The sequence below is a fragment of the Delftia sp. K82 genome (assembly GCF_002193035.1).
Classification (GTDB): domain Bacteria; phylum Pseudomonadota; class Gammaproteobacteria; order Burkholderiales; family Burkholderiaceae_C; genus Comamonas; species Comamonas acidovorans.
The window spans coordinates 222,165-266,349 of the sequence record NZ_MYFL01000005.1; the positions used below are offsets into that span (position 1 = coordinate 222,165).

The following is a 44,185-nucleotide window of genomic DNA, read 5'->3' on the forward strand; positions in this document are numbered from 1 at the left end:
CCGCCAGCAGCGCACCGACGAAGATCACCGCAAAGGCCACGCCGCCGCGCACGGGGCCGAAGAGCTGGCCCACGGTCTCCAGCAGGTCCTCGGCCATGCCGCTTCGCTCCAGTATCAGCCCCATGAGGGTGAAGAACGGTATGGCCAGCATCGTCTCGTTCTGCATGATGCCGAAGATGCGCAGCGGAAGGGCCTGCAGCAGGGCTTCGGGCAGCACGCCCAGTTCGATGCCGACAAAGGCGAAGAACAGGCCGCAGGCGCCCAGGCTGAATGCCACGGGAAAACCCACGAGCAGGAAAAGTATCAGCCCCGCGAACATGATCGGGGCCAGGTTGTGGATTACGAATTCCATGATGTCTGTTTCCCCGATCAGGCGCTTTGCCCGCTTTTGTCCTTGGCACCTGCCAGCCCGCGCAGGGCGTCGGCCAGGTCTTCCTCGGCGGTCTTCTCGCCCTTCTTGGCCGTGGGATCGTCGATCAGGCCCTTCAGGAAAGCGATGCGCTTGATCAGCTCCGACATGCCCTGCAGCAGCAGCAGCCCGAAGCCGATGGGGATCATCAGGTAGACGGGCCAGCGCACCAGGCCGCCTGCGTTGCCCGACATCTCGCCGGTCTGCATGGCCTGGATCACGAAGGGCGTGCCGAACCACAGGATGGCCAGCGCCATGGGGGTCAGGAAGAAGACGAAGCCGAAGATGTCGATCCAGATCTGCGTGCGCTTGGACAGGCGGCTGGCGATCACATCCACCTTCACATGCTCGCCCTGCAGCAGCGTGTAGCCGGCGGCCAGCAGGAAAGAGGCCGCGAACAGGTACCACTGCACTTCGAGGTAGGCGTTCGAGCTGGTGTGCAACACCTTGCGCACGATGGCATTGATGCCGCTGATGACCGTGGAGGCCAGGATCAGCCAGATAAGCCATCGCCCGACCAGGCTGTTGAGCCAGTCGACCCCCCTTGAGAATTTGAGCAAAGCCTGCATGGTGTCTCCAAAAAGTAGGCTGTATTGGGTCCGTCGCCGTACGCCAGCCTGTAGGCCGGCGCGCAGCGCTCTTGTCGGCGCATGGACCAAAGCCGTCGATTCTACGGAGACCCGACCGCCGCAGGCGGCCTGCTCCCCCTAAAAGAAATCCGTGTGAACCCGAGGAAACGTCCCGTTCAAGTGGTGGTGTGTGGCTTGCGGGCCCCCAGTTTGCGGTACAGCGTGGCGCGGCTGATGCCCAGCGCGCGGGCGGCCCGGGTCACATTGCCCTGGGCGTCCTGCAGTGCCTGCTCGATCAGCACGCCCTCGCTGGCGCGCAGCGGGCTGGGCTGGGCGGCTGTGGCCAGCGCTGCCGTGCCCAGCGCGGGCAGCAGCTGGCGCAGCTGGGGGCCGGGCTGCACCAGGGCCTGCAGCCGCAGGCCCGACCACAGCGGCAGGCGCAGCGGCTCGTTGGGGCGCTGGCGTGCATGGTCCACCAGCGCCGTCCAGGGCATGGCCAGCAGTTCGCTGCAGTGCAGCGGCTGGCCCGGCAGCGATAGCGGCTGGGGCACGAGCTGGCGGGCCAGGGTATTGCTGCCCGCCACATGCCCTTCGGCGTCCACGGCCAGCAGGCCTTCGCCCTCCTGGCCCAGCGGCCCGCCGGGCCAGTTCAGGTGCAGCAGCAGGGCATGGGGCAGGGCGCGCAGCAGCCGGTCCTCGATGGCGCGGGCACAGCGCAGCGCCAGGTGCATGAGTTCGGGCCGCTCCGGCACATCCACGCCCGTGATGTCCAGCATGCCCAGGCAGCTCCCGTCCGGGCCGGACAGCGGCGCACCCGCGCAGCTGTAGTGGCGGTTGGCCTCGAAGAAATGCTCGGCCCGGTGCAGCCAGACGGGGCTGTGCTCGGCCAGGGCCGCGCCAATGGCCGTGGTGCCCACGCCCTGCTCGGACAGGTCCACGCCCACGCGGGCAATGGCCTGCACGCGGATGTCGCTGCGCTCCAGCGGCCCCTGCACCTCCAGCACCGTGCCGCGTGCATCGGTCAGGAGGCTGAAGTAGTGCATGGCGCCCACCGCGCCCACCAGCTGGGCCATCACGGGGCGAGCGGCCTGCAGCAGCATCTCATGGCCATCACGGGTCTGGCGCAGCGCATGCGGCCCCAATGCTTCGTAGACCACGCGCTCGTCCGGGCGGCGGCCTGCCGCCAGGCAGCGCTGCCAGGAGCGCCACAGCCAGGGTGCGATGCCGGGCGGTGAACCGGCCAGCGCCTGATCGCCGAAAACCAGGCTGCGGGCCCGGGCGACCTGCTGGTGGCGCGGATCGGCGGGGCAGGGCTGCGCGGCGTCGGGGCTCAGGGCGAACATGGGGCGGGAACTCCTGTGGCTGGCTGGCAAGGGATTGCGAACGGGCTGGCAGGCGGGCACGGTCGAAGCCGGGGCGCGCAGGCGCAAGCGGTGCGGGCTGCGGCTGCGGTGACGACTGTGTCATTTTGAGAATATCCGCGCCGCCCGGCCCGGGCTTGCGGGTCAACCCTAGAACGGGCGCCTGCGGGCAGGGCGACCATGGCAGGCGAGGTTCCCGGCGTTCCCCCACGTTCCAGATCACCGCCGATCACAGGCAGGAGACAGCACGATGAATGTCCAGCTCACCGTCAACGGGCGCGCGCAGCGCATTGATGTTCCTCCCAACACCTTGCTCGTGCATGCGCTGCGCGAGCACCTGCGCCTGACCGGCACGCATGTGGGCTGCGACACCAGCCAGTGCGGGGCCTGCACCGTCATCGTCGACGGCCACGCCGTCAAGTCCTGCGCCATGCTGGCCGTGCAGGCCGAAGGCTGCGAGGTGCGCACCATCGAAGGGCTGGCGGATATCGACGGCGGCCTGCACCCCATGCAGGCGGCCTTCAAGGAGTGCCACGGCCTGCAATGCGGCTTTTGCACGCCGGGCATGGTCATGAGCGCCGTGGACCTGTGCCAGCGCCAGCCGTGCGCGGGCGATCGCGAGATCCGCGAGGCGCTGGAGGGCAACCTGTGCCGCTGCACGGGCTACCAGAACATCGTGGCCGCCGTGAAAAAGGGCAGCCAGGCCATGGCAGGGCCTGCGGCCTGAGCGCCGCAGGTCACCACAAGGAGACAGCCATGGGTGCATCCGACTTTTCCAAGCTCCCCCACATCGGCGAGCCCGTCAAGCGCAAGGAGGACTACCGCTTCCTCACGGGCGCGGGCCAGTACACCGACGACATCGCGCTGGCCGCCCAGGCCCATGCGGTGTTCGTGCGCTCGCCGCACGCGCATGCGCGTGTGCGCTCCGTTTCCACCGATGCGGCCAGGGCCGCGCCCGGCGTCATCGGCGTGCTCACGGGCGCCGACGTGGCGGCCGACAAGATCAACGGCCTGCCCTGCGGCTGGCTGATCACCAGCACCAACGGCGAGCCCATGAAGGAGCCGCCGCATCCCATCCTGGCGCTGGACACGGTGCGCTACGTGGGCGACCAGGTCGCCATGGTCGTGGCCGAGACGCTGGAGCAGGCACGCGACGCGGCCGAGCTGGTGGAGGTGGACTACGACCCGCTGCCCGCCGTGGTGCTGGTGGCCGACGCGGCGGCCGGCAGCGTGCCCGGCGCGGTGGTGCACGACATCGCCCCCGACAACCACTGCTACAAATGGGCCATCGGCGACAAGGCCGCCGTGGATGCGGTGTTTGCGGGCGCCGCCCACGTCGCCCAGCTGGACCTGGTCAACAACCGGCTGATCCCCAACGCCATGGAGCCGCGCGCGGCCATCGGCAGCTACAGCCGCGCCAATGACGAGTACACGCTGTACGTGGCCAACCAGAACCCGCACGTCGAGCGGCTGCTGATGACGGCCTTCGTCATGGGCCTGCCCGAGCACAAGGTGCGCGTGATCGCGCCCGACGTGGGCGGCGGCTTCGGCTCCAAGATCTTCCTGTATGCCGAGGATGTCTGCCTGACCTGGGGGGCGCGCAAGCTCAATCGCTCCATCAAGTGGACGGCCGACCGCAGCGAGTCCTTCCTCACCGACGCCCATGGCCGCGACCACGTCAGCCATGCCGAGATGGCCATGGACGCCAGCGGCAAGTTCCTGGCCATGCGCGTGCACACGGATGCCAACCTGGGCGCCTACCTGAGCACCTTCGCCAGCGCCGTGCCCACCATCCTCTATGCCACCTTGCTGGCCGGCCAGTACGCCACGCCCCAGGTCTATGTGGAGGTCGATGCCTGGTTCACCCACACCGCGCCCGTCGACGCCTACCGGGGCGCGGGCCGGCCCGAGGCCACATACCTGCTGGAGCGCCTGGTCAGCCGCTGCGCCTGGCAGCTGAACCTGTCCCAGGCCGAGATCCGGCGGCGCAACTTCGTCACCAGCTTCCCCTACCAGACGCCCGTGGCCCTGCAGTACGACGTGGGCGACTATGGCGCCTGCATGGACAAGGCCGAGGCCCTGGCCGACGTGGCCGGCTTTGCCGCGCGCCGGGCCGACAGCGAGGCGCGGGGCCTCAGGCGCGGCCTGGGCTACAGCAGCTACATCGAAGCCTGCGGCCTGGCGCCCAGCAACATCGCGGGCGCCCTGGGCGCGCGGGCAGGCCTGTTCGAATGCGGCGAGGTGCGCGTGCACCCCACGGGCAGCGTCACCGTGTTCACGGGCTCGCACAGCCACGGCCAGGGGCACGAGACCACCTTTGCCCAGGTGGTGGCCGCGCGCCTGGGGATACCCGTGGAGAACGTGGACATCGTCCACGGCGACACGGGCCGTGTGCCCTTCGGCATGGGCACCTATGGCTCGCGCTCCATCAGCGTGGGCGGCGCGGCCATCATGAAGGCGCTGGACAAGATCGAGGCCAAGGCCAAGAAGATCGCGGCCCACCTGATGGAAGCCAGCGACGCCGACATCGACTTCGCGGGCGGCGAGTTCACGGTGCGCGGCACGGACAAGAAAATCCCCTTCGCCCAGATCGCGCTCACCGCCTATGTGCCGCACAACTACCCGCTGGACAAGCTGGAGCCGGGCCTCAACGAAACCGCCTTCTACGACCCCACCAACTTCACCTTCCCCGCAGGCACCTACATCTGCGAAGTCGAGGTGGATCCGGCCACGGGCGTGGTGCGCGTGGACCGCTTCAGCGCCGTGGACGACTTCGGCACCATCATCAATCCCATGATCGTCGAGGGCCAGGTGCACGGCGGCGTGGCCCAGGGCATAGGCCAGGCGCTGCTGGAAAACTGCGTCTACGACCGCGAGACCGGCCAGCTGCTCACCGGCAGCTTCATGGACTACGCCATGCCGCGCGCCGACGACTTCCCCGAGTTCAAGCTCGGCACCGTCTGCACGCCCTGCACGCACAACCCGCTGGGCACCAAGGGCTGCGGCGAGGCGGGGGCCATAGGCTCGCCGCCCGCCGTCATCAATGCCGTGCTCGACGCACTGCATCCCCTGGGTGTCAGGGACCTGGACATGCCGGCCAGCCCGCACCGTGTCTGGTCGGCCATCGACGCCGCAGCCACCTCCTGAGGAGAGCGCCATGTACGCATTCACCTATGAAGCCCCCGGTACCACGGCCGACGCCGCCGCGCTGGCCGCGCAGGGCGGCCAGTACCTGGCCGGCGGCCAAAGCCTGCTGCCATCGATGCGCCTGCGCCTGGCGCGGCCCGAACAGATCGTGGACCTTAACCGCGTCCAGGGCCTGGCCGGCATCGCCGTCAACGGCCAGACCGTGGAAATCCGCGCCATGACGCGCCATGCCGACGTGGCCGCCAACCCGCAGGTCCAGGCCGCCATCCCGGCCCTGGCCGAGCTGGCCGGCGGCATCGGCGACCGCCAGGTGCGTGCGCGCGGCACCATCGGCGGTTCGCTGGCCAACAACGACCCCGCTGCCTGCTACCCCAGCGCCGTGCTGGGCCTGGACGCCACCGTCGTCACCGACCGGCGCGAGATCGCGGCCGACGACTTCTTCCAGGGCATGTACACCACGGCGCTGGGCAGCGGCGAGCTGATCACGGCCGTGCGCTTTCCCGTGCCGAAGAAGGCCGCCTACCTCAAGTTCAAGCAGCCCGCCTCGCGCTTCGCCCTGGTGGGCGTCTTCGTCGCCCAGACCGACAGCGGCGTGCGCGTGGCCATCACGGGCGCCGGGCTCAGCGTGTTCCGCCATGCGGGGCTGGAGGCCGCGCTCAACCAGAGCTTCACGCCCGACGCGGCCGCCCAGGTGCTGATCGACCATGCCGACCTCAACAGCGACCTGCATGCCAGCGCGCGCTATCGGGCGCAGTTGATCAGCGTGCAGACGCAAAGGGCTGTCTCTCAAATGTTGGGGTGACTATGGTGACCCCCTGAGTCGCTTCGCGCCTTCCCCCTTGAAGGGGGACGACACCCTCGGTGCGGGGCGGCCCTTCCTCGGTGTCCCTGAGTTGGATTGCGCCAGTTTTGCGCAGCGCAGACGAAGCGCAGTTCCATGACGATTGGATAAGGACTGAATGAAGGTTCCCGAGCAAGCCATTGCCTCCATAGACGCCCTGGTCGCCGCGCTGCAGGCCGAAGGCTATTTCGCCGACCGGCGCCTGGCCACGGCCGTCTTCCTGGCCCTGCGGCTGCAGCGGCCGCTGCTGCTGGAGGGCGAGCCCGGCGTGGGCAAGACCGCGCTGGCCCAGGCGCTGGCACGCGTGCTGGCGCGCCGCCTGATCCGGCTGCAGTGCTATGACGGCATGGAGCAGCGCGAGGCGCTGTATGAATGGAACTACGCGGCCCAGCTGCTGCACCTGCGTGCGGCCGAGCTGGCCTCGGCGCAGCCCGCGGCCGCACCGGAGCAGGACCGCTTGCAGCGCGCCGAGCAGGAGGTCTACCAGGAGCGCTACCTCGTGAGCCGCCCGCTGCTGCAGGCCCTGCAGCAGCCCGAGCCCGGCGCCGTGCTGCTGATCGACGAGATCGACCGCGCCGACGAGCCCTTCGAGGCCTTCATGCTGGAGTACCTGGGCGAGTACCAGGTCAGCATTCCCGAGCTGGGCACGGTGGCGGCACGCGTGCCGCCCGTGACCGTGCTCACCAGCAACCGCACGCGCGACCTGCACGATGCCGTCAAGCGCCGCTGCCTCTACCACTGGCTGGACTATCCCGGGCGCGAGCGCGAGCTGGCCATCGTGCGCGCCCTGGTGCCCGGGGCCGGGCAGGCCCTGACCGCCCAGGTGGCGAGCTTCGTGGGACGGCTGCGCAGCCAGCCCTTTGCCGACGCCTTCCAGCGCGTGCCCGGCATTGCCGAAAGCGTGGAATGGGCCAAGGCCCTTGTGGCGCTGGACACCCTGGTGGTCGATCCCGAAGTCGTGCATGACACGGCCGGCATCCTCTTCAAGCAGCGCGAGGACGTGGCCGCGCTCACGCCCGAGCGGCTGCAGCAACTGCTGGCGCCGGAGCCCGCGCCGTGACGGCTGGTGCAGCCGGTGCCGCCGATGGGGGCGGGCGCACCAGCTGGCTGGGCGATGCGCGCAGCGGCAAGCTCGCCGGCAACCTGGTCGGCTTTGCGCGTGCGCTGCGCCGTGCGGGCGTGCCCGTGGACGGCGGGCGCATGGCGCTGGCCCAGCAGGCCCTGTCCCTGGTCGGCCTGGCGCGCGAGGACATGGCCGCAGCGCTGGAGGCCGTATTTGTGAGCAACGCCCAGGACCGCGCCGTGTTCCGCGAACTGTTCGATGCCTACTTCCGCAATCCCGACGTGGCCAGGCAACTGCTGGCCCAGTTGCTGCCGCAGGCGCCCCGGCCGTCCGCGCCGCGCCACCGCCCGCGCGTGCAGGAAGCCCTGTCGCCCCGCCAGGCAGGCGAGGGCAGGGCCGCCGTCGATGAAGAGCTGAAGCTGGACGCCGCCATGACGGCCAGCGAGCGCCACCGCCTGCGCCATGCCGACTTCAACCAGCTCAGCGCCAGCGAATACCTGCTGGTGCAGTGCCTGGCCAGGGACATTGCCCTTCCCTTGCCCCGCTACCGCAGTCGCCGCACGCGCACCGGCCAGCGCGGCGCGGTGCCCGACTGGGCTGCCAGCCTGCGCGCGGCATCGCACCACGGCGGCGAAATGCTGCAGCTGCTGCGGCGCGAACGGCGGCGCCTGCCGCTGCCCTGGCTGGCCCTGGTCGACGTCTCGGGCTCCATGGAGCGCTATGCGCGGCTGCTGCTGGCCTTCCTGCACGCGGCTACCAGCACGCAGCGCCATGCGGGCCTGCGCCGCCAGGTCTTCAGCTTCGGCACCGAGCTGCGCGACCTGGGCCCGGCCTTTGCCCAGGCCGATACCGACGCCATGCTCGAGCGGGCCAACGCCGCCATTGCCGACTTTGGCGGCGGCACGCGCCTGGGCAGCAGCCTGGGCGAACTGCGCCGCCTGCATGCACGCCACCGGGTTTCAGGCTTGGTGGGCCGGCGTACCCTGGTGCTCATCATCAGCGACGGCCTGGACACCGGCGATGCCGCCGAGCTGGACCGCGAACTGGCCTGGCTGCGCCGCCACAGCGCGCGGCTGCTGTGGCTCAACCCGCTGCTGCGCTTTGACGGGTATGCCCCACTGGCCCAGGGGGCGGCCGTGTTGCATCGTCATGCCCATGCCATGCTTGCGGTACACAACCTGGAATCGCTGCAGCAACTGGCCGGTCACCTGGCGCGGCTGCTGGCGGCGCCAGGCCGCTGAGCCGCTTGCGGCCACCCCCCATCGCAGAAAGGAATTGCCATGGAAATGCAAGCCAGCCGTTCCCTTGCCGTCAGCCAGCAGCAGGCCTGGGAGGCGCTCAACGATCCAGAAACGCTCAAGGCCTGTCTGGCCGGCTGCGACCGCTTCGAACCCTTGGGCGATGACCAGTACGCCGTGGGCATGGCGGTCAAGGTGGGGCCGGTATCGGCCAAGTTCAGCGGCAAGGTCACGCTGTCCGACATCACGCCGCCCGAGCGCTACCGCATCGCCTTTGAAGGCCAGGGCGGCGTGGCCGGCTTCGGCAAGGGCGAGGCAGACGTCACCCTCACCCCCGAGCCCGCTGACGCCGCAGGCCAGCCGCGCTGCCTGCTCAGCTACAGCGTGCAGGCCCAGGTCGGCGGCAAGATCGCCCAGCTGGGCCAGCGGCTGATCGACGGCGCCGCGCGCAACATGGCCGACGACTTCTTCGCGCGATTCGACACGCTGATGCAGCAGCGCCACCCGCGCGCGCCGGCAGCGCCTACCGATGCAGGCGACACCGCCGACCTGTCCCACCTGCCTGCCGGCCTGGCCGATGAAACCGGCCACATCGAGCCCACCGTGGACGCCCAGGCCTGGGAGCACGACGCCGCAGCCGGCGTGGCCACGCCGCTGGATGCCGCACCGGCCACCGAGGCCGAGGAACGCTCGCGCCGCGCCATCCCGCTGTGGTGCTGGGGGCTGGCCATCGTCGTCGTGCTGGGTGCCGGCTGGCTGCTTTCGCGGTACTAGGGCGCTCCCCCTGAGCGGCTGCGCCGCTTCCCCCTCTCTCGCTTCGCGGGAGGGGGACGACGCCCTCGCCGCGAGGCGGCTCTTGCTCGGCGTCTCTGGCCTCAGATTTGTTGTGGCTTCTATGCTTCGCCCTGCGCTACCAAGCCCTTTTTACATGCTGCTGCACCCTTCTTGATGCAGAGAGACAATAGCCGCCGAAAAACGCCAGGCGCCCAGCTGCACAGGCAAGCCAGGTGCCGGCGTGGAGATTTGCAATGGAAAACCTGGATGTTCATGTTCTGCGCCACCTCGCGCAATGGCGCGCTCAGGGCGAGCGCGCTCTGCTGGCCACGGTGGTGCGTACCTGGGGCTCGTCGCCCCGGCCCATCGGCTCCATCATGGCGCTGGGGGCCTCGGGCGCCGTGGTCGGCTCCGTGTCCGGCGGCTGCATCGAGGACGACCTGATCGCCCGCTACAGCCACGCCTCGGACGCCGACGCCCTGCGCGACGGCGCGCCCCGGCTGCTGCGCTACGGCGTCAGCGCTGACGAGGCCCACCGCTTCGGCCTGCCCTGCGGCGGCACGCTGGAGCTGCTGCTCGAATTCAATCCAGACGCTGCTGCGCTGCAGCAACTCGTCCAATGGCTGGACGAAGGCCGCATGGTGCGGCGTACCGTGGACAAGACCACGGGCCAGGTCGTCCAGCAGGTCAGCGACGCGCCCGAGCCGCTGGTGCATGCCGGGCAGCAGGTCGCCAACAGCTTCGGCCCCGAGTACCGCATGCTGCTCATCGGCGCAGGCCAGCTGTCCGAATACCTGGCCACCATGGCGCTGTTCAACGGCTTTGCGGTCACCGTCTGCGACCCGCGCGAGGAATACAGCCGCCACTGGAGCGTGGCCGGCGTGCAGCTGTCGCGCGAGATGCCCGACGACCTCGTTCGCACCATGCGCGCCGATGCGCGCACCTGCATCATCGGCCTCACGCACGACCCCAAGCTCGACGACCTGGCCCTCATGGAAGCCCTGGAATCCCCGGCCTTCTACGTCGGCGCCATCGGCTCGCGCCGCAACACCGCCCTGCGCCTGCAGCGCCTGAGCGATCACTTTGGCCTGGGCGACGCGCAACTGGCGCGCCTGCGCGGCCCCATCGGCCTGTACATAGGCAGCAAGACGCCTCCCGAAATCGCCGTCAGCATCATGGCCGAGGTCCTGGCCGCCAAGAACGGCGTGGCCCTGCCACGCGGCATGACCGTGGAAGAAGGCAAGCTCGCCGCAGCCCAGCCCCCGCAGCCGCTGGAGGATGACGGGCCCGAGGGCATCAAGCCCCTGGTGTGTGGGGTGGGTTAGACCACCGCATGGAAGGCCTTGTTGGCAATCTTCCAACCGGCTTCTGTTTTAAGCAGTACGAAGTAGTCGATGAAGGTGATGGCGCCGTGCACCAGGGTGATCCTGGCGCTGGCCGCCGTGCCGCCGATGTCGATGGCGTCGATGCTGCGGCGGCGCGTGGCCTCGTCGGCGGCGGGCTGGCCCTTGAAGCGGGCGCAGTAGGTGTCGATGTCCCAGGAGGTCAGCGGGCCTTCGCGCACGCTTTCGATGCGGGCGGTGGGCATGAAGGCGGCGCGCATGTGGGCGCTGTTGTCCTCGGCATGGCCGCGCATGTACAGCTCCAGCGGCACGCGCACGGCGGCTTCTTCGGGGTGGTCGGTCAGGCGTGGGTTGGCAGTCGTCATGGTGTTCTCCTGGGACGGATGGATGGCGGCCTGCGCTTGCAGGCCTGCGGCCGCGCATCGTAGCCACAAGCGCGGGGGGCAGTCCAACGGGGGGCGAGGCGCGGCCCGCGCCGGGGTGCGGTGCAATGCCTTGTTTTCAATGGACTTTTCGGCCGATGCGCCCCGCATTGGCCGTGCCTGGGTCAACAGTGTTTTGAGCGCCGTGCCCTGTCTGAGACCCTGCCGACGGGTGCTCGACCTGTTCCGAAAACGCCCTGGTCAGAGCGGGTAAAGCCGGGGTAAAGCGGGGGTAATGCCTGCGTAAAACGGCGATCTGCCTCGTTTTGGAGAGCATGGGACTGGCTACCATAGCCGCATCCGCCGCCGTTCCCTGTTCTGGGGCCGGACCCACGGTTTCCTCCCACGACTTCCCGCAGTGACCATGAAACGCCTGTCAAGCAGCCCCTTTGTTGCAGATGCCCACGGCGTACGCCAGCGCGGCCGGGTACGGCCCGCCCTGATGTGGGGCGTGGTGGCCCTGGCCCTGGTGGCGGGGGGCGGGCTGTGGTGGTGGAACAAGCGGGCACCGGCGCAGGGCGAGCAGGCCTCGGCCGGTGCGCCCGGCCCGGGTGGCGGGCGTGCGGGAGGCGGCCGGCGCGGCCCCGGCGGGCCGGGTGGGCCTGGCGGCCCCGGCGCCATGGGTGCCCAGGCGCAGCCGGTGTCCGTGGGCGTGGTGGAGCGGCGCGACATGCGCGTGCTGATCAGCGCCATCGGCACCATGAACCCGCGCGCCACGGCCGTGGTGCGCGCCAAGGTGTCGGGCGAGTTGCTGCGCCTGCATTTCAAGGAAGGCGACGAGGTCAAGGCCGGCCAGCTGCTGGCCGAGATCGATCCGCGCAGCTTCCAGGCCAGCTTCAACCAGATCCAGGGCACGCTGCAGCGCGACCAGGCGCTGCTCAAGAACGCCCAGCTGGACCTGCAGCGCTACAAGGAGCTGCAGGCCCAGGATTCCATTGCCGGCCAGCAGGTCGATACCCAGGCTGCGCTGGTGCGCCAGTACCAGGGCACGGTGGCCGCCGACCAGGCCCAGGCCGATGCGGCCAAGCTGCAACTGAGCTACACGCGCATCACGGCGCCCATTGCGGGCCGGCTGGGCCTGCGCCAGGCCGACCGGGGCAATGTGGTCAATCCTTCGGATGCCAACGGCATCGTCACCATCACCCAGGTCAAGCCCATCGACGCGGTGTTCTCCGTGCCCGAGGCCCATGTGGGCACGCTGGCGCGGCGCCTGGCCGAGGGCCGCGAGCTGCCCGTGGAGCTGTGGGATCGTGACCTGAAGCAGCAACTGGGGCGCGGCCGCCTCAATGCGGTGGACAACAGCATCGACATCGCCACCGGCACCATCAAGGCCAAGGCCGCTTTCGACAATGCCGAGGGCCGGCTGTTCGCCAACCAGTTCGTCAACGTCAAGCTGGAAGTGGACCGGCTGGAGCAGGCGCTGACCGTGCCGACCACGGCCGTGCAGAACAACTACGTCTACCTGGTTCAGGAGGATGGCACGGTGACGCAGCGGCGCATCGCCGTGGGCGTGACCGATGGCGACCGGGTGAGCGTGAAAGGCGAACTCAAGCCTGGCGAGCAGGTGGTGGTGGACGGCATTGACCGCCTGCGCGAAGGCGCCAAGGTCACGGTGATCGAGCCCGACAAGGTGCAGAAGGTGGACCAGGCCGTGCAGGATGCCTCCGGCCAGCCGCGCGGCATGCGCAACCTGCCGCCCGATGTGCGCGCCAAGCTGGCGACCATGAACCCCGACGAGCGCAAGGCCTACCTGCAGAAGCTGCGTGCCGAGCGCGGTGGGCAGCGCAATGGGGGTAACGGTGGCAGTGGCGGTAACGGCGGCAACGGCGGCAACGTGACCGCGCCGGCGGCCGAAGGCTCCGCGCCCGCAGGCCAGTCGCCGGCACCGTCGCCCGGATCGCCCCAGCCTTCGCCCGGCCCGGCACCTGCCGCGCCCTCTGCGCCTGCTGCCCCGGCGGCTCCCGCTCCGGCCGGGCGCTGAGCAGCGCCCCGGCACCTGAAGACTGCAAGCCCTTCCAGGCGGCCCCATGAATCTTTCCCGCATCTTCATCCTGCGACCCGTCGCCACCTCGCTGCTGATGGTGGCGGTGCTGATCGCCGGCCTGCTGGCCTACCGGCTGTTGCCGATTTCGGCCCTGCCCGAGGTGGACTACCCCACCATCCAGGTCACCACGCTGTACCCCGGTGCCAGCCCCGACGTGATGACCTCCAACGTCACCGCGCCGCTGGAGCGCCAGCTCGGCCAGATGCCGGGGCTGTCGCAGATGTCGTCCACCAGCTCGGGCGGCGCCTCGGTGATCACGCTGCGCTTTGCGCTGGACATGGCCATGGACGTGGCCGAGCAGCAGGTGCAGGCCGCCATCAACGCGGGCTCCAACCTGCTGCCCAGCGACCTGCCCATGCCCCCGCTGTACAGCAAGGTCAACCCGGCGGACGCGCCCATCCTCACGCTGGCCATCACCTCGCCCTCGCTGCCGGTGATCCGCGTCAACGACCTGGTGGAAAACCGCCTGGCGCCCAAGCTCTCGCAGGTCAACGGCGTGGGCCTGGTGGCGATTGCCGGTGGGCGCCGGCCTGCCGTGCGCATCCAGGCCAACCCGACGGCGCTGGCCGGCCTGGGCATGACGCTGGACGATGTGCGCACCGCCATCGCCGCCGCCAACGTCAAGCAGGCCAAGGGCGGCTTCGACGGCCCGGCGCGCGCCTCCACCATCGATGCCAACGACCAGCTGCAGTCGGCGGCCGAGTACCGCAACCTCATCATCGCCTTCAAGAACGGCCTGCCCGTGCGCCTGTCCGACATCGCCCAGACCGTGGACGATGCCGAGAACACGCGCCTGGCCGCCTGGGCCGGCACGCCCGAAGGCGGTTCGCGCGCAGGCGTGATCCTCAACATCCGGCGCCAGCCCGGCGCCAACGTGATCGAGACGGTGGACCGCATCAAGGCGCTGCTGCCCCAGCTCAAGGAGACCCTGCCGGCCTCGCTGGACGTGCAGGTGCTGACCGACCGCACGGTGACCATCCGCGCCTCGGTCAACGACATGCAGCTGGAGCTGATGCTGGCCATCGCCCTGGTGGTGGCGGTGATCTTCGTCTTCCTGCGCAGCGCCTCGGCCACGCTGATACCGAGCTTTGCCGTGCCGCTGTCGCTGATCGGCACCTTCGGCGTGATGTACCTGGCCGGTTTTTCCATCAACAACCTTACGCTGATGGCGCTGACGATCTCCACCGGCTTCGTGGTGGACGATGCCATCGTGATGATCGAGAACATCGCGCGCTTCGTGGAAAAGGGCGAGCCGCCCATGCAGGCCGCGCTCAAGGGCGCCAAGCAGATCGGCTTCACCATCATCTCGCTGACGATTTCGCTGATCGCCGTGCTGATCCCGCTGCTGTTCATGGGCGACGTGGTGGGGCGGCTGTTCCACGAGTTCGCCATCACCATGGCGGTGGCCATCCTGATCTCGGCCGTGGTCTCGCTGACGCTCACGCCCATGCTGTGCGCACGGCTGCTGCGCCACCAGCCCGAAGGGGCCGAGGAGGAAAAGCATGGCCGCCTGTACCACGCCACGGGCCGCTTCTTCGACCGCACCATCGCCGGCTACGGCCGCATCCTCACCTGGGTGCTGGACCGCCGGGGCCTGACCTGGATCGTCTTCCTGGCCACGCTGGCCGTGACCGTGCTGCTGTACTTTGCCGTGCCCAAGGGCTTCTTCCCGGACCAGGACACGGGCACCATCCAGGCCACGACCGAGGCCGACCAGTCCATCTCGTTTGCCGCCATGGCCGAGCGCCAGCAGGCCCTGGCCGAGCTGCTGCTCAAGGACCCGGCCGTGCAGAGCATCTCGTCCTTCATCGGCGTCGATGGCAGCAACACCACGCTGAACACGGGCCGGCTGCTGATCGACCTCAAGCCCCACGGCCAGCGCGATGGCGTGCCCGCCGTGCTGCGCCGCCTGTCCGACGATGCGCTGCAGATCCCGGGCATACGCCTGTACGCCCAGCCCGTGCAGGACCTGACCATCGAGGACCGCGTGGCGCGCACCCAGTACCAGCTGCTGATGTCCTCGCCCGACATGGCGCAGCTGACCACCAGCACCCAGGCCCTGGTCGAGCGCATGCACGACCTGCCCGAGCTGGTGGACGTGGGCAGCGACCTGCAGGACCAGGGCCTGCAGGCCTTCGTGCAGATCGACCGGGCCCAGGCCAGCCGGCTGGGCGTGACGGTCTCGGCCATCGACACGGCGCTGTACAACGCCTTTGGCCAGCGGCTGATCTCCACCATCTTCACGCAGTCCAACCAGTACCGCGTGGTGCTGGAAGTGGCGCCGCAGTTCAAGATCGGGCCCGAGTCGCTGCAGGCCATCTATGTGGCCTCCAGCGCGGGCGCGCCCGTGCCGCTGTCCTCGGTGGCCACGGTCAGCGAGCGGCCCATGGCCCTGGCCGTGAACCATGTGGGCCAGCTGCCCGCCGCCACCATCTCGTTCAACACCGCGCCCGGCGTGTCGCTGGGCCATGCGGTCAAGGCCGTGCAGGACCTGATGGCCCAGCTGCGCACCGAGGGCCATATGCCGCTGTCGGTGGATGCCGCCTTCCAGGGCGCGGCCCTGGCCTTCCAGGCCTCGCTGTCCAACACGCTGCTGCTGGTGCTGGCGGCCGTGATCACCATGTACATCGTGCTGGGCGTGCTCTATGAGAGCACCATCCACCCGGTGACCATCCTGTCCACGCTGCCCTCGGCCGGCGTGGGCGCGCTGCTGGCCCTGCTGCTGGCGGGGCTGGACCTGGACATCATCGCCATCATCGGCATCGTGCTGCTGATCGGCATCGTCAAGAAGAACGCGATCATGATGATCGACTTCGCGCTGGAGGCGCAGCGCGAGGAGGGGCACACGCCGCGCGAGGCCATCTACCAGGCCTGCCTGCTGCGGTTCCGGCCTATCTTGATGACGACTTTGGCTGCTTTGCTGGGGGCCTTGCCGTTGATGCTGGGGACGGGGGTGGGCAGTGAGTTGCGGCATCCGTTGGGGGTGACGCTGGTGGGGGGCTTGCTGGTGAGTCAGTTGCTGACTCTGTTCACTACGCCTGTGATTTATTTGACGTTTGAGGGGTGGGCGCAGCGGTGGCGGGATCGTCGGGGTGCTTCTTCGGAGCAGGCCCATGCTTGAGCTTGATCTGCGCTTTTGGCTGGCGCCGCTGGCCGGGGTTCGGCCCGGCGGCCGACCTACTTTCTTGTCGCGCGACAAGAAAGTAGGCAAAGAAGCGCGCCCCACTGCCCGCGACCCCTTCGCTTCGCTGCGGGGCCACCTGCGTCGTGGCGCTTGCGGGGTTCGCCGTGAAACTCACTTCGCGCTGGCGCGCTGCGTTCAGACAATCACGGCGAGCCAGATGACGAAGCAGTCCTGTCCTTCGGCAGGACTGCAACCCCGCAAGCACCACGACGCAGGCGCGGGCAGAAGGGGAGTTTGCTCGGGCCATCGCTTCGCTCGGCCTGGGATTTTTGGGGCTGGATCATGAGCCAGCTTTCCAATCTCTCTGCGCCGTTCATCTTCCGGCCCATTGCCACCATGCTGATGACCATCGGCCTGGCGCTGGCGGGGGCGGTGTCGTATTTCCTGTTGCCGGTGGCGCCGCTGCCGCAGGTGGACTATCCGACGATTTCGGTGTCGGCCAGCCTGCCGGGTGCAAGCCCGGACACCATGGCTGCCACGGTGGCGACGCCGCTGGAGCGGGCGCTGGGGGCGATTGCGGGGGTCAATGAGATCACGTCCAGCTCCAGCCTGGGCAGTACGCGCATCACGCTGCAGTTCGATCTGTCGCGCACGGTGGACAGCGCGGCGCGCGATGTGCAGGCCGCCATCAATGCGGCGCGCACGCTGCTGCCTTCGGGCATGCCGGGCAATCCTACGTATCGCAAGGTGAATCCGGCCGATGCGCCGATCATGATCCTGGCGCTGACGTCCAGCGCGCTGACGCGCGGGCAGATGTATGACGCGGCGTCCACCGTGCTGGCGCAAAAGCTCTCGCAGGTGGAGGGCGTGGGCCAGGCCTCCATCAGCGGCGGGGCTCTGCCGGCCGTGCGCGTGGAGCTGGACCCGGTGAAGCTGGCGGCCAATGGCGTGTCGCTGGACCAGGTGCGTACCGCCATTTCGGCCACGAATGCCAACCGGCCGCTGGGCGCGGTGGAGCGCGAGGACCATTACTGGCAGGTGACCGCCAATGACCAGGCCCGCGTGGCGGCCGACTATGCGCCGCTGGTGCTGCGCTGGAGCAATGGCAATGCGATCCGGCTGCAGGACGTGGCCGATGTCACGGATTCGGTGCAGGACGTGCGCAACTACGGCGTGGCCAATGGCAAGCCCGCCATCCTGCTGCAGATCTTCAAGCAGCCCGATGCCAACATCCTGGAGGCCGTGGCGCGCGTGCGTTCTTTGCTGCCGCAGCTCAAGGCGTCCATCCCCGAGGCCATCGATCTGACCATCGTGTCCGACCGCACGCCCACGCTGCGCGCCTCGGTGGTGGAGGTGGAGCGGGCGCTGTTGATCGCCGTGGCGCTGGTGATCCTGGTGGTGTTCCTGTTCCTGCGCAATGGCCGGGCCACGCTGATTCCGGCCGTGGCCGTGCCGGTGTCGCTGGCGGGCACGTTCGGCGTGATGTACCTGGCCGGCTACACGCTGGACAACCTGTCGCTGATGGCGCTGACCGTGGCCACGGGCTTTGTGGTGGACGATGCCATCGTGGTGCTGGAGAACGTGATGCGCCACATGGAGCGCGGCAAGACCGCGCTGCGCGCGGCGCTGGACGGGGCGCGCGAGATCGGGTTCACCGTGGTGTCCATGAGCCTGTCGCTGATCGCGGTGTTCGTGCCCATCCTGTTCATGGGCGGCATCGTGGGGCGGTTCTTCCGCGAGTTCGCGGTGGTGATGTCGGCGGCCATTCTGATCTCGATGGTGGTGTCGCTGACCACCACGCCCATGATGTGCGCGGCGCTGCTTCGGCCGCAGCGCGTGCCGCAGCCGGGCCGGTCGCGCAATGGCCTGCAGCGCGCCTGGGACCGCTTCGGCGCCTGGGTGGGCCGGGCCGAGCGGCGTGCCATGTCCGGCTACCGCGCAAGCCTGGCCTGGTGCCTGCGCCACCAGCCGCTGGTGCTGCTGGTGCTGGCCGGCGTGGTGGCGCTGAACGTGCACCTGTACATGGCCATCGACAAGGGTTTCATGCCCAGCCAGGACACGGGCCGCGTGATGGGCTTCATCCGGGCCGACCAGTCCACCTCCTACCAGGCCATGGAGCAGCGGCTCAAGCGCTTCCTGTCCATCGTGCAGGAAGACCCGGCCGTGGAGTACGTGACGGGCTTCACGGGCGGCGGCCAGCGCAATGCGGCCAACATGTTCATGTCGCTCAAGCCGCTTGCCGAGCGCAAGGTGTCTTCCGACGAGGTGATCAACCGCCTGCGCGACAAGCTCAAGAACGAGCCCGGCGCGCGGCTGTTCATGGTCACGCAAAGCGATATCCGCATCGGCGGTCGGCAGAGCTCGGGCTCGTACGACTACACGCTGCAGGCCGACGACATCCAGGACCTGCGCACCTGGGAGCCGCGCATCCGCCAGGTGCTGTCGCAACTGCCCCAGCTCACGGACGTGAACAGCGATGTGTCCGACTTCGGCCTGCAGACCTCGCTGGTGATCGACCGCGACGCGGCCACGCGCCTGGGGCTGACGGTGGCGCAGATCGACGGCACGCTCAACAATGCCTTCGGCCAGCGCCAGGTGGGCGTGATCTACAACCCGCTCAACCAGTACCGCGTGGTGATGGAGGCCGCGCCCCGCTACCTGCAAAGCCCAGAGACGCTGCGCGGTTTCTTCTTCGTGAACAACCAGGGCGTGCAGGTGCCGCTGACCTCGTTTGCGCGCATCACCACCACCAACACGCCGCTGGCCGTGAACCACGACCGGGGCACGCCGGCCAGCACCATCAGCTTCAGCCTGGCCGAGGGCGTGGCGCTGTCGGACGCCAGTGATGCCATCCGCGCGGCCGTGGCCGAGCTGGGCGTGCCCGTGTCGGTGCGCGGCAGCTTCAGCGGCACGGCCGGGGCCTTCCAGCAGGCGCTGTCGGGGCAGCCGCTGCTGATCCTGGCGGCCATCATCACCATCTACCTGGTGCTGGGCGTGCTCTATGAGAGCCTGGTGCACCCGTTGACCATCCTGTCCACGCTGCCCTCGGCCGGCGTGGGCGCGCTGATGGCGCTGATGCTGTTCAAGACGGAGTTCTCGCTGATCGCGCTGATCGGGGTGATTTTGCTGATCGGCATCGTCAAGAAGAACGCCATCATGATGATCGACTTCGCGCTGGAGCGGCAGCGCGCCGGCCATGCCACGGCCGCCCAGGCCATCTACCGCGCCTGCGAGCTGCGGCTGCGCCCCATCCTCATGACCAGCCTGGCGGCCATCTGCGGCGCACTGCCGCTGGCCCTGGGCCGGGGCGATGGCGCCGAGCTGCGCCAGCCGCTGGGCATTGCCATCGTGGGCGGCCTGATGCTGAGCCAGCTGCTCACGCTCTACACCACGCCCGTGGTCTATGTGCTGCTGGACAGGCTGCGCCAGCGTGTCATGGGCCTGCGTGGCCGCGTGCAGGGCAAGGACCGTGGCACCCCTGTGCCAGCCGCATCACCCCAGTGAACCGAATCCGAAAGCCCAAGCTGATGCAGTTCAAGACACTTCACTCCCCGGCGATCTGGCTGGCCGCCGCGCTGCTGGCCGGCTGCTCCACGCAGAGCGCCTACCAGCGCCCCGCACTCGAGGTGCCGGCCCAGTTCAAGGAAGCCACGCCCGAGGCGGCCGAGGCCGGCATCTGGCGGCCCGCAGATCCGTCGCGCGCGCAAGTGCCCGACAACTGGTGGGAGCTGTTCGGCGACGAGCAGCTCAACCGCCTGCAGCAGCAGGCCGCCACCGGCAACCAGAGCATTGCCCAGGCCGCCGCGCGCCTGCGTGCCGCGCAGGCGGCCGTGGCCAGCAGCCAGGCCGGGCTGTTCCCCACGCTGGGCAGCACGGCCGGCGCCACGCGCTCGCGCAGCGGCGGGGCCTCCGGTGCATCAGGCACGGGCGGCAACACCGGCAGTAGCGGCAGTAGCGGCAACATCTCGACCAACTACTCGCTGGGCCTGAACGCCAGCTGGGAGCTGGACCTGTGGGGCCGCGTGTCGGGCACGGTCAGCGCCAGCCAGGCCAGCGCCCAGGCCAGCAGCGACGACCTGGCCGCCGCGCGCCTGTCGGCCCAGGCATCGATCACGCAGACCTATTTCTCGCTGCGCGCGGCCGATGCCAGCGTGCGGCTGCTGCAGGAAACGCTGCAGGGCTACGAGCAGAGCCTGAAGCTCACCAACAACCGCTACCGCGCGGGCGTGGCCTCGTCGGCCGACGTGGCCCAGGCCGAGGCGCAGTACAAAAGCACCCAGGCCCAGCTCATCGAGGCACAGACCAGCCGCGCCCAGCTGGAGCACGCCCTGGCCGCGCTGCTGGGCCTGCCGCCGGCCGCCTTCAGCCTGGAGGCCGGCGCCGAGCTGCCGCCGCCGCCCGAGGTGCCGGCCATGCTCTCGTCCCAACTGCTGGAGCAGCGCCCCGACATTGCTGCGGCCGAGCGCCGCGTGGCCGCCGCCAACGCCCAGGTGGGCGTGGCGCGCGCGGCCTTCTTCCCGGCGCTCACGCTGTCGGCCACGGCCGGCTACCGGGGTGCATCGCTGTCCAACCTGGTGAGTGCGCCCAACCTGTTCTGGTCGCTGGGCCCGTCGCTGGCGCTGGCGCTGTTCGACGGCGGCGCGCGCACGGCGGCCGTGGAGTCGGCGCGTGCCTCGCTGGACCTGGCCGCTGCCACCTACCGCCAGACCGTGCTGACGGCGTTGCAGGAGGTGGAGGACAACCTGGTCACCGCATCCGCCTTGGCGCGCGAGCAGCAGGTGCAGGTCGAGGCCGTGGCCGCCGCGCAGAAGGCGCTGGATGTCGTCAACAACCAGTACCGCGCGGGCACGGTGGCCTATCTGAATGTGCTCAGCGCCCAGACCACGGTGCTGTCGGCGCGGCGCAGCCTGATCGATGTGCGCAACCGGCGGCTGGCTGCCGTCAACACCTTGCTCAAGAACGTGGCCGGGCGCTGGCAGCCGCTGGGGCCGGCCTCCGTGCAGGGGCCGCAGGCTGTCGCGCGCTGATGTTCAGTCCTGCAGCTCGAAGGCCTGGCGCAATGCTTCGCCGAAGGCCGCGCTGCCGCTGATCGACAGGTTCACCGTGGTGCGGCCATCCCCGGCCGCCACGGATTGCAGGCGCACCGTGGTGGCATCGAAGCGCCAGGCCAGCGGCTGTCCGCCGTCGTCCTGGGCCTGCAGTTCGTAGTCCCAGTCGCCCCCTTCCTCGATGGGGCCGCGCCGGCCCTTGAAGCGGCGGTGCGCCCAGGCCAGCAATTGCTCCACCTCGGCCGCCAGCGCCGGCACGCGCGTGGCGGGCACGCTGGCCATGGCGTCCCAGCAGCCCGTGCCTTCGTCGTCTTCGCTGTAGTCGAAATCCAGGTAGTCGAGGGTCATGGTGGCGGTCCGCATGCGTAGTGCGTGGTTGGAAAAGGGAAAGCCCGGCATTGTGCCGCGTGCACAATCGCCCGCATCGCAGAACCGGAAAGACATTCAGATGGACACCGCACAGCAATCGATGGCGCCCCCGATGGTGAGCGCGCAGGCCCTGCGCTTCGGGCAGCCGGGCCTGCTGCTGTGGGATGGTGCCTCGCACGACTGGCCCGTGGGCCTGTGCCTGGTGCGCGGCGGCGAGGGCTGCGGCAAGACCAGCCTGCTGCAAATGCTGGCCGGCCAGTTGCCCTTGCAGGGCGGGCGCCTGGTGTATCCGCAGCAGCCGGACCCGTCGCAGCGCCCCGCGCTGTTCTGGCGCGACCCGCGCGCCGAGCTGTCGAATGCCGAGCGCTCCCGGCCCGCGCAGGAATGGGTGCAGGACCAGCGGCAATTGCACCCGGCGTGGAGCGAGGCGGCCTGGCAGGCCCATGCCGACGGCCTGGGCCTGGAGCCCCACCTGCACAAGCCCCTGCTGGCCCTGTCCACGGGCAGCCTGCGCAAGCTGTGGATGGCGGCGGGCTGGGCCAGCGGCGTGCCGCTGCTGCTGATCGACGAGCCACTGGCCGCGCTGGACCGGGGATCGATCGACCATGTGCAGCGCACGCTGGCAGGGCTCAACCATGCGGGACAGCAATCGGCCCCCGTGGCCGGGCATGGCCCCCGCTGCGTGATCGTCGCCCACTGGGACGAGATGCAGGGCGTGGCCTGGGACGACGTGCTGGACCTGCCCGATCAGCCGCCGCTGCGCTGACGGAGCCGGCGTCTACATCGCCACCTACATCGCCTTGAACCGCTGCGCGTAGAGGCGGCTCACGGCCAGTTTTTCCGCTCGCTCGCGCAGCTGCAGCCACAGCCGGCCGGCCTCGTCGCGCTGGGCGTTGGCAATGGCCGCCGCACGCACCACCGTGCCACGGTGCACCTGCCAGAATTCCTCGGCGTCCAGCCGGGGCAGCAGCTCCTTGAGCGGCGTGCGCACCAGGTACTCATGCGAGGCCGTGAGCACGCGCACGTACTTGTCGGCCGCCTCGAAATAGACGACGTCGTGCACGGGCACCATCTGGATCTGCGTGCCCACGCCGGCCTGGATCATCTGCAGCGGCGTCTCGGTGGCTGTGGTGGCGGGGGCCGTGGCACCGGCCAGGTGCCGCAATTGCTCCAGCGCCTGCGCCAGCGCAGCGCCGGCCGGGGCCGCCGTGCGCTGGGCCAGCAGCTCGCGCAGGCGCTGCACGCTGCGCGCCAGCCGCTCAGGCTGCACGGGCTTGAGCAGGTAGTCCACGGCCTGGGCCTCGAAGGCGTCCATGGCGTACTGGTCATAGGCGGTCACGAAGACCAGGATGGGAAACGGCTGCGCCTCGGGCCAGGCGTCGGCCAGTTCGGCGGCGGCCTCCAGGCCGCTTTGGCCCGGCATGCGGATGTCGAAGAACAGCACATCAGGCTGCAGCGCCAGCGCCTGCCGGGCAGCACTCAGGCCGTCGCCCACCATGGCGGCAATCTGCAGCTCGGGCCAGGCGCGGGCCAGGGCCTGGCGCAGGTCCTCGGCCAGCAGGGGTTCGTCTTCGGCGATCAGGGCGCGGGGGGAGGAGGTCATTTCAACCGGCGTTGGCAATGGTGATTTTGGCTAGCGTGCCGCCTTCGGGCAGGGCGGCCAGTTCGAAGTGCGCGGCGTCGCCATAGCGGCTGGCCAGGCGTTCGCGCAACTGGGCCGTGCCGAAGCGGCTGCCGGGCAGGGCGGGCGCACCGGAATCCAGGCCCATGCCGTTGTCGGTCACGGTCAGCTCCAACGGGCCGCCGTCCATGCGGCGCGCACGCACGGCGATATGCCCGCCTTCCAGCTTGGGCTCCAGTCCGTGGCGTATGCAGTTTTCCACCAGGGGCTGCAGCAGCAGCGGCGGCACGGGTACCTGGGCCAGGTCCTCGGGCAGGTCCAGCGTGTATTGCAGGCGCGGGCCCATGCGGATGGACATCAGCGCCAGGTAGTCGCGCAGGCGTGCGAACTCTTCGCCCAGCGCATGCTCGGTGCTGCGCGAGCCGCCCAGCGTGGCGCGCAGGTAGGCGATCAGATGGTCCAGCATGGCCTGGGCGCGCTGCGGGTCGCTGGCCACCAGCACGCGCAGGTTGGCCAGGGTGTTGAACAGCATGTGCGGCTCCAGCTGGGCCTGCAGCAGGGTGAGTTTGGCCTCGGCCGCCTGGCGGCGGGCCTGCTCGGCCTGCATCTGCAGGTGGCGCGAGTAGCCCAGCAGGAAGAAGGCCAGCGACATCACCGTGCTGGCGACGATGGTGACGGCCAGCGGTATCCACAGCCGGTGCATCAGGGCCGTGCTGGCGTCGGGATCGGCCCATTGCCTGTAGGCCGTGCCGATCAGCGACCCGATCACAAAGCCCGTCACGATGCCCGCCACCACCAGCGCGGCGCCGCGCCAGCCGCCGGGCCAGGGAATGTCCTGGCCCCGCGTCAGGCGCCAGCGGCCCAGTTCGATGGTGAGCCAGCTGGTCAGGCCGATCGACAGCGAATAGATGAGGTTCACGTCCCAGCGGCCGTGGTTGCTCAGGCTGAATGCGGCGGCAATCAGGGCGCAGGCCGAGGTCGTTGCGATGCCGTGGCGCAGCAGCGTGGTCCGTTCCACGATGTGGCCCTGTGCGGCCCGCTGGGATGGGGCGTTGGATGCGAGGTCGGGCATGGAGAGCAATGGTAGTCCCATGGCGTCGCTCAGCGGGCGCGGCCCTGGCGTGACTGCAGCGCCTGCCGCTCGCGCTCCACCATGCGCCCGTGCCAGCCGTTGCCCGGCAGGGCCAGCCAGACCACGGCCCCGTGGATGGCCAGCCCCAGGCCCCAGCCCAGGGCCGGGAAGATGGCCCAGTGCCTGCCCTGGGACAGCGACAGCGCCGCCAGCCCGAGGTTGACCAGCACATAGACGCTGGCGTGGATCATCCAGCCCATCTTGGCGCCTGCGCGGCGGCGCGCCATGCGCTCCAGGGCATCGTCGTCGTGGCGGGCAGAGGGATCGAGGGGATCAAGGGGATCGAGGGTGCGCATGGGAAGTTCTCCATCAGGGGAAGGAAAGCGGCTTCAGGCCAGGCCCAGCTGCTGCCACAGCAGGTCGCCCAGGTAGCGGCCGGGCAGCAGGGTGAACAGGCCCGCCACGACGCAGGCGCCGATGTAGACGCTGCGCATGATCTTGCGGTGGCCGGCGATGTTGCCGTGGTACAGGTGCCAGAACGAGCGGCCCAGGCCGGCAAAGGTCAGCGGCACCAGCAGGTGGACGGGCGTGTAGCCGGCCCAGTTGGGCAGGCGGTAGTCGCGGATGAAGCAGGCGGACACCGCCGCGCAGACCATGAGCGTGACGAAGGCGTAGCCGGCCGCGCGGTGCAGGCGGGGATGGACGGCGGCCTGGCGGCGTGCCAGCAGGGCGATGGCACCCGTGGCCGTGGCCCCGAGGGCGGCACTCATGTGGATGGCGATCAGCGGTGTCATTTGCATGGCGGTGTCCTGGCGTGCGGCCCGGGTTGGTGGGCCTGTATGGGACAGGACTGTCGCTGCCGGACGCGGGCCGGGCCAGCGCCATGCGACGGACGGGCGCGGGCAGGGTGCCAGATGCATCGGGGCGCCGCGAGCTGCAGGGATCTCCGTGGTCGTTGGAAGATTGCGGCTATGGGGAGTGCGCACAAACTATTGCGAAGAGCCTTTGAGTTCAATCGCTTGGAGGATTGCTTCGATGCAACAGATTGAGAAAATTCATAGCAGCGCCCTAACGTGGTTGGTAAGCTAACGGATTCTGTAAATCATTCTCAGTATCATCCTCATGCCCTCCATCCGCCCGATTTCCCTGGCCGTTCTCTGCCTGTGCAGCCAGCAGGCCCTGATTGCCCAGACCCGGGGCGGCGACCCCGTGCTGGAGGCCGTGACGGTGGAGGCCAGTGCCGACGCATCGGCCCAGGGCCTGTCCAAGCCCTTCGCAGGCGGCCAGGTGGCCACGGGCGCGCGCAACGGCGTGCTGGGCACGCTGGACTGGAAGAATTCCTCCTTCTCCACCACCAGCTACACGCAGCAGCTGATCGAAGACACCCAGTCCAAGAGCGTGGGCGATGTGCTGCTCAACGACCCGGGCGTGCGCCAGGCGCGCGGCTTCGGCAACTTCCAGGAGCTGTATGTGCTGCGCGGCTTCCCGGTGTACTCGGACGACATCGCCTACAACGGCCTGTACGGCCTGCTGCCGCGCCAGTACATCGCCTCGGAATTCTTCGAGCGCGTGGAGGTGCTGCGCGGCGCCAATGCCTTCCTCAATGGCGCAGCACCCGGTGGCAGCGGCATTGGCGGCACCATCAGCCTGCTGCCCAAGCGCGCCGGCAACGAAGCGCTGACGCGCGTGGGCGCCGGCATCCAGACGGGTGGCCAGGCCTTTGTCTCCACCGACATCTCGCGCCGCTTCGGCCCTGACCAGAGCACCGGCATCCGCCTGAACGCCGTGCGCCGCGACGGCGGCACGGGCGTGGATGGCGAGGACCGCTCGCTCACCGCCCTGGGCGTGGGACTGGACTGGCGCAGCCGCAACGTGCGCCTGTCGGGCGACGTGGGCTACCAGCGCAACAGCTACAACGGCGGCCGCCCCAGCGTGACGCCGGGCAACTTCATCCCGGCCGTGCCCGACAACAAGACCAACTACGGCCAGAACTGGTCGTACTCCACCGAGCGCGACCTGTTCGCCACGCTGCGCGCCGAATGGGACATCAACGACACCACCACGGCCTGGGCCGCCGGCGGCCTGCGCCGCGGCAAGGAAGACAACTCCCTGAGCGGCGTGACCGTGAGCAATGCGGCCGGCGACACCACGGGCACGCGCTTCGACAACAAGCGCAAGGACAGCGTGGGCACGGGCGAGGTCGGCATACGCACGCGCCTGGCCACGGGCAGCGTGGGCCACGAGCTGGTGGCCACCGCCAGCACCTACTCGGCCACCGAGCGCAATGCCTGGGGCATGGGCTTTGGCGTGGTCAACAACATCTACAACCCCTGGAGCAGCGCACGCCCCGCCATGACGCTGTTCGGCGGCAACCTGGCCGACCCCACGCGTGCCGGCGAAACCCAACTCAACAGCTTTGCCATCGGCGACACGCTGACGATGCTGGACGAGCGCCTGCGCCTGACCGTGGGCGTGCGCCGCCAGAGCATCGAGCAAAGCAGCTACGACTACAACACGGGCGCGCAGACCGACAATTACAAGAAGTCGGCCACCACGCCCATGCTGGGACTGGTGTTCAAGACCAGCGAGAACACCTCGATCTACGCCAACTACATCGAAGGCCTGACCAAGGGCGCCGTGGCGCCGCAGACGGCCAATGACCTGCCCGTGTCCAACGGCGGCCAGGTGTTCGCGCCCTACAAGTCGCGCCAGAAAGAAATCGGCTTCAAGTGGCAGGGCCAGCAGCTGGGCGCCACGGTGGCGCTGTACACCACGGACATGCCTTCGGCCTATGTGGCAAACCAGGTCTTCGGCCAGTACGGCAAGCAGCGCAACAGCGGCCTGGAGGCCACGGTCTTCGGCGAACCCGTCAAGGGCCTGCGCGTGCTGGGCGGCGTGACCTTCAGCGAGGCCAAGATCCGCGAGGCCGCCGATGCCACCACCATCGGCAACTACGCCATCGGCGTGCCCAAGCGCCTGCTCAACCTGGGCGTGGACTGGGATGTGCCCGGCGTCTCGGGCCTGGCCCTCAATGCGCGCGTGATGCACACCTCCAGCCAGTACGCCAACGGCGCCAACACGCTGAAGGTGGCCTCGTGGACGCGCACCGACATCGGCGCGCGTTATCTCATGGACATCGGCAACAACCGCCTGCTGACCCTGCGCGCGCGCATCGACAACCTGTTCGACAAGGGCTACTGGTCGTCGGTGGGCGGCTACCCGGGCGCCAACTACCTGGTGCAGTCCATGCCGCGCACCTTCTCGCTGAGCGCATCGGTGGACTTCTGAGCCGGAGCGATCTGAAGCATGCGCGCGTTGTGGACGGTGGTGCACCGCTGGATTGGCCTGGTGCTGGCCGGTTTCCTCACCATGGCCGGCCTCACCGGGGCCGTGCTGTCCTGGGACCATGAAATCGACGAATGGCTCAACGCCGACATGCTGGAGACCCCGGCACGCGGCCCGCTGAAGACCCCGTTGGAGCTGGCCGCCGCCGTGCAGGCCAGCGAGCCGCGCGCCGAGATCAGCTACATGACCCTGGGCCTGGTCGAGGGCGAAGCCGCCATGTTCATGGTGCGCCCCCGGCCCGACCCGGCCACGGGCCAGGCGCCTGCGCTGGGCTATGACACGGTCTTCGTCGATCCCGTCAGCGGCCACATCACCGGCCAGCGCAACGGGCGCAGCTTTGCGCTCAGCCAGCGCAACCTCATGCCCTGGCTGCGCCACCTGCACGAAAGCCTGCTGGCCCCGCGCTTTTGGGGCACGGACCGCTGGGGCTACTGGTTCATGGGCAGCCTGGCCCTGCTGTGGGTGGCCGACAGCTTCGTCGCGCTGCTGCTGACCTTTCCCGTCAAGCTCAGGAAAAGCGCCCCGCGCCTGACGGCGGCCGTGGGATCGTGGTGGCGGCGCTGGCTGCCCTCATGGCGCGTGCGCTGGGGCGGCGGCGCCTACAAGCTCAACTTCGACCTGCACCGCGCGGGCGGCCTGTGGGTCTGGGCCGTCATCGTCATCGTGGCCTTCACCTCGTTCTCGCTGAACCTGTACCGCGAAGTCTTCTACCCGGTGATGAGCACCGTCTCCACCACCACGCCCGGCCCCTACGAAACCCTCAAGCCCGCGCCCCAGGGCACGCTCCTGGTGCCCAAGGTCTCGTTCGCCCAGGCCATCGCCATCGCCCAGAGCGAGGCAAAGCGCCTGGGCTTCGCCCAGCCCGCAGGCGGCATCTGGTGGGGCGGCGACTTCCCGTTCTACAACATATCCTTCTTCGACCCGCACGACGAAACCGGCGCCATGGGCATGGGACTGTCCAACATCTACGTCAGCTCGGACAACGGCGAAGTCCTGGGCACCTACCGCCCCTGGCACGGCACCGCAGCCGACGTCTTCGTCCAGCTGCAGCTGCCCCTGCACAGCGGCCGCATCCTCGGCACCCCCGGCCGCGTGCTCATGTCCTTCGTCGGCGTGCTCGTCGCCGTCCTGTCGATCACCGGTGTCATCATCTGGTGGCGCAAGCGCAGAGCTAGGAAGATGACCCCCTGAGCGGCTGCGCCGCTTCCCCCTTCTCGCTTCGCGGAGGGGGACGCAGCCCTCACTGCGGGGCGGCCCTTGCTCGGCTGCCCGCGCTTGAGCCCTGCGAGTTTGAACGGCTGTCGGTAGTGCACGGCTCCATTGATAGCCAAATCAGAAAACTATCCGCCTAAACAGCAAAGCCACCGAAAACGGTGGCTTTTTGCAATGCTTGACGGGCTCAAGGCCATCCCGACTGGCGCGCCCTAAAGCGAGGGACACCGAGCAAGGGCCGCCCCGCAGCGAGGGTGTCGTCCCCCTCCGCGAAGCGAGAAGGGGGAAGCGGCGCAGCCGCTCAGGGGGTCAATCCTTTTTCAGGCATTCACTCATGAACGCCTTGCGCTCATCACCCTTCTTGCCCGTGGCGTCCACGTTGCAGGTCTTCATGCGTTCCTGCTGGCGCTTCTTGCCGTCGGACAGGCAGGACTTCATGAACTCCTTGCGCTCGTCGCCTTTCTTGCCGGTGGCTTCGGTGTTGCAGGTGCCCATCAGCTTTTGCTGGGCCGTGGGAGCCTTGTCCCCTGCGGCCATGCCCATGCTGCAGGCCAGGGAGACAACTGCCAGAACAACGATTTTTTTCATGATGGAATGGTTTTGAAGGCGCGCTGAAGTCCAGCGCACCCACATTGCAGCACAGTGCCGGGCGCGCAGCAACGTCGCGGGCCCGGCGTTGTAAAAGTTTGCGATTGCCGCTGACAGGCGGGCAGGCGGACACCGGCAGGCCATGGCCAGCGCAGATAATGGCCCACTTTTGCATTGCGACAGGACGCTTGCCGTGGACATTCTTTTGCTGGTCAAGGCCGCCATCATGGGCATCGTGGAAGGGCTGACGGAGTTCCTTCCCATCTCCTCCACCGGCCACCTCATCCTGGCCGGTTCGCTGCTGGGCTTCGACGATGCCAAGGCCAAGGTCTTCGATATCGCCATCCAGACCGGTGCCATCTTCGCCGTGGTGCTGGTGTACTGGCAGAAGATCCGCTCCACCGTGGTCGACCTGCCCACCAGCCGCCAGGCGCAGCGGCTCACGCTGAACGTCATCATCGGCTTCCTGCCGGCCGTGGTGCTGGCGCTGATCTTCGGCAAGTTCATCAAGGCGCACCTGTTCACGCCCACCGTGGTGGCCACTACCTTCATCCTGGGCGGCTTCGTCATCCTGTGGGCCGAACGCCGGCCCGCCTCGGCCATGCGCGTGCAGACCGTGGACGAGATGACGCCGCTCGATGCCCTCAAGGTCGGCCTGGTGCAATGCCTGGCCATGATTCCCGGCACCAGCCGCAGCGGCGCCACCATCATCGGCGGCATGCTGATGGGCCTGTCGCGCAAGGCGGCGACCGACTTTTCGTTCTTCCTGGCCATTCCCACGCTGATCGGCGCCGGCGTCTACAGCCTCTACAAGGAGCGCGCCCTGCTGTCGGCGGCCGACATCCCCATGTTCGCCGTGGGCCTGGTGTTCTCCTTCATCAGCGCCTGGCTGTGCGTGCGCTGGCTGCTGCGCTACATCTCCACCAACAGCTTCGTACCGTTTGCCTGGTACCGCATCGCCTTCGGCATCATCGTGCTGGTGACGGCCTTCACTGGGGTCGTATCCTGGAGCGAGGCCTGACAGCCTGCGCCGCGCATGCAAAAAGCCACCCCAAGGGTGGCTTTTTTTGTCGCCGGGCCGCCCCAAGACAAAAAGCGGCCCCCCTGGGGGGCAGCGGACCTTGCGCAGCAAGGGGAGCGTGGGGGTCTTTTTTGTCGCCGGGCCGCCCCAAGACAAAAAGCGGCCCCCCCCCGGGGGGCAGCGGACCTTGTGCAGCAAGGGGAGCGTGGGGGTCTTTTTTGTCGCCGGGCCGCCCCAAGACAAAAAGCGGCCCCCCCGGGGGGCAGCGGACCTTGCGCAGCAAGGGGAGCGTGGGGGTCTTTTTTGTGCCTGAAGCTCCGGTTCAGGCCTCGGAGCCCAGCAGGTTCAGCAGCGAGGCCTCGATGGCGGCGGCCGTGGCGTGGGGCCGCTCCATGGGGAACAGGTGGCTGCCGTCCAGCATCATCACGCGCCCGCGCGTGATGCGGCGCGTAAGGTCCATGCCCACCTGGCGCATCTCCACCGAGGCACGCCCGCCGATGAAGGCCGCCGGGCAGCGCAGCGGATGGTGGTGCAGCAGCGAGGCCAGGTTGTGGGGCAAGGTGTTGTAGATGGCGGTCTCCACCTCGCGCGTGAAGTGCAGCGTGCGCCGGCCGTCCAGGTCGGCCAGGCCGCCCTGCACATAGTCCTGGAGCACCTGCGGATGCCATTGCGCAAACACCTTCTTGGCGCGGAAATAGGCCAGCGCCTCGTCATCGCTGTCCCAGGCATTGCGGCGGCGGGCGCTGATCTTGCCCGGCGAGACCGAGCCCACCAGCTGCGTGCGCTTGGCCACGCCCACGGCATTGGCGCGCCAGCCGCTGAGCAGGGGCGAGTCGATCAGCAGCACGCCGCGCGCCAGTTCGGGGTGGCGTGCAGCCGTCATCACGCTCAGGAAACCGCCCAGCGAATGCCCGACCAGAAAGACCGGACCGCCCACGCGCTCCACCTCGGCGCGCGTGAACTCGGCCAGTTGTTCGACCAGGTGGGGCCAGTTGTTGGTGACGGGAAAGCGCGGGTCATGGCCGAAGCGCTCCACGCCCTGCGCCGCGATCCCGCGCTCGGCCAGCAGCGAGAACAGCAGCCGGTAGGTGGGCAGCGCAAAGCTGTTGGCATGCGAGAAGACCACGGGCAGCGGTGCCGATTCCGTGCCCGCGTCGCTGTCGGCCCGCTGCGCGGGCCTGGCCGCGTTCACGGCTGGGGCTCCTGGCCGGTTCGGTCCGGAGCATCCGGCATGCCTTGCTGGTGGCCGGAGGGTTGCCCGGCGTCCGGCCGCATGGGCGATGTCGGGCCCGGTTGCAGGGGCGTCATGGGCGAGGTGGCCAGCCCGTCGGCCGTGGAGGTGCCAAGGCCTGCACCCGTGCCGCTGTGATAGGGCTGGCGCAGCGCCGCAGGCGGCAGCCGGCCCATGCTGCGCGCCGACGAGCGCAGGGCGCCTGCCGGCGCGGTGACCTTGGTCAGCGGCTGGGCCTGGCGGCTGTGCACGCGAATGGGCACCGCGGAATCGCTGCCCTCCCAGGCCGGGTCTTCGATGCTGTCGAAGACATGGCGCAGGCGCTCGCCCCAGCTGTCGTGCAGCATGCGGAAATACGGATTGCTCTCGTCGATGCTGACGATCTTGTCGGAGGCAAAGCGGTCCTTCTCGTACACGATCAGGTCCAGCGGCAGGCCCACCGAGAGGTTGGACTTGAGCGTGCTGTCCATGGACACCAGGGCGCACTTGGCGGCCTCGTCCAGCGGCGTGCGCGGCGTGATCACGCGGTCCAGCACGGGCTTGCCGTACTTGGACTCGCCGATCTGGAAGTAGGGCGTCTCGCTCGTGGCCTCGATGAAGTTGCCTGCCGAGTAGACCTGGAACAGTCGCATGTTCTCGCCCTGGATCTGGCCGCCCAGCACCAGCGAGATATTGAAGTCCACGCCCGAGCGCGACAGCGCCACGCCGTCGCGCTCGAACACATGGCGCACGGCCGCGCCCAGCACGCGGGCCGCATCGAACATGCTGCGCACGTTCCAGATGGTCAGCATGTCGCCCGTGGCCTCGTCGCGCAGCTGCTGGCTCTCCAGCAGCTCGCGCACCGATTGGGTGATGGACAGGTTGCCGGCCGACAGCAGCACCATGAAGCGGTCGCCGGGGTTCTCGTAGACCATGAGCTTGCGGAACGAGCTGATCTGGTCCAGGCCGGCATTGGTGCGCGAGTCGGCCAGGAAAACCAGGCCGGCGTTGAGCTTGATGGCAACGCAATAAGTCATGGAAGCGTCCGAATCTGCGGAAATGGCAAGTTTAGGGCCTGTTCACACTAATGTGGGGATCGCGTTGCCCGGCTGCGGGGTCGTATGCAAGGCGCGCGTGCGCAGCAAGGCTTGTGCCTTGCAAGCGCGTGCAACGCCGCAGACGGCCCCGCAGCCGGGCAACCCGAAGGGAAGCTGCCTGCCAGCCCGCCACTCGGCGTTGCACTCCTTGTGCGTGTGGACACACGCACGGCGTCGCGCGCCTTGATTGGCGGGCTGGCAGGTAGCTTCGCGACCCCACATTAGTGTGAATAGGCCCTGGTGCGAGGCGATTGACCGCGTTCAGGCGGCGATCTTCTTGAGCTGGTAAAGGGCTTCCAGCGCCTCGCGCGGGCTCAGTGCGTCGGGATTGATGGCGGCCAGCGCCTGGGCCAGCGGATCGTGGCGGCTTTCGGGCTCGGGCATGTCGGGCGCATCGAACAGGTCCACCTGCAGGCGGCCCTCGTCGGCATGGGCCTCCAGTGCCTCCAGCGCATGGCGCGCGTGGTGCAGCACGCCGGCCGGCATGCCCGCCAGCTTGGCCACCTGGATACCGTAGCTGCGGCTGGCCGGGCCGGGCTGGATCTCGTGCAGGAAGACGATGTCCTGGCCGGACTCCGCCGCGCTCACATGCATGTTCACGGCCGCGCGTGCCTTGGCCGGCAGCTCGGTCAGCTCGAAGTAGTGCGTGGCAAACAGCGTGAAGGCGCGCGTCCTGTCGTGCAGCTGGGTGGCGATGCCGCTGGCCAGCGCCAGGCCGTCGAAGGTGCTGGTGCCCCGGCCGATCTCGTCCATCAGCACCAGGCTGTGCGGCGTGGCCGAGTGCAGGATCTGCGCAGCCTCGGTCATCTCCATCATGAAGGTGGACTGGGCATTGGCCAGGTCGTCGGCTGCGCCGATGCGCGTGTGGATGGCGTCGATGGGCCCCAGCCGGCAGCTGGACGCCGGCACATGCGAGCCCATGCTGGCCAGCAGCACGATCAGCGCCACCTGGCGCATATAGGTCGACTTGCCGCCCATGTTGGGGCCGGTGATGATCTGCATGCGCGTGTTGGCGTTCATGCGCGTGTGGTTGGCGATGAAGCTGCCGCTGGAGGTCTCGGCCATGCGCGCTTCCACCACGGGGTGGCGGCCGGCCTCGATCTCGATGCAGGGATGGTTCACGAACTCGGGCGCGCACCAGTTCAGCGTCAGCGAGCGCTCGGCCAGCGTGCACAGCACGTCGATGGCCGCAATGGCACCGGCCACGCGCGTGAGCGCCGGCACATGGGGCTGCAGTTGGTCCAGCAGCTGCTCGTAGAGGAATTTCTCGCGCTGCAGCGCGCGCTCCTGCGCCGACAGGGCCTTGTCCTCGAAGGCCTTGAGCTCGGGCGTGATGTAGCGCTCGGCGTTCTTCAGCGTCTGGCGGCGGCGGTAGCGCTCGGGCACCGCATCCTTGTAGCTGTTGGTGATCTCTATATAGAAGCCGTGCACCTTGTTGAACTGCACGCGCAGGTTGGGAATGCCGGTCAGCAGCTTTTCCTTGGCCTCCAGCTCCAGCAGGAAGTCGTCGCAGTTGTTCTGGATGGCGCGCAGCTCGTCCAGCTCGGCGTCGTAGCCCGTGGCAAACACGCCGCCGTCGCGCACCAGGGCGGCCGGCTCTTCCATGATGGCGCGCACCAGCAGCTCGGCGCAGCCCTCGGGCGGCTGCAGGTCGGCAAACAGCTGGGTCAGGTGGGCCGAGGGTGTCTGCCCGGCCTGGGCCAGCACGGCCGCCTTGTGCAGCGTGCGGCCCAGTCCCACCAGCTCGCGCGGGCGCACCTGGCGCAGCGCCGTGCGCGCGGTGATGCGCTCCACATCGCTCACGCCCTTGAGCTGCTCGCGCAACTGCTGCCAGGGCGCGGCCATGCCGCCTGCGCTGGCGCCCTGCAGCGCCCGCGTGGCCTCCAGCCGCGCCATGGCCTGCGTGCGGTCGCGGCGCGGCTCCAGCAGCCAGGCCTTGAGCAGGCGGCTGCCCATGCCCGTCATGCAGGTGTCCAGCAGAGAGAACAATGTGGGCGAATCCTCGCCGCGCAGCGTCTTGACCAGCTCCAGGTTGCGGCGCGTGGCCAGCGGCAGCGCAATCAGCTCATCGTCGCGCTGCACCTGCAGAGCGTGGATGTGCGACAGGCTGCGGCCCTGCGTGTGCTCGGCATACGACAGCAGCGCCGCGCTGGCGCCATGGGCCAGCGGCAGGTCCTCGGCCTCCCAGGCCTTGAGGCTGGCCGCGCCCAGCAGCTCCAGCAGCTTGCGCTCGCCCAGACCGCCATCGAACTGCCAGTCGGGGCGCGGCGACAGCGGGCAGGCAATGGAGCCGCCATGGCGCAGCGTGAACAGGCTCTGCTCGAAACGCTCGGTCACGCCCGCGCTGTAGATCAGCTCGCTGGGCGCAATGCGCGAAATCCAGGCGCCCAGCTCATCGTGGGAACACTCGGCCAGATGGATGCGCCCCTGCGTCACCGCCATCCAGGCCAGGCCGCAGCGCTGGCGCCCGGCCGTGTGCAGGGACAGCAAGATCGCCTCGCTCTTGTCCGACAGCAGCTCACTGTCGGTCAGCGTGCCCGGCGTCACCACGCGCACCACCTTGCGCTCCACCGGGCCCTTGGCGGCGCCCACCTCGCCCACCTGCTCGCAGATCGCCACCGACTCGCCCAGCTTGATCAGCCGGCCCAGGTAGTTCTCCAGCGCATGGAAGGGCACGCCCGCCATCGGAATCGGCTGCCCCGCCGTCTGCCCGCGCGTGGTCAGCGTAATGTCCAGCAGCCGCGCCACCTTCTCCGCATCCCCGAAGAACAGCTCGTAGAAATCCCCCATGCGGTAGAAAACCAGCGTGTCGGGGTAGTTGATCTTGATGCCCAGGTACTGCTGCATCATGGGCGTGTGCGCCGACAGATCAGGGGCCGGAGAGGGCTGTGTGCTTTGCGAAAGGTCGCTCATTGGCTTGGGAATCAACAGGTTGCGGCGGCGCGAAGGCGCCGGGCAAGGCCTGCCTGGATGGCGCGGGGCCGCAGGAAGGCGCAAATGTTCTTGTGTCGTGCTGCCCGCCTCGGGCCGTATCCATCGTGTGGGGCGTGGTGGCGGACAAAGGTCACATTATTGACTACCCGAGGTTGGACGCCGCGCCAAGGGGGCGTAGATCGCGGCACACAAATGCGCTGCGCTCAATCCAAAGGGTCATCTCCGTCGCGCGTTATCACAGTGCTCCTTCTGGCAACTGCCTGGCTCCTTGGTACAAGGCGTGCTGCGCATCCGCCAGGGTGATCACTTCGTCCCCGGTGAGATAGCTCATCAGAACACTGTTGAGTTTCGCGATGCGTGCGCCATAGCAGCGAATCAGCGAGGCGATCTGAATCTGCTCCGGTTCCGTGATCTGATCTCCCAGCGCTGTCACGGCGTGGGCTGCTGCCTCGATGTCGAATGAGCAACGAATGAGCAACTCACTGGCCCGGTGGCCGCTTCCAAGCAACGGCGATGCCGCTGTGACTGGTGATGCTGTATCTGCCTGGCTGCCGAATGTATTGATACCGTTGCCAGCCTCCTTGGCTGCAGCAAAGCTGGCCAGGAAACGCAGGTCGTCCAAGGAGTTGGGAAGCTCGTTGTAGGCCCCGAACAGCCGGTCTGCGAATCCAAAGGCGTGTTCCAGCAGTCCATGAACAAAGGCAGCTTCACCTGCTGCACTGAGCCGGTTCTCTCGGAATGTGTCGCATGCGAACTCCAGTTCCGAGCTGATGAGGGCGAGCAGTGAAAGCAGATCCACCCGCACCGGCTCATGTGGACTGCTTGCCGGGCAGCAACCGGGAGCAGGTAGCTGGTTGAGCGCTGCAAATGCCCGGCTGAGGTGCGGGCAGGAGTAGCGCTCCTGTGCCCCGTCGTACAGGATGCGTTTCACTGTGTACTTGAGCACTCCCGCAGCGCACAGGACTGCTTGGTGGGCATCGGCAAGAGAGGCTCGGGCCATGCATGGGGCGTGGCGTTGGGGCTCAGGGTGCGCGTGATTTCTATCGTGGCGCTGAATGTTTGGCCGCACTCGATTCAGCGCCGCTCGGCGGCGGTGTCGGTTTGACCCAGCACGATGCGGCCCTCGTGCTGGGCGCCGTCCCATGCGCGTTCCAGCTCTTCGGTCATCCCCAAGGGAATGCGTTTGGAGTACATCAGGGGCTCGACCGTGGCCGAGCGGTGGCGGGTGTGGTGCGCTGGGGTGGTCATGTAGTATCTGGAGATAGGTTGTTACAAGATGCGGTGGATTTTGCCCAATTTTTTGGGAAAGTCAACAGATTTACCAAAAAAATGGATGAATTTTCCCAAAGGTTGCGTGAGGAGCGCAAACGGCTTGGCCTAAGCCAAGAGGCGTTTGCATCCCTGGGCGGGGTGTCCAAGAACACTCAATCGAACTACGAGACGGGGGCAAATCTGCCTGATGTTGGCTACCTCAACACCATTCGCGGGTTCGGGGTGGACTCCGGCTATGTGCTCACGGGCATACGTACTTTTGACCCCAGCGCGATAGAGCATGCACAGCCCGCTGCCACGCTTGCGGCCCGCCTGGTGCAAGAGCGCAAGCGGCTGGAGCTGACCGTGGGCCAACTGGCCGCCAAGTCGGGCGTGGATCGCCTGGCCCTGCTGAAATTTGAAGAGGGCGAGTTCGCGCCCGATGCCAAGGCGCTGCAGCAGCTGCACGCCGTGGGTGTGGATGTTGGCTATGTGCTGCTGTCGCTGCGCGCAGGCGCGGCGGGCGGTGATGCCGGCGCGGCGGCATCAGTCAGTTCTGAGTCACAGCAGCTGCTGCGGCACTACGACAAGGCGCCCTTAGAGGCGCAGGCTGCACTGCGCACGCTGGCGGCCATTGCCGCACGCGCATAAACGACCCATTTACCTAAGAGTTATCAACCGAGTGGCCACCTGATGGGCGGTGGCCGCCGCATTTAAGAGAGGGGACACCCATGGCATTGGCGCCTTGCAAAGAATGTAAGAAAGAAGTCTCAACAGGTGCAAAGACCTGCCCGAACTGCGGAGTCAAAGACCCGACCATCACCAGAACAGACAAGTTCCTTGGTCTGATCCTGTTGATTGGCATCGTGGGGGTTGTGGTGTATGCGTGCAGCCCCAGCAGTCCCCCCAAAGAATCCGCAAGCCCTGCGGCTGTCACGGCTCCCGCGAGCACAGCGCCCGCCGCGCAGCCAGCCACGGAGGAAACCCGGCCGAATTTCGGCTTTGATTCCAACGAATTCCGCACACGCTTCAATTCGCTTGCCAAAGACTTTGGCAATGGGTGGCCGATTCAGCGACCGTTCACCATCAGCAATGGCAGCAAGAAGAACACTTGGAATCACACCATTGCAGAGACGCCAATGATTGGCACTGTGGACAAGCAAAGCGGCAGGCTTGAGTCGGTCATGGTGACGGTTACGGGGGGCGACAATACAAAAACCATTAATACGATGTCTCTTCTTCTTATCGTTGGCAACTCGCTGACTGGAGGCGACCGGCGCGAACAGGTCTCGGCTACCCTTGTGCGCCTGATGAAAAAGGCCATGGACAGCAAGGACGCTGACACCGCGAGCGATAGCGTTGGCAACGTTACGATATCCGCCACGCTGATCCAGGGCATGGGCATGCTCGTGGCTTTCACCCCCGCGCAGTAGCCATGTGGCGCCACGCAGCGCTTGCGCTGCTTATGCTGGGCGGGTTTTTGACGGCCCATGCCGCCAACTACCCCTGCAGCGGCAGCAAGGGCGGCGTGGCGCATTGCTCTGGCGCGCAATTCGTGTGCAATGACGGCTCGGTCAGCGGCAGCAAGCGCCATTGCAGCGCCGAGCTTGGACAGTCATCACCGCGTGCGTTGGTGGCCCCCAGCCGGGCCGGGGCATCTTCAGGTGATTGCTCATGCCGGTCCGGTGGCGTTTGCACTGGGCCACGGGGTGGGAAGTACTGCATATCGGATTCTGGAAAGAAGAGCTATTTGCGCTAGAAGCCGATCGGCCTGGCCTACCCCAGGGGTGTGGCCCACGGCCCTGCGCGACAGGCTGGAGCGCGTCGCCATGGCAGCCGCCGAGGGGCCGCAGGTGGCGCGCATCTTCGAGTCAGCCGGCGTGGACCCGGCGCCGCTCACTGGCGCCGAATACCGCAGGAAGCTGGTCCAGGGCCATGAGTCCATGGGCGCGGCCATCAAGGCGGGCAACCTGCCGCGCATGAACTGAGGGCGGTCCGGCTGCCTGCCGGCCTTGATGCACGGGTACTGCTGCAGCATGTGCCGAAAGATCATGAAAGGCCGCTCGTCGGCGGGGGAGCGCTCGCGCCCGCTCCCTGCGTTCGCTGTATCGGTCCACTAGGTAGCCTGTGCAGTCAAGCCGGTGCAGTCGCGCGTCAGCAGGGTGAAATTGACCAGTTCCCCCAATCATGTCCACCACGCGCAGGGGGCGAGTGCCTGCGCCTCAGCGCGGCGCCAGGAACTGCTCCATGCGCTGCAGCTCCTCATCCAGCGCACTGCGAAAGGCGGCATCGCCGGGCGCCGCGCCGGCCACATAGCCGAATGACGGCTCCAGCCGGCCGTCGCGCGCTTGGAGGTTGGCCCAGCCGATCACCTGGCCCTGCCAGAGCATGGGCAGGGCGTAGTAGCCCAGCTGACGCTGAGCTGGTGGCGTATAGGCCTCGAACTTGTAGGTCCAGCCCCAGAGCAGCGTGAAGCGGCGCCGGTCCCAGACCACGGGATCGAAGGGCGCGAGCAGGCGCAGCCGCTCGTCGAAGGCATGGCGGCGCGAGCGTGGATTCTCGTCGGCGGGCCAGTACCAGGTGGTTCCATCGATGCGGCAGCTTGCCAGCTGCTCGCGCGCCAGCCGCAGCGCCACCTGGGTCTGCTGCGCCAGGTGGGGCGCGCCATAGCCCAGCAGGCGCACCAGGTAGGTCAGGCTGGGGGCTGGCAGCGGTGCGTACTTGCGCACCACCAGGTCGATCAGCGCGGCGGCGCGCCGGGCGCTGGCGGCGGGGCTGTCGTCGGCTGGCGGGTGGGCGATGGCCTCGTAGACGCGCGTGCCGCTGTCGCGGCGCTTGACGCGCAGCAGGCCCCGGTAGTGCATGCCATCGAGCAACTGCGTGCTGGCGCTGCCCGAGCCGCCCCAGTAGTTCTTCACGCTTCCGTGCGAGAAATGCTGCTCCACCTCGCGCGGATGCACGGCGCCGCGCTCGCGCACAAAGGCCAGCACCTCGGCGGCCTTGCGCTGCGTCTCGGCATCCCAGGCCTTGCGGGCCTGGCGCGGGTGCATCAGCGCCAGGTGCTCGCTGGGCAGAAAGCCGTAGTTGACCAGGCAGTCCTCGTCGATCGGCAGGCGCGCGTAGCGGCGTTCCAGATCGCCGGCGCGGTAGTCCTTGACGCGGTGGCGCAGCGTCAGGTCCTGCGCCCGGGCCGGGGCGCGGATCGGGTCTGCCTGCACAAAGCCCAGGCGCTGTATGGCCGCAGGCAGGGTGGTCGGCGTGAACAGGGTGCGCGCCACGGCATGGCGGCGCAGGTCGTCAAGGCTCGGTTCGGGGGGCATGGCTTGATTGGAGCACGGCAGGGCTGCCGTACTTCCTGATCCTGCTGTGCCGCTCAGGCCTTCCTGGCACGCCTGCGCCGCCACAGCGCGCGCAGCACCCAGCCCAGCGGCAGCACCACCAGCACCAGCCAGGGCAGCACGGCCGCCACGAAGGTGATCAGGGCTGCCATGCTCTCGCCCAGCACATGGCCGGCATCGCGCAGCGCGCGGCCTATGGGGCTGTAGCTGGTGCCGCCCTGCACCAGGGCGCGGGTGGGCGTGAACTGGATCTGTATGTGCTGCTTGCTGGTCTGCTGCTCCAGCACCTTGCGCTGGGCGGCCATGGCGTCCAGCTCGGCCTGCGTGTCCGACAGCGTGCGCTGTATCTCCAGCAGGTCGGACATGGTGCGCTTGGTCGTGGTGTCGCGCAGCATCAGGCGCAGGCTGTCGCGGAACTCGGTGCGGTTCCTGATGCGCGCCTCCACGTCGATCACCTCGGCCGTCTTGTCCTCGCTGATGGTGTTCTGCGACACGATGGTGGCCACGCCGGCCAGCGTGCCCAGCAGCCGCTGCACATCGGCCGGCGCCACGCGCATCTCCAGCATGGCGTTGCCGGGCTGCTGGGGCGTCTCGCGCAGAAGGGATGCCGACAGCAGCTCGCAGCGCAGCGTGGCACACAGGTCGCGCACCTGGCCCCAGGCATCGGCCAGCTGCGCCTGCGGCACTTCCACGTTCAGCTCCTGGCGCACGGCCAGGAAGCGCTGGGCCATCTCGTCCTGCGCCGATGTCTCTGGTGCGGCTGCTGCCGCATCCTCGGCCTGCACGGTGGCGGCGCGGCCTTGCTTCATGCCGGCGCCGCCCGCCATGGGCGCGGGGGCGGGCGCAGATTCCATGGCTGCTGTGTCATGCCGCTGGTTGCAGCCCGCAAGGGCCAGCGTGGCAGCCAGTGCCAGCACGGCCGGCAAGGCCATGCGGGAGGGCAGAGTGGAAGGCCGGGGATGCGTCATGAATTTCCTCTTGAAAACAGGCAAGAACAGGCCGCTGCCAGGACTCAAAGCTCAAGGCTCAAGGCTCAGGGCTTGCCGCCGGGGCCGAACATGGTGTCCACCTCGGACTGCAGCTCGAAGATGTCGGACACCGTGTAGAGCCAGTCTCCCTTTTGCAGATGGCCGGGGTCCGGCGGCGTCTCCACGCAGGCCTTGACCAGGGTGAACTGGCCGGCCGGGTCGGGCAGGAACTTCAGGCCCGATATGGAAAACCGCGCCACCCGCCCCACACCATCGTTGTAGCGCCGGCCCCGGGCGCGCACGTCGGCCAGCTCCGCCATCTGCGGCAGGTGGTCGAACACCGCGTCGTAGAACTCGACGATGGGGCTCTGGTTGGTCCGGGCGCAGCCGTGCACGTACAGGGCGTAGAAGCGCCCGTCCAGCTCCATGGCCACCACGTCGGCCGCGCGGTAGAAGGTCAGGCTGTCGGGCAGGCCCGGCGAGCGTTTGGGCGGCGCGGGCGGCGTGTCCAGGAAGTCCTGGCGGATCTGCGCCGACTTGCGAAAGAAGTCATCGCTGAGCGCCACCTCGGCATTGAGCACATCGATGGCCGTGCGCGCGGCCGCGTTCAGGCCCGCGTCGGCCAGGCCGTTCCTGTGCAGCACGATGGCCAGGGCCAGCGCCGTCTTGTGCCGGTACAGCGCCGTTGCCTTGGCGTCACCGGCCTGCAGCACGCAGCTCCAGCGCCGCAGCAGGGGCGGCAGGGCATGGCCGCCGTAGTTGGCCGCGATAGCGGCATCGTGCCGGCCCAGCGCAAACGTGCGCGCCATCACGCGCGCCACGTCTTCCTCCAGGGTCTGCACCAGGGTGTCGGCGGCCAGCTTGGACAGCGCCTGGGTATGGGTCATGGCCATGGCGTCACTGGCTCCAGTTCGATGGCAGGTTCCTGAAATCCGGCCGGCAGGCCATAGCCGCCGGTGCTGCGTTGTTCGTTGCGGTGCTCGATGCTCAGGTCAAAGGCTTGCATGGTGTCTGTCGCAGGCGCCTTCGCGCCGGGGCCGTTGGAACGCCGGCCAGTGTGCCCCAAGCCGGGCCGCTGGCGGGGTGTGGGCGCCATCGGGTCTGTATCGATCCGCTACCGGCGCGGGCTGTCGCCCTGACGTCTTGCCGTCACATGAACCGGCAAGACTCGTCATTTGCTTTTCATGCTGTTCATGCGGTTCATGTCAAAGGGGGCGCCGCCAGCCCCGGGGAGATGCACGATGTTCTGGGACAAGAAGCTCAGGCGCTGGGCCGAGGCCGTGCGTGCGCGGGCCGATCTGCCGGCGCGGCTGGTGCTGTGGAATGGCGAGCAGTTCGACTTCGGCCGCTTCGAGCAGCCGCGCGTCACGCTCACCGTGCGCAGCGCCTCGGCCCTGCCGCTGCTGCTGGACCCCAGCCTGGACCACCTGGGCCAGGCCTATGTGAAGGGCCAGATCGACATCGACGGCCGCCTGCCCGACATCATCGACTTCGGCTATGCGCTGGCTCGCCGCATGTCCAAGACCCAGGGCGCGGGCAAGGGGCCGGGGCGGCTGGCGCTTGCGGCGCGCGCGGCAAGGCGCTTTCGGCACAGCCGCAGCACGGACCGCGAATCCATCCAGTACCACTACGACGTGTCCGACGACTTCTACCGGCGCTGGCTGGACGAGGGCATGGTCTATTCCTGCGCCTACTTCGAGAACGGCGACGAGGACCTGGCCACCGCCCAGCGCAAGAAGCTGGACCACATCCTCACCAAGATCCGCCTGCAGCCCGGCCAGCGCCTGCTGGACATCGGTTGCGGCTGGGGTGCCCTGGTGCTGCGTGCGGCCCAGCACTTTGGCGCGCATTGCGTGGGCGTGACCCTGTCGCGCAACCAGTTCGAAGCGGCCACCGAGCGCGTGCGCGCCGCAGGCCTGGCCGACCGCATCGAGATCCGCCTGCAGGACTACCGCGACGTGCAGGGGCGCTTTGACCGCATCACCAGCGTCGGCATGTTCGAGCATGTGGGCCGCCGCAATCTGCCCATGTACTTTGCGCACATGCGCGAGCTGCTGGCAGATGACGGCCTGGCGCTGAACCACGGCATCACCTCCACCGATGCGGACGTGGGCGCCACGGCGTTGGGCGGCGGCGCGTTCATCGACCGCTATGTGTTTCCTGATGGCGAGCTGCCGCACCTGAGCCTGGCGCTGGAGGCCATGCAGCGTGGGGGGCTGGAGGTGCTGGATGTGGAGGGGCTGCGGCGGCATTACGTGCGCACGTTGCAGTTGTGGCTGGAGCGGTTTGAGGCTTGTGCGATGCAGATTCGGGACTTGGTGGATGAGGAGAGGTTTCGGATTTGGAGGGTGTATCTGGCGGGGTGTGCTTATGCGTTCGAACACGATGACGTGTCTATCTTTCAGGTTGTTTGTCGGAGGGCGGGGCAGGGGGCTGCTTCGTTGCCTTGGTCGCGGAGGTATATGTACGAGCGCGAGCTGTCCTGATGTCTTGGGACACGGGCGGTGTGTAGCTTGTTCTTGACCCTGCCGGGGGGTGTTTTTTCGAGGCCGGGTCTCGGCCCGGCGGCCGACCCGCTTTCTTGTCTCGCCAAGAAACCGGGCCAAAGAAGGCGACCCGAATGCCCGCGACCCTCCGCTTCGCTGCGGGCAACCTGCGTCGTGGCGCTTGCGGGGTTTGCCGCAGAACTCTCTGCGCGCTTCGCGCTCCGCTCAGACAACTGCGGCAAGTCAGATCACGAAGCAAGCCTGTCCTTCGGCAGGCTTGCAACCCCGCA

38 protein-coding genes (1 of these 38 running past the window's edge) are annotated in these 44,185 nt (G+C 68.4%); 19 read left to right on the forward strand and 19 right to left on the reverse strand.

Annotated elements, in window-relative coordinates:
- The 3 genes from KDK82_RS27885 to KDK82_RS27895 all read right to left on the reverse strand — a co-directional run.
- Positions 1 to 352 carry the 5' portion of a TRAP transporter large permease subunit gene (locus KDK82_RS27885; RefSeq protein WP_088166773.1) on the reverse strand. Its footprint begins 1,478 nt before the window's first position, so only the first 352 of its 1,830 coding nucleotides appear in the window; the start codon lies at positions 350 to 352; its stop codon lies beyond the left edge, outside the window.
- 17 nt (positions 353 to 369) lie between these two features.
- A complete protein-coding gene (locus KDK82_RS27890) occupies positions 370 to 978 on the reverse strand; it encodes a TRAP transporter small permease subunit (RefSeq protein ID WP_034391292.1) in 609 nt (202 codons plus the stop codon).
- 176 nt (positions 979 to 1,154) lie between these two features.
- Entirely contained in the window at positions 1,155 to 2,321 is a 1,167-nt protein-coding gene (locus KDK82_RS27895; protein WP_034391295.1) for a helix-turn-helix domain-containing protein, read from the reverse strand.
- Between the two features lie 268 nt (positions 2,322 to 2,589).
- Here KDK82_RS27895 and KDK82_RS27900 point away from each other — a divergent pair, with 268 nt between their 5' ends.
- The 7 genes from KDK82_RS27900 to KDK82_RS27930 all read left to right on the forward strand — a co-directional run bounded on the left by KDK82_RS27900 (position 2,590) and on the right by KDK82_RS27930 (position 10,727).
- Positions 2,590 to 3,066 (forward strand): (2Fe-2S)-binding protein, encoded by a 477-nt coding sequence (locus tag KDK82_RS27900; RefSeq protein ID WP_013803615.1) that lies wholly within the window; start codon positions 2,590 to 2,592, stop codon positions 3,064 to 3,066.
- 29 nt (positions 3,067 to 3,095) lie between these two features.
- Positions 3,096 to 5,486 (forward strand): xanthine dehydrogenase family protein molybdopterin-binding subunit, encoded by a 2,391-nt coding sequence (locus KDK82_RS27905; RefSeq protein ID WP_088166774.1) that lies wholly within the window; start codon positions 3,096 to 3,098, stop codon positions 5,484 to 5,486.
- 10 nt (positions 5,487 to 5,496) lie between these two features.
- Positions 5,497 to 6,288, forward strand: a complete 792-nt coding sequence (locus tag KDK82_RS27910) for a xanthine dehydrogenase family protein subunit M (RefSeq protein WP_088166775.1) — start codon at positions 5,497 to 5,499, stop codon at positions 6,286 to 6,288.
- Positions 6,289 to 6,445: 157 nt separating this feature from the next.
- Complete coding sequence (locus KDK82_RS27915) at positions 6,446 to 7,387, forward strand: MoxR family ATPase (RefSeq protein ID WP_088166776.1); 942 nt, start codon at positions 6,446 to 6,448, stop codon at positions 7,385 to 7,387.
- Positions 7,384 to 8,631 (forward strand): VWA domain-containing protein, encoded by a 1,248-nt coding sequence (locus tag KDK82_RS27920; protein ID WP_088166777.1) that lies wholly within the window; start codon positions 7,384 to 7,386, stop codon positions 8,629 to 8,631. The genes KDK82_RS27915 and KDK82_RS27920 overlap by 4 nt, the downstream gene beginning before the upstream one ends.
- Positions 8,632 to 8,670: 39 nt before the next feature.
- On the forward strand, positions 8,671 to 9,402 hold the full coding sequence (locus tag KDK82_RS27925) for a CoxG family protein (RefSeq protein WP_013803610.1): 732 nt from the start codon (positions 8,671 to 8,673) through the stop codon (positions 9,400 to 9,402).
- 254 nt (positions 9,403 to 9,656) lie between these two features.
- A complete protein-coding gene (locus tag KDK82_RS27930) occupies positions 9,657 to 10,727 on the forward strand; it encodes an XdhC family protein (RefSeq protein ID WP_088166778.1) in 1,071 nt (356 codons plus the stop codon).
- Here the strand turns inward: KDK82_RS27930 and KDK82_RS27935 are convergent.
- Complete coding sequence (locus KDK82_RS27935; RefSeq protein ID WP_088166779.1) at positions 10,724 to 11,110, reverse strand: nuclear transport factor 2 family protein; 387 nt, start codon at positions 11,108 to 11,110, stop codon at positions 10,724 to 10,726. The genes KDK82_RS27930 and KDK82_RS27935 overlap by 4 nt on opposite strands.
- 421 nt (positions 11,111 to 11,531) lie before the next feature.
- Here KDK82_RS27935 and KDK82_RS27940 point away from each other — a divergent pair, with 421 nt between their 5' ends.
- From KDK82_RS27940 to KDK82_RS27955, 4 genes are all read left to right on the forward strand, one after another.
- Positions 11,532 to 13,148 carry an efflux RND transporter periplasmic adaptor subunit gene (locus KDK82_RS27940; RefSeq protein ID WP_088166780.1) on the forward strand — a complete coding sequence of 539 codons (1,617 nt, stop codon included), beginning with the start codon at positions 11,532 to 11,534 and terminating at the stop codon, positions 13,146 to 13,148.
- A gap of 46 nt (positions 13,149 to 13,194) precedes the next feature.
- Positions 13,195 to 16,332 carry an MdtB/MuxB family multidrug efflux RND transporter permease subunit gene (locus tag KDK82_RS27945; RefSeq protein WP_088166781.1) on the forward strand — a complete coding sequence of 1,046 codons (3,138 nt, stop codon included), beginning with the start codon at positions 13,195 to 13,197 and terminating at the stop codon, positions 16,330 to 16,332.
- Between the two features lie 345 nt (positions 16,333 to 16,677).
- Positions 16,678 to 19,839, forward strand: coding sequence for a multidrug efflux RND transporter permease subunit (locus tag KDK82_RS27950; RefSeq protein ID WP_088166782.1), 3,162 nt, complete (start codon positions 16,678 to 16,680; stop codon positions 19,837 to 19,839).
- Positions 19,840 to 19,862: 23 nt separating this feature from the next.
- A complete protein-coding gene (locus KDK82_RS27955) occupies positions 19,863 to 21,362 on the forward strand; it encodes an efflux transporter outer membrane subunit (protein ID WP_088166783.1) in 1,500 nt (499 codons plus the stop codon).
- Positions 21,363 to 21,365: 3 nt separating this feature from the next.
- Here the strand turns inward: KDK82_RS27955 and KDK82_RS27960 are convergent, their stop codons facing one another.
- Entirely contained in the window at positions 21,366 to 21,731 is a 366-nt protein-coding gene (locus tag KDK82_RS27960) for a hypothetical protein (protein WP_088166784.1), read from the reverse strand.
- 13 nt (positions 21,732 to 21,744) lie between these two features.
- Between KDK82_RS27960 and KDK82_RS27965 the strand changes: the two genes are divergently transcribed.
- The gene (locus KDK82_RS27965) at positions 21,745 to 22,518 is read left to right on the forward strand and encodes an ATP-binding cassette domain-containing protein (protein WP_088166884.1); all 774 of its coding nucleotides are present in this window, start codon (positions 21,745 to 21,747) and stop codon (positions 22,516 to 22,518) included.
- A 24-nt stretch (positions 22,519 to 22,542) separates the two neighbouring features.
- Here KDK82_RS27965 and KDK82_RS27970 read toward each other — a convergent pair whose 3' ends face one another.
- The 4 genes from KDK82_RS27970 to KDK82_RS27985 are packed head-to-tail and all read right to left on the reverse strand — an operon-like array spanning position 22,543 to position 25,245.
- Positions 22,543 to 23,355, reverse strand: coding sequence for a LytTR family DNA-binding domain-containing protein (locus tag KDK82_RS27970; RefSeq protein WP_088166785.1), 813 nt, complete (start codon positions 23,353 to 23,355; stop codon positions 22,543 to 22,545).
- A 1-nt stretch (position 23,356) separates the two neighbouring features.
- Positions 23,357 to 24,445: a sensor histidine kinase gene (locus KDK82_RS27975; protein WP_088166786.1), complete on the reverse strand. Its 1,089-nt coding sequence runs from the start codon at positions 24,443 to 24,445 to the stop codon at positions 23,357 to 23,359.
- Between the two features lie 29 nt (positions 24,446 to 24,474).
- Complete coding sequence (locus tag KDK82_RS27980; protein ID WP_088166787.1) at positions 24,475 to 24,801, reverse strand: 2TM domain-containing protein; 327 nt, start codon at positions 24,799 to 24,801, stop codon at positions 24,475 to 24,477.
- Positions 24,802 to 24,834: 33 nt separating this feature from the next.
- Complete coding sequence (locus KDK82_RS27985; RefSeq protein WP_013803596.1) at positions 24,835 to 25,245, reverse strand: DUF2306 domain-containing protein; 411 nt, start codon at positions 25,243 to 25,245, stop codon at positions 24,835 to 24,837.
- A 322-nt stretch (positions 25,246 to 25,567) separates the two neighbouring features.
- Here KDK82_RS27985 and KDK82_RS27990 point away from each other — a divergent pair, with 322 nt between their 5' ends.
- Together KDK82_RS27990 and KDK82_RS27995 are read left to right on the forward strand one after the other, a co-directional pair.
- Positions 25,568 to 27,733: a TonB-dependent siderophore receptor gene (locus KDK82_RS27990; protein ID WP_088166788.1), complete on the forward strand. Its 2,166-nt coding sequence runs from the start codon at positions 25,568 to 25,570 to the stop codon at positions 27,731 to 27,733.
- An 18-nt stretch (positions 27,734 to 27,751) separates the two neighbouring features.
- Positions 27,752 to 28,981, forward strand: coding sequence for a PepSY domain-containing protein (locus KDK82_RS27995; protein ID WP_016449690.1), 1,230 nt, complete (start codon positions 27,752 to 27,754; stop codon positions 28,979 to 28,981).
- A 330-nt stretch (positions 28,982 to 29,311) separates the two neighbouring features.
- On the opposite strand, the gene KDK82_RS28000 is transcribed toward KDK82_RS27995, so the two are convergent.
- Complete coding sequence (locus tag KDK82_RS28000; RefSeq protein ID WP_043781210.1) at positions 29,312 to 29,590, reverse strand: PsiF family protein; 279 nt, start codon at positions 29,588 to 29,590, stop codon at positions 29,312 to 29,314.
- A gap of 193 nt (positions 29,591 to 29,783) precedes the next feature.
- On the opposite strand from KDK82_RS28000, the gene KDK82_RS28005 reads away from it, so the two are divergent.
- On the forward strand, positions 29,784 to 30,611 hold the full coding sequence (locus tag KDK82_RS28005) for an undecaprenyl-diphosphate phosphatase (protein WP_088166789.1): 828 nt from the start codon (positions 29,784 to 29,786) through the stop codon (positions 30,609 to 30,611).
- 322 nt (positions 30,612 to 30,933) lie between these two features.
- Here the strand turns inward: KDK82_RS28005 and KDK82_RS28015 are convergent, their stop codons facing one another.
- The 5 genes from KDK82_RS28015 to KDK82_RS32880 form a co-directional block, all read right to left on the reverse strand.
- Positions 30,934 to 31,803, reverse strand: coding sequence for an alpha/beta fold hydrolase (locus tag KDK82_RS28015; RefSeq protein ID WP_088166791.1), 870 nt, complete (start codon positions 31,801 to 31,803; stop codon positions 30,934 to 30,936).
- Complete coding sequence (locus tag KDK82_RS28020; protein WP_088166792.1) at positions 31,800 to 32,858, reverse strand: proteasome-type protease; 1,059 nt, start codon at positions 32,856 to 32,858, stop codon at positions 31,800 to 31,802. The genes KDK82_RS28015 and KDK82_RS28020 overlap by 4 nt, the downstream gene beginning before the upstream one ends.
- A gap of 321 nt (positions 32,859 to 33,179) precedes the next feature.
- Positions 33,180 to 35,768: a DNA mismatch repair protein MutS gene (gene mutS, locus KDK82_RS28025; RefSeq protein ID WP_088166885.1), complete on the reverse strand. Its 2,589-nt coding sequence runs from the start codon at positions 35,766 to 35,768 to the stop codon at positions 33,180 to 33,182.
- Between the two features lie 319 nt (positions 35,769 to 36,087).
- On the reverse strand, positions 36,088 to 36,783 hold the full coding sequence (locus KDK82_RS28030; RefSeq protein ID WP_256974564.1) for a hypothetical protein: 696 nt from the start codon (positions 36,781 to 36,783) through the stop codon (positions 36,088 to 36,090).
- A gap of 143 nt (positions 36,784 to 36,926) precedes the next feature.
- Complete coding sequence (locus tag KDK82_RS32880) at positions 36,927 to 37,100, reverse strand: hypothetical protein (protein WP_179217985.1); 174 nt, start codon at positions 37,098 to 37,100, stop codon at positions 36,927 to 36,929.
- A 33-nt stretch (positions 37,101 to 37,133) separates the two neighbouring features.
- On the opposite strand from KDK82_RS32880, the gene KDK82_RS28035 reads away from it, so the two are divergent.
- From KDK82_RS28035 to KDK82_RS28050, 3 genes are all read left to right on the forward strand, one after another.
- The gene (locus tag KDK82_RS28035; RefSeq protein WP_230356709.1) at positions 37,134 to 37,754 is read left to right on the forward strand and encodes a helix-turn-helix domain-containing protein; all 621 of its coding nucleotides are present in this window, start codon (positions 37,134 to 37,136) and stop codon (positions 37,752 to 37,754) included.
- An 80-nt stretch (positions 37,755 to 37,834) separates the two neighbouring features.
- Positions 37,835 to 38,536 (forward strand): hypothetical protein, encoded by a 702-nt coding sequence (locus tag KDK82_RS32310; protein WP_143343524.1) that lies wholly within the window; start codon positions 37,835 to 37,837, stop codon positions 38,534 to 38,536.
- 396 nt (positions 38,537 to 38,932) lie between these two features.
- Positions 38,933 to 39,091 (forward strand): hypothetical protein, encoded by a 159-nt coding sequence (locus tag KDK82_RS28050; protein WP_256974565.1) that lies wholly within the window; start codon positions 38,933 to 38,935, stop codon positions 39,089 to 39,091.
- A gap of 234 nt (positions 39,092 to 39,325) precedes the next feature.
- Here the strand turns inward: KDK82_RS28050 and KDK82_RS28055 are convergent, their stop codons facing one another.
- From KDK82_RS28055 to KDK82_RS33305, 4 genes are all read right to left on the reverse strand, one after another.
- Positions 39,326 to 40,423: a crosslink repair DNA glycosylase YcaQ family protein gene (locus KDK82_RS28055; RefSeq protein ID WP_088166796.1), complete on the reverse strand. Its 1,098-nt coding sequence runs from the start codon at positions 40,421 to 40,423 to the stop codon at positions 39,326 to 39,328.
- Between the two features lie 53 nt (positions 40,424 to 40,476).
- Positions 40,477 to 41,409 (reverse strand): DUF4349 domain-containing protein, encoded by a 933-nt coding sequence (locus tag KDK82_RS28060; RefSeq protein ID WP_034391346.1) that lies wholly within the window; start codon positions 41,407 to 41,409, stop codon positions 40,477 to 40,479.
- 65 nt (positions 41,410 to 41,474) lie between these two features.
- Positions 41,475 to 42,302 carry a hypothetical protein gene (locus KDK82_RS28065; RefSeq protein WP_088166797.1) on the reverse strand — a complete coding sequence of 276 codons (828 nt, stop codon included), beginning with the start codon at positions 42,300 to 42,302 and terminating at the stop codon, positions 41,475 to 41,477.
- Positions 42,293 to 42,415 (reverse strand): hypothetical protein, encoded by a 123-nt coding sequence (locus tag KDK82_RS33305; protein ID WP_256974566.1) that lies wholly within the window; start codon positions 42,413 to 42,415, stop codon positions 42,293 to 42,295. The genes KDK82_RS28065 and KDK82_RS33305 overlap by 10 nt, the downstream gene beginning before the upstream one ends.
- A gap of 235 nt (positions 42,416 to 42,650) precedes the next feature.
- Here KDK82_RS33305 and KDK82_RS28070 point away from each other — a divergent pair, with 235 nt between their 5' ends.
- Complete coding sequence (locus KDK82_RS28070; protein ID WP_088166798.1) at positions 42,651 to 43,895, forward strand: cyclopropane-fatty-acyl-phospholipid synthase family protein; 1,245 nt, start codon at positions 42,651 to 42,653, stop codon at positions 43,893 to 43,895.
- The last annotated feature ends 290 nt before the right edge of the window (positions 43,896 to 44,185 follow it).

Excerpts from the sequence above, each read along its gene's own strand:
- KDK82_RS27890 (WP_034391292.1), bottom strand. The coding sequence starts at position 978 with ATGCAGGCTTTGCTCAAATTCTCAAGGGGGGTCGACTGGCTCAACAGC.
- KDK82_RS27985 (WP_013803596.1), bottom strand. The coding sequence starts at position 25,245 with ATGCAAATGACACCGCTGATCGCCATCCACATGAGTGCCGCCCTCGGG.
- mutS (WP_088166885.1), bottom strand. The coding sequence starts at position 35,768 with ATGATGCAGCAGTACCTGGGCATCAAGATCAACTACCCCGACACGCTG.
- KDK82_RS27900 (WP_013803615.1), top strand. The coding sequence starts at position 2,590 with ATGAATGTCCAGCTCACCGTCAACGGGCGCGCGCAGCGCATTGATGTT.
- KDK82_RS27965 (WP_088166884.1), top strand. The coding sequence starts at position 21,745 with ATGCGTAGTGCGTGGTTGGAAAAGGGAAAGCCCGGCATTGTGCCGCGT.
- KDK82_RS27905 (WP_088166774.1), top strand. The coding sequence starts at position 3,096 with ATGGGTGCATCCGACTTTTCCAAGCTCCCCCACATCGGCGAGCCCGTC.
- KDK82_RS27935 (WP_088166779.1), bottom strand. The coding sequence starts at position 11,110 with ATGACGACTGCCAACCCACGCCTGACCGACCACCCCGAAGAAGCCGCC.
- KDK82_RS27955 (WP_088166783.1), top strand. The coding sequence starts at position 19,863 with ATGCAGTTCAAGACACTTCACTCCCCGGCGATCTGGCTGGCCGCCGCG.
- KDK82_RS32310 (WP_143343524.1), top strand. The coding sequence starts at position 37,835 with ATGGCATTGGCGCCTTGCAAAGAATGTAAGAAAGAAGTCTCAACAGGT.
- KDK82_RS27930 (WP_088166778.1), top strand. The coding sequence starts at position 9,657 with ATGGAAAACCTGGATGTTCATGTTCTGCGCCACCTCGCGCAATGGCGC.
- KDK82_RS27915 (WP_088166776.1), top strand. The coding sequence starts at position 6,446 with ATGAAGGTTCCCGAGCAAGCCATTGCCTCCATAGACGCCCTGGTCGCC.
- KDK82_RS28070 (WP_088166798.1), top strand. The coding sequence starts at position 42,651 with ATGTTCTGGGACAAGAAGCTCAGGCGCTGGGCCGAGGCCGTGCGTGCG.
- KDK82_RS27995 (WP_016449690.1), top strand. The coding sequence starts at position 27,752 with ATGCGCGCGTTGTGGACGGTGGTGCACCGCTGGATTGGCCTGGTGCTG.
- KDK82_RS27980 (WP_088166787.1), bottom strand. The coding sequence starts at position 24,801 with ATGCGCACCCTCGATCCCCTTGATCCCCTCGATCCCTCTGCCCGCCAC.
- KDK82_RS28050 (WP_256974565.1), top strand. The coding sequence starts at position 38,933 with ATGGCAGCCGCCGAGGGGCCGCAGGTGGCGCGCATCTTCGAGTCAGCC.
- KDK82_RS27990 (WP_088166788.1), top strand. The coding sequence starts at position 25,568 with ATGCCCTCCATCCGCCCGATTTCCCTGGCCGTTCTCTGCCTGTGCAGC.
- KDK82_RS27895 (WP_034391295.1), bottom strand. The coding sequence starts at position 2,321 with ATGTTCGCCCTGAGCCCCGACGCCGCGCAGCCCTGCCCCGCCGATCCG.
- KDK82_RS33305 (WP_256974566.1), bottom strand. The coding sequence starts at position 42,415 with ATGCAAGCCTTTGACCTGAGCATCGAGCACCGCAACGAACAACGCAGC.
- KDK82_RS28000 (WP_043781210.1), bottom strand. The coding sequence starts at position 29,590 with ATGAAAAAAATCGTTGTTCTGGCAGTTGTCTCCCTGGCCTGCAGCATG.
- KDK82_RS27945 (WP_088166781.1), top strand. The coding sequence starts at position 13,195 with ATGAATCTTTCCCGCATCTTCATCCTGCGACCCGTCGCCACCTCGCTG.
- KDK82_RS28020 (WP_088166792.1), bottom strand. The coding sequence starts at position 32,858 with ATGACTTATTGCGTTGCCATCAAGCTCAACGCCGGCCTGGTTTTCCTG.
- KDK82_RS27940 (WP_088166780.1), top strand. The coding sequence starts at position 11,532 with ATGAAACGCCTGTCAAGCAGCCCCTTTGTTGCAGATGCCCACGGCGTA.
- KDK82_RS27925 (WP_013803610.1), top strand. The coding sequence starts at position 8,671 with ATGGAAATGCAAGCCAGCCGTTCCCTTGCCGTCAGCCAGCAGCAGGCC.
- KDK82_RS27970 (WP_088166785.1), bottom strand. The coding sequence starts at position 23,355 with ATGACCTCCTCCCCCCGCGCCCTGATCGCCGAAGACGAACCCCTGCTG.
- KDK82_RS28060 (WP_034391346.1), bottom strand. The coding sequence starts at position 41,409 with ATGACGCATCCCCGGCCTTCCACTCTGCCCTCCCGCATGGCCTTGCCG.
- KDK82_RS27950 (WP_088166782.1), top strand. The coding sequence starts at position 16,678 with ATGAGCCAGCTTTCCAATCTCTCTGCGCCGTTCATCTTCCGGCCCATT.
- KDK82_RS27910 (WP_088166775.1), top strand. The coding sequence starts at position 5,497 with ATGTACGCATTCACCTATGAAGCCCCCGGTACCACGGCCGACGCCGCC.
- KDK82_RS27975 (WP_088166786.1), bottom strand. The coding sequence starts at position 24,445 with ATGCCCGACCTCGCATCCAACGCCCCATCCCAGCGGGCCGCACAGGGC.
- KDK82_RS32880 (WP_179217985.1), bottom strand. The coding sequence starts at position 37,100 with ATGACCACCCCAGCGCACCACACCCGCCACCGCTCGGCCACGGTCGAG.
- KDK82_RS28055 (WP_088166796.1), bottom strand. The coding sequence starts at position 40,423 with ATGCCCCCCGAACCGAGCCTTGACGACCTGCGCCGCCATGCCGTGGCG.
- KDK82_RS28065 (WP_088166797.1), bottom strand. The coding sequence starts at position 42,302 with ATGGCCATGACCCATACCCAGGCGCTGTCCAAGCTGGCCGCCGACACC.
- KDK82_RS27960 (WP_088166784.1), bottom strand. The coding sequence starts at position 21,731 with ATGACCCTCGACTACCTGGATTTCGACTACAGCGAAGACGACGAAGGC.